Origin of the sequence: Streptomyces sp. NPDC002838, assembly GCF_040295365.1 — a bacterium.
Classification (GTDB): Bacteria; Actinomycetota; Actinomycetes; order Streptomycetales; family Streptomycetaceae; genus Streptomyces.
The window spans coordinates 270516-328186 of record NZ_JBEOVF010000001.1; the positions used below are offsets into that span (position 1 = coordinate 270516).

Below are 57671 nucleotides of genomic sequence, written 5' to 3' on the forward strand. Positions count from 1 at the left end.
CGGGCTCGCGGAGAGCCAACGCGCCGCGCTGCTCGGTGAGTTGGAGCGGACCTCGCGCGGGCAGACCGCCGTTCGTTATCCGCCGGGCAAGGGCGTCAAGCGCATCCTGGTCACCGGGTTCGACCCCTTCACGCTGGACCGGGACATCCGGATCTCCAACCCCTCGGGCGCCACCGCGCTCGCGCTCGACGGCACGGTGATCGAGACCGCGGACGGGCCGGCGCGCGTGGAGACCGTCGTGTTCCCCGTGCGCTGGGAGGACTTCGCGGACGGGAGCGTGGAGCGGACGCTGCGGCCGTATCTGAAGAAGGTGGATCTCTTCGCCACCGTCAGCCAGGGGCGCGTGGGCCGGTTCGACGTCGAGCGGACCAACGGGGCCTGGCGGGGCGGATTCCCGGACAACGACAACGTCAGCAGGACCGAGACCATCCCGGTCACCGACCCGGCCTCGCAGCCGCAGTGGACGACGACGACCCTGCCGTACGAGAGGATCGTGGCCGCGGACACCGGGCGGTTCCCCGTGTACGACAACACGCAGGTGACCGAGATCCCGGCGGGCGGCACCGAGCCCGTCGTACGGCCGGACGGGCCGACGGAAGGGTCGACGGCCCGTCAGGGGGGCGGTGGGAACTATCTCTCCAACGAGATCGCCTACCGGGCCACGCTGCTGCGGGACCGGCTCGGGCTGCGCGACTCGCTGCCGGGCGGGCATGTGCACACGCCTGTGCTGCAGTTCGGGGCGGGCAACACCGATCCGGCGAACGGGACGGTGACCGATCCGGAGTTCGTACGGAACCGGCTGGACATCATCGGGCAGGTGCGGGCGATCCTGACGGTGGCGGCCGGGAGCTGACCCGTCATTCCGGCAGATTGCCATTGCCGCCCAGGTTGGCGACCATGCGGCGCAGGACGTTGATCGTGGTGACGAAGTCGGCCGGGTCGACGCCCTCGTGCGCCCGCTCGTGGACCCTCAGGTTCCGCTCGCGGGCGCGCAGCCGGCCGGCCTCGCCCTCCTCGGTCAGCGTCATGCCGCCCGCCTCTTCCGTCATCCAGCCTCGGGCGATCAGGTCGTCGTAGACGCCGTCGAAGTCGGTGTCGAGGTCGTCGTACGAGGTCAGCCGCTCGGTGAGGGTGGCCCGGGTCCAGGTGCCGGGCTTGCCGGCGACGTGGTTGAGCGTCCACCAGTGGGGCTGGGTGAGGTCCTCCACCGCCAGTTGCTCGCGCAGGGCGCCGACCATGCGGCGGCCCGCCTCGGAACTCCAGAAGCCGATGGGCTGGGCGGCCAGTTCTTCGTGGGAGTACGTCTTGAGCGGCGTGATCTGCTTGGTCGTCATGGGACGAACGTAGAAGCTCAAGCTTGCTTGAGGTCAAGCGCGCGCTTCGTTCGGAGTCCCGTCGTGTGCCCCGGTCTCCTCCGTCTCCTCGCCGAGGAGTTCGCGGGCCATGAGCGTGGCGCCCGCGACCGCCCCCGGCATCAGGAAGACCGCGACGAACGGGACCAGGAAGGACACCGCGAGAGGCGTGCCGAAGCCCCAGATCAGGGGCTTGCGGGAGCGGAGGAGGGTGAGGCGGTCGCGGAGTTCGATGCCTCGGCGCTGGAGGGCCACCGAGGTGAGTTCCTCGGTGAGGAAGAAGCCGGTGACGAAGAAGCCGATCACCGGGACGGCCGTCTGCCCGAGGACCGGGATGAAGCCGAGGGCGAAGAGGAGGATGCCCCACAGCACGGCGCGCACGAGGATGCGGAGGCTGTCGCGGGCCGAGATCCACAGCTCGCGCCAGAGCGGCAGGCCGGACTCGGGAGCCGTGCCGTCCGGGGAGACGTCCCGGTCGACCTTCTCGGAGAGGTTCTCGTAGAAGGGCTGGCCGATCAGGAGGGTGACCGCGGTGAAGGTGAGGACGGACAGCAGCAGGGCGAGGGCGAACAGGACGGCGGTGAGGAAGCCGCGGAAGAGGCCCTGCCAGGGGCTGGACCAGTCGTCGGCGAAGGGCGTCGCCCAGGCGACGGCATCCGTGCCCCAGAGCGCGAGCGCGACCAGCGCGGCCGCGTAGAGGACGAGGGTGATCAGGCCGGGGAGCAGGCCGAAGCCGTACTGCTTGCCGTGCCGGGCCACCCACTTCTGGCCCTGTACCAAGTAGTTGAAGCCCACCCCGAGATCGCGCATGGGGGGCACTTTACCGTTCCGCTGCGAGGGCTCCCGGGGTGGGTTTTCGCCCCCTCCGCCCCTACCCGTCCCATCCCTGGGGGCTGCCGCCCCCAGACCCCCGCTGCCGGCCCTGAACGGGGCTCGTCCTCAAACGCCGGACGGGCTGAGTAGTGGTGCCGGCCGGGCTGAGAGGTCTACGCCGGCGTCATCGCCACCACGGTCCCCTGGTCCGCCGCAGGCGACACCGCCGCCGACACCCGTACCGCCGCCGCCCTGGCCACCCGCCCCGCCCGGGACGCCGTCGCCAGCAGCATGGGCTGGAGCTGTTCCAGGCCCGCCACCACCAGCTCCTCCCCCGCGATCAGCACCGGGCGGGCCGCCTTCGTCGTCGCCGCTGCCGCCTCCGTGAGGTCGGCCAGCGGGGCGAGCGTCGCCCGGAACGCGCCCGCGCCGGCGGTGGCCGCGCGTTCCGCCAGGGCCACCTGGAGCGGCATCAGAGGGGCCAGCGCGGCCGTCAGGGCGTCGGCGATGCGGTGGAGTTCGGGGGACGACTCACGCAGTACCTCGGCCGCCTCCCGGATCACCGGCGTGAGCGCGAGGAGCGCGCCCGCGGCCGCGCCCGCCGTCGCGGGCAGCAGCGGTGACGTCGCCTCGACCAGGTCGCCGAGCGCCGCCGCGAACTCCTCGACGGCGGGCTCCACCGCGTCGAGGACCGGCAGCAGGCTGTCGCCCAGCGTCGCCAGCAGCGCCTGGGCCGGCTCGCTCACCGGGTGCACCGCGAGCGGCGCCCCGCTCGTGCCGAGGCGCATCAGCGTGTCGATGATCCGGTAGAACGCCTCCTGGGCCTGCGGGGACGCGCTCGCCTCGGCCAGTTCCGCGGTCGTCTCGCGCAGCACGCGCAGCGCCTCGCTGCCCGAACCGTCCCGTGGGTCGAAGGTGTTGAGGGCGATTCTGGTGATGTTCCCGGCCGTGTCGAGCAGTTGGCCGGTGATGTCGGTGGTGGTGCGGGCCATGCGCAGTACGTCGTCCCTGCTGGGGAGCGAAGGGATCGTTGCCACGGGCTCTCTCCTCGCCTCACACGCCGTCGCCGCGGTTCGTGTTCCTCTGGCGTCAGCATGCCCTGTACGAACCCCCCGGGATGCGTCATCCGGGGCATCCGCGACACCAACTCCCTCTTGTTGCGGTTGAGTCGAACAGGTACACCTCGCCGTACCGATCTCAGGAAGCCCCGGAGGAGGTACGCGTGCGCACCACGAGAACCGTTCCTGCGAGACCCGTTCTGATCGCCACGCTCGCCGTCACCACGGCGGGTTCACTGCTCCTCACCGCCCACACCGCTGGTGCGGATCCCCAGCCCCCCGTCACCCGGGAGGGCCCCGCCACCGACCGGCACGCCGCCCATGCCCCCGCGAGCGCCGCCGAGCGGGCCCTCACCGCTCCGACCGCCGGCATCACGGACACCGGGCGCGGCTACCCGCGCGAGCAGGTGCTGGCCCCCGACCCGGTGAACCCCGCCGACAAGTCCGTCAAGCTGGGCCTGACCCCGTACCACGCCATCGCCCCGAAGCTGAACGCCCTGCAGCGGCTCGGCAACCGGGTGAGCGTCGAGGTCGCGGGCCGCTCGGCCGGCGGGCACCGGCTCTACCTCGTCACCGTCACCGCCCCGGAGAGCGCCCGCCAGGCCCGCGCCCAGGACCGGATGCGCGAGCTGATCGAGAACGCGCCGGCCAGGGCCGCCAAGGACCCCGCGATCAAGGCGGGTTACAAGACGCCCGTCTTCGTCAACAACAACATCCACGGCAACGAGTGGGAAGGCACCGACGCCTCCCTGAAGCTCATCGAGCGGCTCGCGACCGCCGACGACCGGAAGACGCGCGACCTCCTCTCCCACAGCCGCCTCTACTTCAACATCACCGCCAACCCGGACGGCCGTATAGCCGGCACCCGCGCCAACGCCAACGGTTTCGACATGAACCGGGACTTCGTCACCGCCTCGCAACCCGAGGTGCGCGCGATGCGGCAGATCCAGATCGACAAGCAGCCGGCCGTCATGCTTGACCTGCACGGGTACGTCAACGGCACGCTCATCGAGCCCACCACTCCCCCGCACGGCGAGAACTACGAGTACGACCTCTTCCTGAAGAACACCTACGCCAACGCACTCCGCATGGAGACGGCCGTCAACGGCCTCGGCTACACGCACGCGAAGGACGGCGTGCGACCCGCGCAGATACCGTTCCGGGACCAGGAGGAGGGCTGGGACGACTGGCCGCCGATCTTCACCCCGCAGTACGCGGCCTTCCACGGCACGGTCGCCGCGCACACGGTGGAGATCCCCCTGGCGGTGAACAACGCGGCCTACACCAACCTCCCGGAGAGCGAACTGCGCCGCCGGTCCGCGATCAACGTGGACGTGGCGGGCGCCGCCCTCCGCGCCACCCTCGACTTCGTCCGCACCCACCGCACCTCCCTCGTCGCCGACCAGATCGAGGTCTTCCGGCGCGGGGCGGCGGGCGCCGACCAGGTCCCGGTGTCGGAGGAGACCGTCCCCGGCGTCCCGGGCATCGGCCCCGAGGACGTGTACACCACGAACTTCCCGCGCGCGTACGTCATTCCGGCCGACGCCGGCACCGGTGGCTCCCAGCGCTCCGCCACCGCCGCGGCCCGCCTCGTCGACCACCTCCTCGCCAACGACGTCCGCGTCACCCGCGCGACCCATGCCTTCCGGCTCGCCGGACGGACGTACGCCAGGGGCAGTTACGTCGTCGACATGCGCCAGCCCAAGCGGGGGCTCGCGAACGTGCTGCTGGCCGACGGGCGGGACATCAGCGACAAGGTTTCGGTGATGTACGACATCTCGGGCTGGAGTCTGGGCCGCCTGTGGGGCGCGACGGTGGAGCCGGTGACGTCCGGGAGCCTGTACGGCGCGCCGCTGCGGGCGGTTCGCGAGGCCGCGGACGTCGGTTACTTCGCTCCGCGCGGCGACCTGCGGCTGCGGCTCGACGATCCGCAGGAGATCGCGGCGCTCAACTCCCTTCTCCGGCACGGTGTTCCAGTGCGGCAGGCCGCCGACGGCAGTGCGATCGTGCCGGCGTCGGCGCGTTCCCGCGCGGTGGTCGCGGCGCGGACGTACGACGTCGCCTTCGACGCGACGAGGGCTACCGGCACCACCGAACTGCGCCGCCTTCGCGTGGCCGCGGCCGTCACGCCGGGTGAGCTGTTCGCGCTGCGGGAGATGAACTTCGAGGTCACGCCGGTCTCGACAGCCGTACTGAACGCGGGCTTCGACTGGTCGACGGCGGATGTGCTGTTCGTGTCGGCGGGGCTGGATCACGGCGCCCTGAACTCGACTGCCCGCACTGCCCTGGACGCCTTCCTCGACGCCGGTCACGGTCTGGTCGGGCGCGGAACCACGGGGGCGGACCTCAACGCGGCGACCGGGCTCCTGGCCGCCAAACCGGTCGAGGGCAACGAGGACGCCAACGGTGTGGCGCGCGTGGTGAATTCGGGCCCGGTCACGTCCGGGACGCCGGATCACGGGTTCGTCTACGCGCCCGTCTGGTTCGCCGACCTTGGGCCCGGGGTCCGGGTGGAGCAGTCGTATGCGACCGGAAACCCGCTCGTCTCGGGGCACTGGCGGCCGTCGGAGGACGGTTCGGGCGGTCCCGCACAGGCCGCGGGGCAGGCCTGCGTGGTCAGCGGCCCGCAGGCCGTCCTGTTCGGCACCGAGCCCCTCTTCAGAGACCATCCCAAGGGGCAATTCGCGCAGGTCGCACGGGCCTTGATTACAGTGGCACCCGCGAGCAGCGGTACAGGTGAGGAGAGCGGATGACGCAAGAGATCCACGGCACCGTCGCGGACGGCTTCGAGACGGTACGGGAGGAGTTCGCCGCGTTCGTGATCGAGGAACGGCCGGACTACGAGGGACAGTTGTGTGCGTATGTGCACGGCCGCAAAGTCGTCGACCTGTGGGTGGGCGACGGCGTGGCCGCCGACTCCCTGTACGGCGTGTTCTCGTCGACCAAGGGTGCCGCGCACCTCGTGGCCGCGCTTCTCGTGCAGGACGGGACGCTCGAACTGGACCGGAAAGTCACCTACTACTGGCCGGAGTTCGGGGCCGAGGGCAAGGGCGCGCTGACGCTGCGCGACCTGATCACGCACCGGGCGGGGCTGATCGGGATCGATGCCGGGTTCACCCGGGACGAACTGGCCGACGACCGCGCGATCGCCGAACGGCTGGCGGACCAGCGGCCGTTCTGGCGTCCGGGCACGGCCTTCGGCTATCACGCGCTCACCCTCGGCGCGCTCATCGGTGAGGTCGTACGGCGTGCCACCGGCCATACGCTCCAGGAGGTGTACGAGGAGCGGGTGCGGGCGCCGTACGGGCTGGACTTCCACCTGGGGCTGCCCGAGGCGCTGGAGATCCGCTTCCGGTCCGTGCGGCCGATGGCGCCGACCGCGGAGCAGCAGGCGGTGCTGGACTCGGTGCCGAAGGGGCCGCACACGCTCCCCTCGATCGCGTTCAACACGCATGTGCCGGAGCCGGGTGAGCTGGTGGATCACGCCAACTCCCGTACCGTGCGCGCCAAGGGCCCGGCGTCGGCGGGCGGGGTCGCCGCCGCGCGCGGGCTGGCCGGGATGTACGCGGCGGCGATCAGCGAGGTGGACGGACGTCCGCCGCTGCTGAAGCCGGACACGGTCGCCGAGGTCGGGCAGATCCACTCGATCGGATACGACCTGGTGGCGCGCACGCACCGGTCGTTCGGGCTCGGTTTCCAGGCCACGGCCGACGCCTGGTACCCGTTCCTGGGCGCCGGGACGTTCGGGCACAGCGGGGCCGGCGGGTCACAGGCCTTCGCGGACCCGCGCAGCGGGCTGGCGTACGGCTACACGCGGCGGCGGTGCGCCTACCCGGGCGGGGCGGCGCCGGAGAACGAGCGACTGGTGAGGGCGGTGCACACGGCAGCGCTGGCGAGCTGATCGCGGCAAGGGCCCACCAACCCCCGCTGTCCCCACGCGTCGGCCGCGAGGGAGCCGACGGGGCGCGCCGGTGTCGAGAGCGCATGGGCCCCCCGCTCGAGCGAAGCCGAGAGTGAGGGTTCGGGCTCTCGACACCGGCTGAAAGCGCCCCGTAGGCGACCGAGCCAAAAGGGGAGAGGCCGCACCCCACGTCCAGGGGTGCGGCCTCCGTCGTACGCAACGAACGCGGTCAGCAGGGCGTCACGGTCATGCTCACAACTTGACGACCATCTTTCCGATGTTGTCGCCGCGCAGCACGCCGAGGAAGGCCTCCAGGTTGTTCTCGATGCCCTCGACGACGGTCTCGCGGTACTTCAGCGCGCCCGAGGCGACCCACGGGCCGACCTCCTGGACGAACTCCGGCTGGAGGTCGTAGTGGTCACCGACCAGCACACCCTCGACGCGGAGCCGGTTCTGCAGGATCTTGGCCATGTTGCGCGGGCCGGGGGTCGGCTCGGTGGCGTTGTACTGCGAGATCATGCCGCAGATCACGGCCCGGCCCCGCAGGTTGAGCGCGCCGATCGCGGCCTCGAGGTGCTCGCCGCCGACGTTGTCGAAGTAGACGTCGATGCCGTCCGGGGCGGCCTCCTTGAGCTGCTCCCAGACCGGGCCGTTCTTGTAGTTGAAGGCGGCGTCGAAGCCGTACTCCTCGACGAGGATCTTGACCTTCTCGTCGGAGCCGGCGGAGCCGATGACCCGCGAGGCGCCCTTGAGCTTGGCGATCTGGCCCACCTGGCTGCCGACGGCACCGGCCGCGCCGGAGACGAAGACGGCGTCGCCCTCCTTGAGGGCACCGACCCGCAGCAGACCCGCGTACGCCGTCAGGCCCGTCATGCCGAGCACACCGAGGTACGTGCTCAGCGGCGCCGCCTCCGGGTCGACCTTGACGGCCTGCTTGGCGTCCACGGCCGCGTACTCGCGCCAGCCGAGGAAGTGCAGGACGTGGTCGCCGACGGCCAGCCCCTCGACGTCGGAGGCGACGACCTCGCCGACGGCGCCGCCCTGCATGGCCTTGCCCAGCTCGAAGGGGGCGACGTAGGACTTGGCGTCGCTCATGCGGCCGCGCATGTACGGGTCGACGGAGAGGTACTTGTTCCGCACCAGCACCTGACCCTCACGCGGCGTGGGGGCCTCCGCCTCGACCAGGGCGAAGTCCTCGGGCTTCGGCCAGCCGACGGGACGGCTGAGCAGGTGCCATTCGCGGTTGAGCATGACGGAGCCTTTCCATTTACTTCAGTACCTGAAACAACCATGCCTCTAAATATTTCAGGATGTCAAGTAACCGGGTACCCTGGATCCCATGGCCACACCCGAGAAGACCCGCCGACCCGACTCGCTGACCATGGAGGTCGTAGAACTCATCGGTGACGTCGTGGCGCGCTTCTACGAGGACTACGAGGACGCGGCTGCCGAGCACGCGCTGACCGGCGCGCAGGCGCGGCTGCTGAGCCTGCTGTCGCTGGAACCGCTGCCGATGCGGAAGCTGGCGCAGAAGCTGAAGTGTGAGCCGTCGAACGTGACCGGGATCGTGGACCGGCTGGAGTCACGGGGCCTGGTGGAGCGGCGCGCGGCCCCGGCGGATCGCCGCGTGAAGGTGGCCGCGGCGACGGAGGAGGGGCGCCGGGTGGCCCGGGAGTTGCGGGAGGGCTTGCGCTTCGCGCGGGAGCCGCTTGCGGGGTTGTCCGAGGGGGAGCGACTGGCTTTGCGGGATCTGCTGCGGCGGATGGTGGGGGCGACCCACTAGCTTGTGCTGTTCGAGGAGCCCGACGCCGCGGAACTCGAGGGGCACGAAATCGGCCCGCCTCCTGGTTGGCCGGGCCGGCTCGAGTGGGCCGCCGATCGGTGGCCGTCTTTCAGGCCCCGCTTGGCCATCTCCGTGCCATGATCTGACAACGGGGACCGGCTCCACCTCGGCCGCGCGAGGTGCCCTGATGAACGACCAGACGAGGCGGAGGACCCTGGCCGAGACCAGGGCCCTCCGCCTCAACGAGCGGTCAGTACATACTCGCCCATGTAGTTGTAGCAATGCATCGCGGTCGCGACCCCGTTGACGCCGCCGACGCGGACGGTGAACGCCGACGTACAAGAGCCGCTGCCATCGGTCGCATTGAGCGTATGGCCGCCCTTGACCGTTACTTCGGTCCCAGACCCAACCGTGGAGTCCTCGGTGAAACGCACCTGCACCGGGACGCTGCCGGTGGGGCTGGACGCGGCGCCGGCCGTCATAGCCGCGGTCACCAGAGCGTCCTGGTCCACCTGCGAGCCCGGCTCCACGCTGTAGGAGATCGCGATCCCGTCGGTCTCCGGGTCGATCTCGGAGACAACCTCCGCCGTGCCCGCGACGTCGGTCGCCGCCCCGAACAGGGCCTGTTGAACCTTCTCCAGGTCCTTCCACTTCAGCGGGGCGCCGTACTGCACCCGCACCGCGTACGGCAACTCCTGAAGCCGATCGAGCACCTTCTGCGGCGGCTTCTCGGTGAAGCGCATCCACAGCTCGGCGCCATCGGCGGAAGGATCGTCATCCGCGACGTATCCGGCCTGGACATAGCCGAGGCCGTCCTCAGCGGCCGACTCGGCGGTCAGGTCGTCGAACTTCTCCTGCCCGCGGTGCCTGCGCTCCAGGGCGTCCAGCGACTTGCCGGAATCCCTGGCCACGGCCTCCAGGTCCCGCTTGACCGCGCCCTTCATCTCCGGCGCGGCTCCAGCGCCCTTGACCACGAGCTCGTGGAACGAACGGGGGGAACCCACCGTCCGGCTCTTACCATTCGGTCTCGGGTCGGCCTGCGCACTAGCCTCGCGCTTTCATAAGCGTGTTCGTCCATGCCTTGATCAAATAAGCGGAGAGTGCTTCTGACCTGCAACGATGGGACTTGTCTAGGGTCCTGTTGGCTGCACGGAAAGAAGCACTCTCCAGGTGAGCAAGCGTATCGGGTTGTACCCGCGTGTCCGCGTCGAGGGCGGTGGCAGAGGGGCGGTCTCGCAGGCCGGGGCGGTGCTGCTGGTCGAGACGGTCCGCAAGTTGGGCCTGGACACTGCGATATCGGCGGCAATGGCGCCGTGGCGCAAGCCGCGGACGGTGCACGACCCGGGCAAGGTCCTGCTGGATGTCGCGCTCGCGACGGCCTTGGGCGGGGACTGCCTCGCCGATGTCGCCATGCTGCGGGCCGAGCCGGCCGTGTTCGGCCCGGTGGCATCCGACCCCACGGTCCCCCGGCTCATCGACGTCCTCGCCGCAGCCGGGCCGAACGCGCTCACCGCGATCCGCACGGCGCGAGCCGAAGTGCGGTCGCGGGTCCGGGAGTTGGCTGGCGCGGACGGTCCGGCCGCCGGTGGCAGCGTGATCGTGGACATCGACGGCGTGCTGGTCCTCTCACACTCCGAGAAGCAGGACGCCACCGCGACCTGGAAGAAACCCTTCGGCCATCACCCGCTCGTACCCCACCGGCCGCTCCCGGTCCCGTTCCGTAGTGATCCCCGGCAAGGGCGTGTAGTCGCCAAACCCTCGCCCCTGCCGGGGCTTCCCTCCCTTACCGTCCACGGCACACGCGTGTGCCGCCGCGCAGAGAGGTCCTGCCAGCATGCCACCGCACAAGCCCACCACCACAATCCCCCACCCCGAACCCGCCACGGCCGCGCTGCCCACGTTCACCGGGTACCGCGACCTGCTCGGCCTGGTCCGGCAGCTGTCCTCGCTCGGCGGCTGCGCCCAGCCGATCCGGCTCGAAGGCCACCGCACCGAGATCAACGCCTTCACCGGCGAGATCCTGCGCGAACTGAAATCCAAGAAACTTCCCGCCGGACACCTCCTGGTCCGCTGCGGCAACCGCCGCACCACCCGCTGCCCCTCCTGCGCCGAGCTCTACCGCCAGGACACCTACCACCTCATCGCCGCCGGCCTGCGCGGCGGCAAGAACATCCCCGACCACGTCGCCACCCATCCACGCGTCTTCGCCACCCTCACCGCGCCCTCGTACGGCCCGGTCCACGGGCGACGCGTCAACGGCTCCGCCCGCTGCCGCTGCGGACGCACCCACACCAAGGGCGACCCGCTCCTCGGCACCCCGCTCGACCCCGAGCGGTACGACTACACCGGCGCCGTGCTGTGGAACGCCCACGCCCCGGCCCTGTGGGCCCGCTTCATGCTCCACCTGCGCCGCGCCCTCGCCGCCGCAGCCGGCGTCCCGCAGCGCCTGCTCTCCAAGATCGTCCGCGTCTCGTACGCCAAGGTTGCCGAGTACCAGCAACGCGGACTGATCCACTTCCACGCCGTGATCCGCCTCGACGGCCCCGCAGGCCCCTACACCCCACCACCCGCATGGGCCACCCCGGAGCTGCTGGCCGACGCCATCCGTCACGCGACCACCCGCGCCCACATCGACGGACCGGAGATCAACGGCCGCACCCGCTCCTTCGCCTTCGGTAAGCAGAACGACACAAGGATCATCCGGTCCTCCGCCTTTCAGGCCGGGACCACGATCACCGAGGGCAAGGTCGCCGGATACGTCGCCAAGTACGCCACCAAAGGCACCGACGCCGCCACCGGCACCCTCGACCACCGCCTGAAGAAGATCACCGAACTCTGGTCGGAGTCCGTGCCCGAGCACGCCGCCCGGATGATCCGCACCGCCTGGGCCCTCGGCGCCCGCGACGACCTCAAACACCTGAACCTGCGCAAGTGGGCCCACATGCTTGGCTTCCGCGGCCACTTCTCCACCAAGACCCGCGCCTACTCCACCACTCTCGGCGCTCTCCGGGCCGCCCGTGCCGCCTGGCGCCGCCGCCACACCCCTCCGCCCTCACCGACCACCCTCGTCCTCGCCCACTGGGCCTACCACGGCACCGGCCTCACCCCCGACCTCGAACGCCTCGCCGCACTCATCGGAGGCCCGGCGCACCCCGAGGCGGTGACGCCCGATGCGTGACGACGAACTCCTCACCGTCCCCGAGGCGATGGCCCGCCTCAAGATCGGCCGCTCCGCCCTCTACGACCTCCTGCGCACCCGGCGCCTGGCCTCGCTGACCATCGGCCGCGCCCGCCGCATCCCCGCCCACGCACTGGACGACTACGTCCAGCGCCACCTGGAAGAGGCCGCCCGATGACCGCCCCCAGCGCAAGAAGGCCCGCGCCAACGGCGAAGGCACCATCTACCAACGCAAGGACGGCCGCTGGGAAGCCGCCGGATACGTCCTCGCCGCCGACAGCACCCACAAACGCGTCCGCGTCTACGGCACCACCCGCAGAGAGGCTGCCGACAAACTCACCGAAAAGATCGCCGACAGCAACCGCGGCCTCCCCGTCGCCACCGCCGACAGCACCATGGGCAACTACCTGACCTACTGGCTGAACAGCGTCGCCATCCATCGCCTCCGCGAGAACACCCACACCCGCTACGCCGCCTGCATCCGACTCCACCTCATCCCCGGCCTCGGCACCAAGAAGGTCGCACGGCTGACCGCACGCGACGTACGCACCTTCCTCGACCGGCTTCGCACCACCTGCCAATGCTGCACCCAGGGACTCGACACCGAGCGAAAGAAGTGCTGTGCGGTCGGCGAGTGCTGTCAGAAGCGACTGTCCCCCTTGACCGTGACGTACGTGCACTCGGTTCTCAAGTCGGCACTGGAACGCGCCGTCCGGGAAGACGAACTGCCCCGCAACGTCGCCCGGAACGTCAAGACCACTACGCACCAGCCCAGGCGTTTCCGGCCACTCACCGCAACCGAAGCCCGCCAGTTCCTCGATGCTGCCCGCGCCGACCGGCTGCATGCGCTCTACGAACTCGCCCTGCGCACCGGACTCCGCAAAGGCGAACTCCTCGGCCTCCACTGGGAAGACCTCGACTCAACGCAGGCACCGCCACCATCCGCCGATCCCTCCAACGCACCGGCAGCAGCGGTCTGACCACCCTTCCCACCAAGACCCGCGCATCAGAACGCCGCATCGCCCTGCCGAGCGAGTGTGTCCACTCCCTGAGGAGCCACCGGGAAGGTCAGGAAGTAGAACGCAAGGTGGCCGGGGTGGGCTGGAAGGACGGCGGTCTCGTCTTCGTTACGCCGACCGGCGGACCGATCGACCCGGCCAACATGACCCGGCGGTTCGGCCGATTCCTCGACCGGGCCGGGCTCCGTCGCATCCGCTTCCACGACCTACGCCACTCGACGGCCACCCTGCTCCTGGAGCAAGGCGTCGACCTCGTCGTGATCAAAGAACTCCTCGGCCACGCGCACATCGGTGTCACCGCCGGCGTATACGCCCACGTCCGACTTCGGCTCCAGCGCCAAGCCATCGACACCCTCAACGACGCCCTCGGACGGGCCAACGACAGCAACGACGATCCACCCGCCGCAGCCGTCGTCCGCTGACGTTGCCGTCAGCGTTGCCGTCAAGTGCCGCAGAAGCCCCGCCGGAAGGTACTCCGACGGGGCTTCAGATTTGTTGGTGAAACTCTAGGTTCGCTACCGAATTCCGTTCGCTTCGCCAGTCGCAACCGGGGTCACAACGGTGATTTGATTCGCTCGATCTCTCGACGGATCGGGCCAATCCGCGGAACTCTATCCCACCACCATTCACCACTCAATCGCTCACCCTCGTCGATACGACGAACGATTCCAGATTCATCATCTTCGGTGAACTCTCTAAACCTAGAGTCAACATCACCGAGTGCCCGTCTGAATCCCGCAAGAGAATTCGAGTCGGCGATTTTCATACCACGGGCGACGAAGCTCCTGAGCACGAGTGCAGCAATCAAGTCATAGACGCCCCATACTGTCCTGTCGGAATCGGGAAGCTCAAGTTCTGACTCAATCCTGAGAACATGACTGCGCCAGCTCCCCAGCAGCGTGACCAGCCCCAAAGTCCGCTCCGGGGCAATTGGAACGGAGACTCTCTCCAGTCGAGAGAGTTCCAATTCCGTCAGGAAGCACCCAAGCCATTCGTCGCGTTCGCTTATGTTCATTCATTCACCTGCCAGGGTAGTACGCCGTGGACTTCCATGGCATATCCCAGTTGACAATCACGCGGACGCCATTGTGGTCGAATCTCGACGAGTTCTGGCCATCCAACTGGCGCGGGCCAGCCTGCCGAAGTGTCGTCTCAATTTCCGCAGCGGACGGACGCCCCATTGCCGGGTTCCCGTCACCCGTGTGTCCGTTCACGAACTCAACCATCTCGTCGAGACTGTAGTCACTTCCGTGGAAATCTTCGCCGCCGAGACGGTCTCCATTCCTGCCGCCAGTTGGGACTCCACAATTGGGACCGGAATTGTGAACGAGTACCGGAGTCTCGCCCGCCAGCACATAGTACGTGTGGAGGTCGGAGACCGTGAGGTTGTAGGTGGTGGCGTGCTGGGTGTAGGCCGTGTTGGCAGTGACGATGACGGTGTCGCCATCGTCGGTGAGCAAGGTCATGCCTGGCTTGAGGTCTGCCGCCTCCACCCAGTCGCGAGCAGTTGGCGACCAGAAGGGGTGCTCATGGGTGGCGGTGAGCTTCTCGATGCCGTCTTCTGTGGCGATGGACAGCTCGTTGAAGTGCTTGTCGTCCTTAGTGACGATGAGGCGGGTTACTTCCCTGGGGCCCGTTTCACCGGTTTCCGGATCGGTGGCCTGGACCTTGTCCCCGACCTCCACATCCTCAATGTCCTTGGTCGAGCCGTCCGCCATTAGGACATCGGTGCCGGCGAGGAAGCACTTCGTGCATTTCGTGGCTGCACCCAGTGCGTCCTCCCCCTTCTTCAGCTTGCCGAGCTTGGCGAGCTTGAGGATCTTGGCCGGGGTTGGCAGGTCCGCGACAGCCCAGCCACAGTGGGAATTGACTCCGACATCGTTCGCACACGCCTTCCACTCGCCGATGTCCGGCCCAAACACCGAGTAGATGAGCTTGATGGCGTTCAGAGCGGGGTCGTTTATCCCGGCCTGCGTATAGAGGTCGGGGTCCGGGGCAGGTCCGGGGCTGGGCGCGGGTGTGGGGCTCGTGTTGCTCGTGCTGGAGGTGCCCCCGCTGGTGCCTGAGTACCAGTCACTCCATCCGCTGATGCTCCACGCACCGTCGTCATAGCTGTCGCCGTCGCAGCCGTTGCAGCCCCAAGAGGGGTCGTTGAGCGACTTGCCACCGCTGTTCTTGGTGGGAGTGTTGTTGCCGTACTGGGTTCCGCCGCCGCACTCGACCGGCGTGGCGCAGGCCATGAGACCGCTCGGGTCGCTCATTGTGACGGGACTGTTGCCGGCGTAGCTGTAGCCGTTGAGGCTGTCCGGATCGGTCGGGACCAGCAGAGGGTCGACACTGATGAACTGACCGATGGCTGGGTCGTATTGGCGGGCGCCGATGTGAGTCAGGCCGGTGGTGGCGTCGCGGGTCTTGCCGAGGAAACCCTTGTCATCGGGCCAGGGACCGAAGGCGGGCTTGCCTCGGTCCGCGCCGAAGGGAGTGGTGTATCGCTTGGTGTAGGTCTGGTCGGACGTTGCGGCAATGGCGAGGGTGGAGGTGCCGTGGTGGTCGCCGGCCAGGTACGAGAGCTTCTGTTTGCCGGATTCGTTCGTGCGGACAGCCACTGAGAGGTCGCCGGCCCCGTAGTAGCGCTGAGCCCAGGTGGTGCCGTCGGCGCGCAAGTGCAGTTCGGTGGCTCCGGCGTAGAGGACGCGTTCACCGTTTTTGGTTGCCCGTATCAGCAAGGCGCCGTCGGCGTCGTACAGGTAGTCGGTGGATTGGGCGTCCTCGGTGAGGCGGGCGAGCTTGCCTTCTTCCGACCAGATAAGGCTCTGTGCCGCTCCTGTGGTCTTGCCGGGGCGACGCAGCGTATTTCCGGTGGTGTCGTAGGCGTAGGCGCGCTCAGGGCTGGCGCAGTCGTTCTTGGTGGTGGTGCCGGTCAAGGTGTGCGGCTGGGCGCCGGTGTAGCAGTACGTGGTCTTGGTGGCGGCGCTGCCGGTGTGCTGGGTTTCGCTGGTGCGCTGGCCTGCCTTGTTGTAGGTGTAGCTGGTCCAGTACGGGGCCGGGCCCGACAGCGCGGATGCGCTGCGGGTGTCGGTGCACTTCTGTGAGGAGGGTGTCCAGGCTTCGGTCAGGCGCTGGTGGCCGTCATAGATGAAGCACTGGGTGTCGGCCGAGCTGGTGCCGCCGAGCGTGGTGGGGTCACTGATGGCGGTGACGTTGCCGGCCTGGTCGTAGGTGTAGTTGAGGTCTTGCAGCATGTACGGGTGGGTTTGGTCCGTCACATAGCTGCGGGTCAGGCGGTTGGTGCCTGTCTCATAGCGCTTGGCAAGGTAGAGCTTCTTGTGCTCTTCGGTGTTGGCGGTGCCGAGGGTGAGCTGCTGGGGCTGGCCGATGGGTGAGTAGTCGGTTGCCAGGAGGTAGCCGGTGGCGCCGCCGAGGGCGGTGAGTTGGCCGAGTCCGTTGTACGTGTGGTCGATGATCTCTGAGGAAAGGCCGCCTACGGCGGGCTCCTTGGAGATGTTCAGTGTGCCGTCCACGTTGTAGTCACTGCTGTACTCCAGCGTGGCCGGGACCCCTGCTCTCACCAGAGGGTCGCTGTCGGGCAGCTGCAGTTTCGTGCCGGTGGCGTTGTAAAGGCTGTCGTATTGGGTGACCGTCTTGGTGTAAGCCGCGCCGGTCTTGCCGCCGATGTAGCGAGTGGACGCCGCGGGCTGGCCCTTGAGGAGGGTGTCGTAGGTCCGGGCGGTGAGCTGGTTGGCGTCTGTCTTCGAACCTGCCCACGTGGCGGTGGGGCGCCCGAGTTCGTCGTAGTCGGTCAGGACTGACTGACCGCGGGAGTCCGTGGACTTGATGACCTGATCGAGGGTGTTGTACTCAGTGCGGGTCGTGCCCTTGTCCGGGTCGCTGACAGTCTTCTGCCGACCGAACAGGTCATAGATGTACGCCCATTTCGCACCGTCCGGGCCCGTGATAGAGGCCGGCTGACCGTCCAGTGCGTAGGTGAAGGGCGTGGTGTCGTACGGCGCACCGGAGGTGCCCCCGAAGTCGATGTCGGCCGGGCCGGTCGACTCGTAGGAGCGCATCTCGGTGGTTCGGCCTCGGATGTCGGTGATGGTGCGTTGGGCCGAGCCGCCCTCCACTGCCGTAGTTGCGGTGGAGTCGCCTGTGTAGCTGGTGGTTGTGGACCATTTCTTGTCACCGAAGGTGTACAGGGTGCTGGTCGTCGGGCGGCCCGCGCCGTCGAAGAGCGTCTCGGACTGTGCGGGTGCCTCACCGTATTCGGCACGGGTGTAGGTGCCGTTGGGCGTGCTGGTGGTGTCGAAGATGTCGGTGTAGGTCTCGTATGCCAGGCCGCGGGTGTCGTAACGGGTGTCGGTCAGCAGCCGACCGCCCTTCGGAGTGAGCGTCTGGGTCTGCAAGGGGCGCAGCAGGGAGTCGTAGAGGGCGTAGGTCGTGTTGTAGGTCTCGCCGTCCTTCTTCAGGGACGAGGTGGAGACCCAGGACGGCTTCGCGTTGTCGAGGTGGTAGGCGAACTTGGAGTTCGGTGCCTGGCTGCCGCGGACCCGGTTGGGCAGCCATACGTCGGTCAACCGGCCGAGGGCGTCGTAGTTCTGCTCGGTCTTTTTGGAGTTGTAGTCGTAGGTGCGCAGGGCCTGGCCGCGGCGCGGGTCCAGGAAGCTGACCGTTCGGAACTCGGTGGGATGTTGGGTGGTGATGGTTTTGGTCAGTGGTCCGGCGTCGGCCGGGGTGTAGGCGGTGGATGTGGTGTGGTTCACCGCGTCGGTGACGTCGAGGGGGCGGCCGAGGGGGTCGTAGGTGGTGGTGGCTACGGTCTGCCAGCCGGAGGGCAGGCGTTCTCCGTCGCCGCCGGCTGTGGCGGTGTAGCCGGTGGCGCGGCCGGTCCACGTGGCGTCGCCCTTGGTGGGCTTCTGGGTGGCCAGCCAGGTGGTGGCGCCGGCCTTGTCGTAGACGACGCCGGTGTCGGCGAGCACGTCACCACGGGTGCTGCTGTTAGTGGGCAGGTCGAGGCTGGTGTCCGTGATGGAGCATTCCCGGGCGACAGTGCGGGTGCGGGAGACCAGGCTGGTGATGCCGAGGTCAGGGTTGCGGGCGTACCAGGTGCGGGTGCAGGTTTCGTCGCCGCCCAGGCCCTTCTGGCCGTAGTCGTCCAGCGCATACTCCATGCCAAGCGCGTCGTACCGCTTGGTGGCGACGTGGGAGCGCCAGCTCTTGGACGCGGTGAGGTAGGTGCTCGTGTGCGTTACGGTGTCGCGGACCCACTGGGCGACATGGTCGGCCGCGTCCGGGACGACTTGGGCGGCGGTCTGCTTGTACGTGTAGTTGGTGAGGACGCTGCTGATGGGCTGACTGCCGTTGTAGGTGACTTGCTGTCGCAGCCTTCCCGCGTAGCGATCGCTGTCGGCCATGCCGGAGAAGTCGATGTCCGTGTCCAGCAGAGGGTCGACGGTCACGCTCTTGGTGGTGCCATCCTTCTTCTTGTCACCGTCCATGCCCTGCAGGAAGAGCGAAACCGTCTTGGACCGGGTCACAGCGGTCGCCCCGGTGAAGGCCGTCACCTGGCGGTAGCCGCGCCAGTCCGACCAGGTCCGCTCGTCCTTCGGGACGAAGGGATCGTCGCTGTAGTGCCAGGCCGCGCCGCTGTAGTCGTAGGCGTATTCCACTGCGGGGTTGTCTGCCGCCGGATCATGAGCGCCGACCGCGAGAACCCGATACTTGTGGAACCAGTCGATCGAGGCGTCCTCGGCACCGTTGATGTGCCAGTACTGGGGGTAGCAAGAACGGGTGTTGCTGTCCGGCGCCGCGCTCAGCACTTCACCGCGCTTGCACTCCGGGGACGACAGCGTCACCGCAGTGATCGCACCGGTCTCACTGGTGACGGTAGAGATGCGAGGGCGGGTGAGCGGGAGGATGTCGTCGGTCGCGTCGACGCGGTTGGGCCGCATCTGGTAGGTGAACGAGATCGGGTCGAGCCCGACGGCAGTGTCACCGGCCTTGCCGGTCCGCTTCAGTGACTTGAGGGTGAGGACCTGGTCGGAGCTGTCGCCGATGTCACCACCGTCCAGGTACTCCCCGGTCAGATCCCAAGCGTCCACCGGATCGTACGCGCTGCTCGTGGCGTTGTAGGAGGAGGTGTCGATCCCGGTCAGCCGCTTGCGGATGAAGAAAGAGGGGCCGGCCGAGTTGCACTCGTCGTCGTCCTTGGAGCAGATCGCGTCGAACGGTACGTCCGGCCATTTCTCGGCAGTGTCCTTGGTCAGGCTGGGGCAGTCCGAGGCAGTGCAGCGCTCCTGGTAGGAGAAATCGACCTTCGCATCCGCCTTGTCCGTGAACAGCGCTCCCTTGCGCAGACCGTACTGGATGCGGTTCAGGTAGCCGCCGCGGGTGTAGGAGGCGCTGGCCTTGGTTGCCTTGTTCTTCTTGTAGTAGTTCGACTCCTTGGTGTACCAGTACGTGGACGCGTTGCCGCGCGTGTCCTCGACGTAGTCGAGATTCCAGCGCCAGGCCTGGGTCAGCGACCGCTCGGCGAAAGCATCTCCGCCGGAGTAGCCGGGCTCGCCGGAGTCGTCGCCGAAGACCGGGACGGTCCAGGTCGAGTTCGTCCGCTGATCGGCGGCACCGTCAAGCTTGTGCAGGCCGAACACGTACTTGGTGCCATCGCCGGTGATGACGGTCCAGTACTCACCGTCGTTGTCACCGTTATCGGCTCCGGTGGACCGCTTCACCTGCGATGCGTCGTCGTCCTCCAGGTGCCACTGCCCGCTGTCCTTGTCCTTGACCATACGCGTCGACTTGCCGTTCAGGACCAGGCGTGCGTTGTCGTACTTCCAGCAGTGGTCGAAGACATCGTCATGACCGTCGTCGTCACAGCTGCCGTAGGACCGCTCGATATAGGACTCGGTGAGCGCGAAGCCCTCGCCCACCGTCGTTGTCTGGTTGTTCGTGGTGGCGGTCCGTCCGTCGACGCTGCCCGAGTCGTACGACAGCGTCAGTGGCGGCACCGGGCCTGCCGCGACCGGCGGCAGCGTGAAGTCGTACGACCAGGTGAACGCGCCCGAGTTGCCGCCCGCCTGCCAAGCCGAGGACGCCGACAGCTGCGTCGCCGAATAGTCGCCGGCTCCCTTGGGCGACTGGCCTGTACCAGCCGGGGCAGCCGTGACGGCCAACACCGTCGCTCCGGATGCGGCACTGCCCGCTTTGTCCAGAAGCTGAGTGGACGTCCCACCCGGCGCCGACCGGCCGAGGCGCACCTTGGCCGAGACCGTCTGTTGGGCGAGATCGTTGTCCGACGGCAGCGGTGTTTGCTGACGGCACTCGGTCTTCTGCGGGGTCGTCAGAGCGCAGGGCGGTAACTGCACCACACGCAGCCGCTGCGCCCAGTTGCCGCCGATCGCCGAGGCGAAACCCGAGTAGTCGACGTCGACTTCGGCCGAGTCGGAGGCGTCGGCCTCGGCGGTCAGCAGGACACCGATGATGCCCGCCTTCGCGGCTGCCTTCTGGTCCAGCACCGTGACCCGAGCCTCAGAGACCCTGGAATTTTCCGCCGCCTTCGACTGCTTGCCCTGGGCCGGGCGTACCGACACCGGCATGCCACCAGGTTTGACCGTATCCGGCTTGTCCCCGGCGAAGGTCAGATCCGCGGAGCCCTGCTTGGGCCATGATCCGCGCTGTTCCGCTCTGCCCCGATCGGCCTGAGCGGCGTTGGCCTTCCGAGTCGCGGCCACCCTCTCGCGGGCCTTCCTCGCCCCCGGGCCCTTGACCTCCTTGACCTTGCTCACCCGCGGCTCCGGCAGCTCCGGTCGTCCGAGGCCCTCCTTCTCGGCTGCCGTAGCTGCCGAAACCCCGCTCAGCAGAGGCGCGATCAGCGCCAGCGACAGCGACTGCACCAGGAGCCGCCCCGCCCGACGCCGCGCTCCACGCAAGCCCTTTCTTGTAGTGCCTATGCCAAACGCCATTGATCAGGTCCGTCCCGTTCAAGGTCAGAAGGAGAAATTCACAAAGTCACGAAGAAGGGAGACGCGCGTCGCCCACGGCAGGCCATGACCATGGCCCGCACCGAGCCGGCCCTAGTCACCCACGTGGGTCTCGACCTGCTCGGCGCTCGCCATCGCCCCCACCCACACGCGGGCCTCCGTGATCCTGGCCGGCAGATAGTGCTGCCAGCTCCCCTTGGAAAAGGCCCGGCCAAGTGAGAACTCGCCCTCGCCCACCTTGGCCACGAACGCCTTGGGAGCGTCGTTGGGGGTATGACCGAGATAGAGGGCGATGGTGCCTGCCTGAGCGTTGAAGATCCCCGTCAGACTCACGGCGCTGTCCAGGGCAGCGATCTCCTCGGAGACCACCGAGGAGAAGGTGCCGTCGGCGTTCAGGCGGCCGAAGTGCCACAGGCCCACCGCCACGGTCGTCTCGTTGCCGTCGTCGTCGACAACCGTGTTCTTGCCAGTCAGCTCGTACCACAGGCCCCAGGCGGCACCGTCCGCTGTGCGCTGACCCAGTACTTGCCCAATGTAACCAGTGTCCTTGGCCAGCAGTTTGGCCCCCTCCAGCGCCACTTGGGTGGTCACCGTGAACGAGCCGGTGCCGTCCACCAGTGGCCCGGCCACCGACGCCGCGTCGTCCACGCCGTCCAGCACGATCTCCTCGCCGTTAAGCGAGGCGTCACCGGCCAGGGTCATCTTCCGACCGTATCCGGAGAGGGTGTCGGGGATGGTGGTACCGCTGCCCTGCTCGGCCCGCCAGCCTCCCACCAGTTCCACGCCCGCGAATCTCTCGGACGTCAGCAGCCGGGCCTCATCGCTGACTTCCTTGTCGGTCAATACGCGTTGCCATACGGCCACTTCATCGACGAAGCCCTTGAAGTGGTCCAGGTAGCTGTCCCCGTACATCAGCCGACCGATTTCGAGACTTCCCTCGGCCGACCAGGGCGTGCCGGCATCCACGGAGGCTTCCCGGATGCCGTTGACATAGAGGTGGACCTTCTTGAGCTGCGCATCGTGCACAGCTGCCACGTGTGTCCATACACCCTTGGGGTGGGAGACCAAGGATGCCGCTTCCCTTTGGAAGACGCCCTCGGTGGAGAAGACCCGGATACTCCACTTGCCGCCGTAGGAGATGACGAACGGGCTGTACTTCTTCGACCATGGGCTCGCGGTCGTCGGCGTCTGGCTCAGCACCGAGACCGTTCCCGTCACCCCCGGGTCCACCCGCACCCACGCCGAGACCGTGTACGACGATCGGGTTTCCAGGACCGGGCCTGCCGTGGTGGCATGGCCGCTACTGCTGCCGTCGAGCAGCAAGCCTCGATCGGTGACGGCCTGCTCCAGCGGCTGCCCCTGAGCGTCGTGCGTGAGCAGGCCCCGCCGCCCGCTGTGATGGCGCACTGCTCCGGCGGCCAGCGTCGCGTCGTCCTTGCCGTCGTCCGTCGCCTTGTCCACCGCCGCACCATCAGCCTCATCGAAGTGGTAACGGGCCGCCGGGCCATCGCCTGCTGCGACCAGGAAATCCACCGCATTCCACGCGCCGTAACGGCCGACCTCGTCCTTGGCCCGCGCCCACAACGTGAGGCTGCCCGAACGTTCCGGCGTCACCGACACATTGGCCTTTGAGCCGTTTGCGGTCGGCCATGTGGTCATGCCCGAGACGGTGTACTGGTACGACTTGATGTTGCTGTCGGCCGGGTCGGGGGCGAAGCTGAAAGTGCCCTTGATGCCGGGGCCGCCGCCCGCCGCGCACGCGTTGGTCGTGCACTCCGAGTATGGACTGCCGATGGTGATCTTCGGCGCCTTCGGTGCGGTCTTGTCGACCTTGAAGTAGCACCAACCGCTGCTGGACGGCCCCGATACATAGCTCTTGCCTGCGTTGTAGTACGAGCGCACGAAGGCGCGGTACCGGTGCAGGGTGTTTTCGGCGAGCGTCGACCAGGACATGGTCACCTTGACGCCGTCACCGACGTAACCGGTGGAAGGCCGCAGGTCGCCGGCGCCCGCCGGCGCATCCGCCCAAGTGCCGTTCCTGCGCTCATCGATGTCGAAGTACACACGCAGTCGCGCGTCCTTCTCGCCACCCGGCTTGGTCTGGGCCGTCGCCGATAGCGTGGGCGTCGGATCCGACACTACGGCCGGATCTGCGTCGTCTTTCGGGCACACCGTGCCCGAGCCCGTCACCAGGCCGACGCCAGTCGGCCTGTCGGGGAGACCGACGAAGTCCACGGCCAGTACTGCATCGTTCCTGAATCGCTTCCACGCTGCCGTGTCCGACTCGTCATGCGCCTTGAGCATCAGTGTGAGCCGGGAGAACTTGCCCGCGGCGAAATCCCTGACTGTCGGGGTGAGGTTCTCGTTCGACTCGTCCGGGTTGTCGTTGAACTCGATTGGTGCATTCGGGGAGTCCGGATCGCAGAGCGACCCGCGCCCTGCCGACACATTCCGGTCAACCATCAAGTCGAGATTCGCTGGACGGGACGACCATGTGGTCGAGGAGGAGATGTTGTTCGTCCGCACCAGGTCGACCCAGCGTGGGTCGCACTGGAACGCCCACGGCTCGGTCACCCGGAACGTGGCATCCAGTACCCTCTTGCCCTTCAGGCTGGCCGGCGAGAACTCGAAGTACAGCCGCTGGACATATCCCGGTCCGCAGTAGTAACCGCCCCAGGTGCCGCACTTGCCCACCCCCTTGCCCCGATCGTCCTCCCCGTTGCCCCACCCGTAGGACTCGTAGCCGTCACTGCGCAGCAGCGTGCGCTCCGACTCACCCCACGTCACGGTCGGATCGATGAACAAGGGGAACGCCGAGGCCTCTGTCGCCGACAGCATCTCCTGATCCGGCATCACCGACAGCAAGTCGCTGTCGACCTCAACGTCCATCCGGGCAACCCTGTCGCCCTGGCCAGGCTCCAGGCCAGTACCCGACGGCGCCGATTCCGAGGGGTCCGAAGGCTCGGCTTCATCGGCGTCGACCGCCTCCAACACCGCCAGCTGCGCTTGCGGCCCCGCCTCGCCCGCCGAGTCCCACATCCGGGCAGGCGGCGCTTTGAACACCGTGCGACCGTTTTCGTCGACCGCCACCAGGTTCCCGGAAGCCCCCTCCTGGACCCAAAGGCCGCTTGTCTTCAGCCCGAAAGTAAGCTTCTTCAACTCGTCACTCGAAGCAGCCTCGGGCGATTTGACGACCAGAACGTTCTGAAAACTCTCCGGAGTGGCCGTGACCTTGAGATCAACTCCGGGCAGGACTTCCGAGTACACGGCACTGGGCCCATTCAGACGCGGAGTGGGCAATGTACCGGGCCAGTCAAGCTCCAATGACCGACCCGCATCGGAAATGCGGACGAGGGCGTCTTCGCTCCCCCCACCGGAAAACTCCATCTCCGCAGCAGCCGCCTTGGGCGCCACCGTTCCGTCAGCCCGCTTTGCCAGCGTGGCATCCGGCGCCTGCCAGCCTCCGTCAGCCGTGGCGACGCGGACCGGAACGACAGACTCCTCAAGGGTGAATGTGTAGCCATCGGGGTTGGCGTAGACCGTGGTCCGCTCCGTACGCTCTGCGGTCACCTCAACCCGTTGACCAGATTGCTGAGCCTCATGCAGAGCCTTCTGCCCTTCCGATAAGGGCGGAGAATCGTGCTCCGCAGCGGCGGCAGCAAGCACCGGCCCCGGAAGCGCCCCCATCGCGAGCAACATGACCAACACAGCGGCAGCCGGACCAACGACTCCGTCCCGCCCCCGTCTACGTCGTCCACCGTTGCCACCCACGCACCATATCGACACAGAATCCCGCCCCCGTGGTCGCACGATCTTCAAAAATCGAAATCATCCAATCCCTACTGTCAACTTGCGTCAACACTCGTCACGCAATGCAGTCAATGCGAACAAGGTTTGGCCTGAAGTTGCTGATCAGTCACGGCAGCTCGTGATCTTCGCAGTGGTGTCAGGTTGTCGCTTCTGCGATGACGCTGTTCCAGCGGCGGTGGACCTGGACGGCTTGGCGCTGGTGATGGCGGCGCCAGGCGGACCAGTGCAGAACGTGCCCGAGGTCGCGGCAAGGTGCCGGAAGGGCCCGTGAGGGCCGCGGCAGCAATTCGCCGCGGGAGAACAACCGCCGATCATCGCAACGGATTACTCGGCCAAGAACTCGTACTGCAACTCATAGAGATGCCCCGCCTTCACCATGACCGTCACTTCGACAGGGTCCTCCCGGTCGCTGTGGACGACGCGGAGGGTACGCAACACCGGGATGTTGCTGGTGAGGTGGAGTGCTCGGTACTGCGCCTGGGTCGGGATTCTCGCGGAGACCCGATCCACACTCCGGCGAGGCGGGTGGCCGAGTTCCGTCAGCAGCACGGGAGTTCCGCCCCTGATCCTGCGCCGGTCCAACAGGGCCGTATCTCTGGCAATGTCCAACGGGTAGTACGACTCGACGAGTTCGGCCGGCTCGTCGTCGATCAGGAGAATCTGGCTGCGGAGCACGGCCGTGCCATCCGCCGGCAGGCCGAGGGCGGCTCGGACATCGGCGGGTGGGCGGGTCTCCGCCACGTCGAGAAGCGCGCTACGGGCGTGCGTTCCGTGCTTGGCCGCCTCGGTGAGCCAGCGGTAGGGCTCTTCGGGGCGGCCCGGCCTCATGAAAGCGGCGGGGCGGACGGTGCGTTGACGGTGCTCCCGCACCGTGACGGCGGCGCCCGCTCTTCCGACCGCGAGACCTTCCTCCTTGAGGAGTTGCAGGGCCTTCTGCACCGTGGCGCTCGACGCGTCGAATCGCTCCTTGAGCTGCGCGGTCGACGGCAGGCTGGTGCCGGGCGCCAGGTCTCCGCTCATGATGGCGTCGCGCAGATCGGCCGCGATCCTCTCGTGCAGCGAGCGGCGGTCGGCGGCTTCCGGGTCTGCCTTGGGCACGGTCATCCGATCCTGATCTCGTAGCGCAGTCTCTGCCGGAGGGCAGGCATCACCATACGGTCGACCTGGATCGGGCGATCATCGCGGTCCAGCGTGAGACGGGTGAGCCGCAGGACCGGCTCCCCCGGATCGGTCTTCAGGGCCTGCCGCTCCTCCTCGTCCGGCATGCCGGCCGTCACGTCCTCACGCACGAGGGCGCCGACGTACCCGAGCTCGGCGAGCAACGTGACTGCTCCGCCGGGGATTTTGGCGCTTCGGGCGAGTGCGGTCCCCCTGCCCACGCTGGTCGGGTAGTAGGTGTCGGTCAGTTCGTTGGGCTGGTCGTCGAGGAGGATCAGCCGGCGGCGTACAACGACTGCCTCCCCTTCCGAGATTCCGAACAGCGCTGCCACGTCACCCGGAGCCGGTACCTCGCCGGCGTGCACGATCCGCTGGGTCCCCCGTCCACCCTGGGCCGCGGCCTCGGCTCCCCAGGCATCCCCCTGCTCTTTCGCGCGGGGTGTGAGGTACGGCAACGACGTACTGACCCAACTGCCCACGGCGTCCTCGACCGGCGGGTGAAGCTGGCAGCGGCCACGCGGGAGGGACGGCAGGTGGCCCGGAACCTGCGGGAGTCACTGCGGTTCGCCCGGGAACCGCTCGCGGGCCTCTCCCACACCGAGCGGCTCTCCCTCCGGGACCTGCTCCTGCGCATGCTTGACTCGTGAGTCCGTCGTCCCGCGTTTCCCGCGTTCGAGAACGCGGGCGGAAACCGCGGAGCGGTCCGTCGCACGGTGTGTGCGACGGACCGCTCCGGTCCGGAAGTGCCCGTTCGGCTCAGGTTTTTCTACGGGTCGTCATGGCGCGCTGGATCAGGATGAACGCGCACAGCAGCACACCGGTGGCGATCTTCGTCCACCAGGAGCTGAGCGTGCCCTCGAACTGGATGATGCTCTTGATCAGGCCCAGCACCAGCACGCCGAACAGGGTGCCCAGCACATAACCGGAACCACCGGTCAGCAGCGTGCCGCCGATGACCACCGCGGCGATCGCGTCGAGCTCCATGCCGGTGGCGTGCAGCGGGTCACCGGACTGGATGTACAGCATGAACAGCAGCCCGGCCATGGCCGAGCAGAAGCCGCTCACCGTGTAGACGGCGATCTTCGTGCCGCCCTGCGGAAGACCCATCAGCAGCGCCGACTGCTCGTTGCCGCCGATGGCGTACACCCGGCGCCCGAAGCGGGTGTAGTGGAGCACGTAGAAGGCGACACCGAGGACGACCAGGGCCACGACGGCGCCGATCGACAGTTCCCCCAGGCCCAGCGGCACCCGGGTCTGCGCCAGGCTGCTCACCGAGGAGTCGCTGATCGCGATCGACTCCTTGCTGATGACCAGGCACAGTCCGCGGAAGAGGAAGAGCCCGGCGAGGGTCACGATGAACGGCTGGATCTCGAAGTTCTGGATCACATAGCCCATGAGGAAGCCGCCGAACGCGCCGACCAGCAGCGCGATCGGGACGACCAGCACCAGCGGCACTCCCTGACCCTCCACCAGCCACGCCGTGAACATGGTGGTGAAGCCGATCAGCGAGCCCACGGACAGGTCGATGCCGCCCGACAGGATGACGAAGGTGGCGCCGACGGCGGCGACCAGCAGATAGCCGTTGTCGATGAACAGGTTGAGGAACACCTGGGGTTCGGCGAACCCGTAGTTCTGGTACCGGCTGAGACCGGCGATGTACATCGCGAGGAACAGGGCGGCCGTGACCAGGACGGGCAGCCGCCGGTCGCCGAGCAGGCGCGCGGCCTTGGACGGCGCACGGCTTTCCGGCTCCGTACGGGTCCGGGTGGTCGCGCTCATCGCGACACCTCCATCTTCGGGGCGGACTCGGCGGCCGGGGCGGGCGCGGCCTGGGGAGTGGCACCGCCGCGCCCGGCGCCGAAGACCTTGGCCCGGAACTTCGGGGACTGCAGCAGGCACACGACGATGACGACGGCGGCCTTGAAGACCAGGTTGGTCTGGGTCGGCACGCCGATGGTGTAGATCGTGGTGGTCAGGGTCTGGATGACGAGGGCACCGATCACCGTGCCGCCGATGGAGAACCGTCCGCCGAGCAGCGAGGTGCCGCCGATGACCACCGCGAGGATCGCGTCGAGTTCGATCCACAGGCCGGCGTTGTTGCCGTCCGCGGCCGAGGTGTTGGAGCTGATCATCAGTCCCGCGATGCCCGCGCACAGCGCGCAGAACATATAGACCATGATCTTGATGCGCCGGGACCTGATGCCGACCAGGCGGCTGGCCTCGGCGTTGCCGCCGACCGACTCGACGAGCAGACCGAGCGCCGTACGGCGGGTCAGTGCCACGGTGACGGCCACGACCAGAGCCACCACGAAGATGGAGAACGGCAGGGTCAGCCAGTAGCCGCCGCCGATCAGCTTGTACGGCTCGCTGTTGACGGTGATGATTTGGCCGTCGGTGATCAGCTGGGCGACACCGCGTCCGGCGACCATGATGATCAGCGTGGCGATGATCGGCTGGATGCCCATCCTGGCGACCAGGAAGCCGTTCCACAGGCCACAGACGACCGCGGCCAGCAGTCCGAGACCCATGGCGAGCAGCACTCCGGACAGGGCGCTCTGGTCGGCCTGGTCGCTGATGTAGGAACAGGCCAGGGCCCCTGTGATGGCGACGACCGCGCCGACGGAGAGGTCGATTCCGCCGGTGGCGATGACCAGGGTCATGCCGACCGCCACCAGGATGAGGGGCGAGCCGAACAGCACGATCGAGACGAGGCTGCCGTAGAGGTGGCCGTTCGACATCCGGATCGAGAAGAAGTCAGGGGTGAAGGGGACGTTGACGAGCAGCAGGACGACCAGGACCGCGACCGGCCAGAACAGGTGGTGGTGCGTCAGCGCTCGCCAGCGGGACGTGGTGGTCACTGGTGTTCTCCGCTCGCGATGGTCTCCAGGATCCGGCTGGGAGTGATCTCGGGCCCGTTGGCGATCCGCGCCACCAGCCGGCGGTCGCGCAGCACTCCGATGGTGTGGCTGAGCCGGAGGACCTCCTCCAGCTCGGCCGCGATGTACAGCACGGACATGCCGTCCTCGGAGAGGGAGACCACGAGCTTCTGGATCTCCGTCTTCGCGCCGACGTCGATGCCGCGCGTGGGCTCGTCGAGGATCAGCAGCTTCGGCTGGGTGATCAGCCAGCGGGCGAGCAGGACCTTCTGCTGGTTGCCGCCGCTGAGCTGGCCGACACGGGCCTCCGGGTTGGCGGGGCGGATGTCGAGGGCCTTGATGTACTTGGCGACGAGTTCGTCGCGCTGGGCGACCGGGATGGGCCGGGTCCAGCCGCGGGTCGCCTGGAGGGCGAGGATGATGTTCTCCCGCACCGTCAGATCGGGGACCAGGCCCTCGGCCTTGCGGTTCTCCGAGCAGAACGCGATCCCGGCGCCGATGGCGTCGTTCGGGGCGCTCATCGACACCTGCTCGCCGCCGACGGTCATCTTGCCGCTGTCGGGCTGGTCGGCGCCGAACAGCAGCCGGGCCAGTTCGGTGCGGCCCGAGCCGAGCAGGCCGGCGAGTCCGAGGACCTCGCCCTTCTTGATCTCCAGGTCGAAGGGTGCGATGCCGCCGGTCCGGCCCAGGCCCTCGGCCTTGAGCAGGGTCTCGCCGACGCCGGAGTGCAGCTGGTGGTCGTGGAGTTCCTCCAGCTGGTCCAGGGCCTTGCCGATCATCAGCTCGATCAGCCCGACCTGGTCGAGGTCACGCACCATGTGCTCGCCGACCAGGGTGCCGTTGCGCAGGACGGTCATCCGGTCGCAGATCTCGTAGATCTGGTCGAGGAAGTGCGAGACGAACAGGATCGCGACGCCCTCGTCCCTCAGCTGCCGCATCAGGCGGAACAGTTCGAGGACCTCGTCGCGGTCGAGGCTGGAGGTGGGCTCGTCCAGGACCAGCACCTTGGTGCCGGAGCCCTCGCCGTCACTGTCGCCGGTGCCCACCGACCGTACGATCGCGACCAGTTGCTGCACCGCCAGAGGGTACGAGGACAGGGGCGCGGTCACGTCGATGTCGAGGCCGAGCCGGTCCACCAGCTGCGCCGCGTCCCGCCGCATCTGCTTCCACTGGATGCGGCCCATGCGGGTGGGTTCGCGTCCGATGAATATGTTCTCCGCCACCGACAGGTTGGGGCAGAGGTTGACCTCCTGGTAGACCGTGCTGATGCCGGCCTGCTGCGCCTGCAGCGGGCTGCCGAACCGCACGGACTTGCCGTCGAGGGTGATCGTGCCGCCGTCCAGGGAGTAGACCCCCGTCAGCACCTTGATGAGGGTGGACTTCCCGGCGCCGTTCTCGCCCATCAGGGCGTGGATCTCGCCGGGGTAGAGCCGGAAGTCGACGCCCGACAGAGCCCGTACCCCCGGAAACTCTTTGACTATGCCCGTCATCTCCAGGACGGGCCGCGGCTCTGCCATGGCAGCGCTCCTCATGAAATGGGTTCAGGCCCGCAGGGAGCCTCCTCGACCGAGGCGTTCCCGGCCTGCCGAAGGCTCCCTGCCGGTGGGTGCGGTCGGTCAGTACTTGCGGTTCGGGAGGGCTTCCTTGGCCTGGTCCTGCATGAAGTCGCTCTCCTCGGTCTTGATCCACCGCTCGACCGTCTCGCCGGCGTGGACCTTCTTCACGACGTCCATCAGCTGGGGGCCGAGGAGCGGGTTGCACTCGACGATGGCGTTGATCTTGCCCTCGGACATGGCGACGAAGCCGTCCTTCACGCCGTCGACCGTGACGATCAGGATGTCCTTACCGGGCTTCTTGCCGGCCGCCTCGATGGCCTGGATGGCGCCGATGCCCATGTCGTCGTTGTGCGCGAACAGCACGTCGATGTCCGGGTTGGACTGCAGGAAGGCCGCCATGACCTGCTTGCCGCCGGCGCGGGTGAAGTCACCGGTCTGGCTGACGACGATCTTCCAGTCGTCCTTGTGATCCGCGTCCATGACCTCCTTGAAGCCCTTGGCTCGCTCGATCGCGGGGGCGGCACCGGTGGTGCCCTCCAGCTGTGCGATCTTCACGGGGCCCTTGTGGCCGGCCTTCTCGAGGACCTTCTCCAGGATCTTGGCGGCGCGGCGGCCCTCGTCCGTGAAGTCGGAGCCGACCAGGGTGACGTACAGGGACTCGTCGGAGGTCTCCACCGAGCGGTCGGTGAGGACGACCGGGATCTTCGCTTTCTTGGCCTCCGTGAGCACCGCGTCCCAGCCGGTGACGACGACCGGCGAGAAGGCTATGACGTCCACCTTCTGCGCGATGTAGCTGCGGATCGCGGAGATCTGGTTCTCCTGCTTCTGCTGGGCGTCGGAGAACTTGAGGTTGAAGCCGGCCTCCTTGGCCGACGCCTTCACCGAGTCGCTGTTGGCGGTGCGCCAGCCGCTCTCCGAGCCGACCTGGGAGAAGCCGAGGGTGATCTTCTTGCCACCGCCGCCCGAGGAGGAGGAGCTGGAGGAGCTGTCGTCCTCCTTGGCACAGGCGGCCAGGCCGCCCGCCGCCGCCACGCCGACCGCCGCGGTGAGGAAGTTCCGTCTGTTGAGCATGCTTCTTCTCCTTTGAAGAGCCGGTCCGGGGCCGGACCTGCTGGTACTCGATGGGACCGGCCGCACTACGTCCAGCCTGTCGATCATTGTTCGAAATGTCGGCCGCACAAATGAGTGGAAGGCGGCCGGTTGGTGCCGCGTCAGCCGGGTGCGCCCTCCGCCTGCGGAGTGGACGGACACGTACTGGCGCGGACGACGAGTTGGGGTTCGATGGCGAACCGGGGCGTCCCGGAGGGGCCCCGGCCCTCGATGAGATCCAGCAGCAGGGCGATGCTCCGCCGGCCCACCGCCGAGAAGTCCTGCCGGACGGTGGTGAGCGGTGGAGCGAAGAACTCCGACTCCGGGATGTCGTCGAAGCCGACCACCGCGACGTCCTGGGGAGTTCTCACACCCGCTTCACGCAGGGCCCGCAACACCCCCAGTGCCATCTGGTCGTTGGCGACGAAGACGGCGGTCAGCCCGCGGCCCACCCAGCCGGCCAGTTCCTGGCCGGCCCGGTAGCCGGACAGCGGGCTCCAGTCCCCGCGCAGCAGCATCGGCGGCTCCACGCCTGCCGCTTCGAGGGTCGCCCGCCAGCCGGCGGCCCGGTCGGCCGCCTCCTGCCAGTCCTCGGGTCCGGCGAGGTGCCAGACCTTGCTGTGGCCGGTGGCGAGCAGATGGCCGGTGGCCAACCGCGCGCCCAGATGCTGATCCACGTTGACGCTGGGGATCCCCGCTCCGGGCCCGCTGCCCACGGTCACCACCGGGAAGGGGTGGCGGAGTTCGGCGAGGGCCTCGACCGCCGACCGCTGCGGGGCGATGGCGACCACTCCCTCGACGCCGCCCTCGCCGAGGTGGTCCAGGGCCTCGGACAGCTTCTCCACGGTCAGCTTGCGCAGACTGACCGTCGAGACGAGGTACCCCTCGGCGCGTGCCGCCTCCTCGAGCGCGAACAACGTGCTGGCCGGCCCGTAGAGGGTGGTGTCGGAGGCGACCACACCCAGAGTCCGGGTGCGCCGGGTGACCAGGGCCCGTGCCGAGGAGTTGCGGCGGTAGCCCATCTCCTCGATCGCGCGCAGCACCCTGGCCCGCGTCTCGTCCCGCACGTTGGGGTGCTCGCCCAGCACACGGGACACGGTCTGGTGGGACACACCGGCCAGGCGTGCCACATCGGCCATGGTGGGCGGCCGAAGCTGCGAGTAAGTCACGACCGCACCTCCTTGGCTGTCGTCGAAAACGACTGATGAACGCGGACGTCATTGTGAGCGCTAACAATTCATGGCGGTCAAGAGGGTTGCAACGGGAAGTCGTCACGGTTGAATAACGCGGCAGGCGGCGGGAGCCGAGGAGACGGCGCCCCACCCGTACGACCGGAACCCCTACGCGCACCACCACAGGAAGCGGGTGCACGACTCCGAAGGGGTCGGCTCCGGGGCCGGATCCTCCGTCGGGTCCGCGGTCGGCTCCGGGGGCGAACCGGGATCCGGAGCGCCGGCGCCCGGAGGCGGGGAGGTCGCGGCGGGAGCCGAGATCCCGGGCGTCGCCGACGCGTTGGAGCCCGAGGAGTCCTCGGACTTGTCCCGGTCCTCCTTCTCGCGCTTCTTCGTCTCCGAGGCCGAGGGAGACGCCGACGCGGCCGGCGAACCCCGCCCCGCGTCGGTCGATCCCCCCGCCCCACCGCCGGACGCGGCGGCTCCCTCCGCCGACGGCGTCGGCGAACCGGTGCCGGCGTCACCCGCGGACGCCGTGTTCGGCTCCCCCGACGGGGCCTCGATGCCGAGCTCCGCGAGACTCAGTCCCCCCGCGGCGAGCAGCAACCCGGCCCCGAGCATCAGGGCCCGTCGGCGGCGGCGCCGGTGCAGCGCCGCCTTCCGGTCGCGCCGGCTGGTCCCCGCGCCCCGGTCCCGGGACCGGGACCGGCCCCGGGACCGGGCTCGGCCTCCGCCGGCCTCCGGCTCGTCGCCCTCGTACGTGTCGTCGCGTTCGTCCGCGACCGCGTCGTCCCGATCGAGCACGGAATCCGCATGCGCCCGGCACGCTTCGGCCGGCGTGCCGCACCCCGGGCAGGCGAGGGCGCCGTTGAGGTGCCGTTGGCACGGGTGGCAGTAGTCCATGACGCGGGAAGATTAAGTTCCGCACCGGTGACGTTCCCGGGCGAGGCTGTGAAAGTTGTGTAGGAATCCCGTGTTCCGGTGTAATGCGGCAAGGACGGCCCGGACCATTCCCCGCCATCCCGGCCATCGCGGCCATCGCGTCGGAACCGTTGTCCGTTCGACCCATTGACACTTCGACCGCGCCATCCTTAATGTCGCGTCAGCATTTCGAACGTGTGACGATATTTCGAACAAACCTGACGAGTACAGGGAGTAACTACCGTGCGCATCACGGGAATCAGCACACACGTGGTTGGGACGCCGTGGCGCAACCTGACCTACGTCCAGGTGCACACCGACGAGGGACTCACCGGCGTCGGCGAGACCCGCATGCTGGGCCACACCGACGCGCTGCTCGGTTACCTGCACGAGGCGGAGACCAACCACATTCTCGGGTCGGACCCGTTCGCTGTCGAGGATCTGGTCCGCCGTATGAAGTACGGCGACTACGGGCGGGCCGGCGAGATCGTGATGTCCGGCATCGCCGTGATCGAGATGGCCTGCTGGGACATCAAGGGCAAGGCCCTGGGCGTCCCCGTCTGGCAGCTGCTCGGCGGCAAGGTCACCGACAAGGTCAAGGCGTACGCCAACGGCTGGTACACGACCGAGCGGACCCCGGAGGCCTACCACAAGGCCGCCCAGGGAGTCATGGAGCGCGGGTACAAGGCGCTCAAGATCGACCCCTTCGGCACCGGCCACTTCGAGCTGGACCACGAGCAGACCATGTACGCCGTCTCTCTCATCGAGGCCGTACGGGACGCCATCGGCCCCGACTCCGAGCTGATGCTGGAGATGCACGGCCGCTTCTCGCCCGCCACCGCGGTCCGGCTCGCGCACGAGCTCGCGCCGTTCAAGCCGGCCTGGCTGGAGGAGCCGGTGCCGCCGGAGAACCTCAAGGCCCTGGAGAAGGTCGCCGCCAAGGTCGACATGCCGGTCGCCACCGGTGAGCGCATCCACGACCGCATCGAGTTCCGTGAGCTGTTCGAGAGCCAGGCCGTCGACATCATCCAGCCGGACGTCGGCCACATCGGCGGTATCTGGGAGACGCGGAAGCTGGCCGCGACCGCCGAGACCCACTACATGCTGGTCGCCCCGCACAACGTGGGCGGCCCGGTGCTGACCGCCGCCTCCCTCCAGGTCGGCTTCACCTCCCCCAACTTCAAGATCCTGGAGCACTTCAACGACTTCGCGGACGCGGAGATCAAGAAGGTCGTCAAGGGCGCTCCGCAGGTGGTCGACGGCTACTTCCACCTCTCCGACGCCCCCGGCCTCGGCGTCGAGCTCGACACCGACGCGGCGGCCGAGTTCCCGCAGCAGCAGGCCCGCTTCGACCTGTGGGCCGAGGGCTGGGAGCAGCGCAAGCCGAAGGGCACCCAGCGGTGAGCACCGCCGTCGTCATCGAGGCGCCCGGCGAGCACCGGCTCACCGAGCACACGCCTCGTGAGCCCGGCGCCGGCGAGGCCCTCGTCCGCGTTCACGCCGTCGGCATCTGCGGCAGCGACCGGGAGGTGTACCAGGGCAACCGGCCCGAGGGGTACGTCCGCTACCCGCTCACGCCCGGCCATGAGTGGTCCGGGACGGTCGAGGCGGTGGGTGCGGGCGTCCCCGCGTCCCTGACCGGCCGCAAGGTCGTCGGGGAGGGCTTCCGCAACTGCCAGGTCTGCGACCGCTGCCACGCGGGCGAGACCACGCTGTGCACGGCAGGCTACGAGGAGACCGGATTCACCCAGCCGGGGGCCATGGCCACCACCCTGACCCTCCCGGCCCGGCTCCTGCACGTCCTGCCGGACGAGGCCGACCTGACGGCGGCGGCCCTCCTGGAGCCCGCCGCCTGCATCGCCGCCGCCGCGCTCAAGGCGAACGCCAAGCCCGGCGAGCGGGTCGCCGTCGTCGGCACCGGCACCCTTGGCATGTTCGCCATCCAGTTCCTCAAGGCGGTCTCCCCCGCCGAGCTGCTCGTCGTCGGCACCCGGGGTGACCGGGAGGCGCTGTCCCGGCAGTACGGCGCCACCGACTTCCGCACCAAGGACCAGCTGCTCCCCGACGACATCGACGTCGTGATCGAGACCGCCGGGTCCGCGGACGCCGCGCGCACCTCCGCCGCGCTGCTCAGGCGCGGCGGGCGGCTGGTCCTGACCGGGATCCCGGCGGCGGGCGCCGACGGGCTCGACCCGACCGACCTCGTCGTACGGCAGCTGGAGGTGCACACCGTCTTCGGTGCGCCGCCGGACGCCTGGGCGCACACGGTGCGGGTGTTCGGGGCCGGACTGCTCGATCCGCTGCCGCTGGTGACGCACGAGCTGCCGCTCGCCGAGTTCCCCGAGGCGATCGAGCTGGTGGGGTCCGGCGATCCGAAGGTGGGCAAGGTACTGCTCCGCCCCTAAGACGTACGCCGGTACGGGGGCACCTGACGGCTCCCGTACCGGCGTACACCCAAGCCCCCCACGCCCTGAGCCGCGAACTTCGTCCGACATTTCGAACACAAAGGACAGCTTGTGACCGACGCTTCCGCCACGGCAGCCCGTCGACCCGGTGAGCAGGCGCTCGCCGCGCTCGGCCTGGGCGCGCCCGCCCTGTCCCCCGCCGACGCCTCGCCGCACACCTTCCCGGGCGGCGGCCGCTGGCGCACCGAGATCCCCTCGTGCGAGGGTCCCGAAGCGCTGGCCGTGGTCCTCAAGGAGGCCTCGCGCCTCGACGTGCCGATCCACCGGATCAGCCAGGGCAGCGGCGTGTGGATGCTGTCCGACGCCGAGATCACCGAGATGGTCGAGGCCACGGGTGAGCGCGACATCGAGCTCTGTCTGTTCACCGGGCCGCGCGGCACGTGGGACATCGGTGGTTCCACGCGTACCGACTCGCGGGGGGCCGGTCTGCGCGCCCGCGGTCACGACGCCGTCGCCGGGTGCGTCGAGGACGCCGTACGAGCCACGGAGCTGGGCGTCCAGTGCCTGCTCGTCGCCGACGAGGGCGTGCTGTGGACGCTGCACCGGGCGCGGGCCGCCGGGATCATCCCGGCCGACACCACCCTGAAGGTCTCGGCGCTGATCGGTCCGGTCAACCCGGCCGCGTACGCGGTGTACGAGAACCTGGGCGCCGACTCGATCAACGTGCCCAGCGATCTGACGCTGGATCACCTCACGGAGATCCGACGGGTCTCCGCCGCCCCCATGGACATGTACATCGAGGCCCCCGACGATCTCGGCGGCTATGTGCGGATGTACGAGGTCGCCGAGCTCATCCGGCGCGGCGCACCGATCTACCTGAAGTTCGGCCTGTCGAAGGCGCCCGGCATCTACCCGTACGGCAACCACATGCGGGACCTGACCCTGGCCACCGCCAAGGAGCGGGTGCGGCGCGGCCGGCTCGCCCTGGACCTGCTGGCACGGCACGGCGCGGACGGCGACATGGCGCCGCTCGGTTCGCGGCTGCCGGGCGCTCTGACACGGTTCGGTCACTCGGCATAACGTTCCAGAAACATCCGCGACAAAAGTCGACACAGTCACGCAGAATCCCACGCACCGCTTCTCGGTCTTCCGGGCCTGACCTTCCGGGCGACTTCGCACTCCAGACCGAGCCCTGCACACACATCAAGGATGATGACCATGCGCAACCGCAGAGCCGCCCTCGCCGCCGTAGCCGGAGCCGCCTCCCTCGCTCTGACCCTGTCCGCCTGCGGCCAGAGCAGTGAGGGCGGGAGCGAGGAGAAGGGTGGCGACACCAAGGGCGCCACCATCGGCATCGCGATGCCGACCAAGTCCTCCGAGCGCTGGATCGCCGACGGCAACAACGTCAAGAAGGACCTGGAGTCCAAGGGCTACAAGACCACGCTGGTCTACGGCGAGGACGACCCGGACCAGCAGGTCTCGCAGATCGAGAACCTGATCACCCAGGGTGTGAAGGCGCTGATCGTCGCGGCCATCGACAACAAGTCGATGAACAACGTGCTCCAGCAGGCCAAGGAAGCCGAGATCCCGGTGATCTCCTACGACCGCCTGATCCTCGGCACGGAGAACGTCGACTACTACGCGTCGTTCGACAACGAGAAGGTCGGCGAGCTCCAGGGCAACTACATCGTCGAGAAGCTCGGCCTGAAGGACGGGTCCGAGAAGGGCCCGTTCAACATCGAGCTCTTCGCCGGTTCCAACGACGACAACAACACCCGCTACTTCTTCCAGGGCGCGATGAACGTCCTGCAGCCCTACATCGACAAGAAGCAGCTCGTCGTCCGCTCCGGCCAGACCAAGCTCAACCAGGTCACCACCCTGCGCTGGGACGGCGGCACCGCCCAGAAGCGCATGGACGACATCCTGACCTCGGCCTACAAGCGCGAGCGGGTCGACGCGGTCCTCTCGCCGTACGACGGCATCTCCATCGGCATCCTGTCGGCGCTGAAGTCGGACGACTACGGCTCGAAGGCCAAGCCGCTGCCGGTCGTCACCGGTCAGGACGCCGAGGTCGCCTCGGTGAAGTCGATCATCGCCGACCAGCAGTCGATGACCGTCTACAAGGACACCCGCGAGCTCGCCAAGGTGTCCTCGAACATGGTCGACGCGCTGCTGAACGGCAAGAAGCCCGAGGTCAACGACACCAAGACCTACGACAACGGCGCGAAGGTCGTCCCGGCCTACCTGCTCGACCCGATCGCCGTCGACAAGGCCAACTACCAGAAGGTCGTCGTCGACTCCGGCTACATCAAGGAAAGCGACCTCAACTAAGGCGGGAATTCCCGAACTGACCCCGAACCAAAGCTGATTGGAAGGCACGACCATGGCGGGACCCGTCCTGGAAATGCGCTCGATCGTCAAGACCTTTCCCGGCGTCAAAGCGCTGTCGGACGTCACACTGACCGTCCAGCAGGGCGAGGTCCATGCCATCTGCGGGGAGAACGGCGCCGGTAAGTCGACCTTGATGAAGGTCCTCTCCGGCGTTCACCCGCACGGCACGTACGAGGGCGAGATCCTCTTCGAGGGAGAGGTCTGCGAGTTCAAGGACATCCGGGCCAGCGAAGAACGCGGCATCGTGATCATCCACCAGGAACTGGCACTGATTCCGTATCTCTCCATCGCGGAGAACATCTTCCTCGGCAACGAGCACGCCACCCGGGGGATCATCAGCTGGACCGAGACGCTCCGGCACGCCACCGAACTGCTGCGGCGGGTCGGTCTCAGCGATCACCCCGACACCCGCGTCGCCGACATCGGCGTGGGCAAGCAGCAGCTGGTGGAGATCGCGAAGGCGCTGTCGAAGAAGGTGAAGCTGCTCATCCTGGATGAGCCGACCGCGGCCCTGAACGACGAGGACAGCGGCAAACTCCTGGATCTGATCCTGGAGTTGAAGAAGCAGGGCATCACGTCGATCATCATCTCCCACAAGCTCAACGAGATCCGCAAGGTCGCCGACTCGGTGACCATCCTGCGCGACGGGCGCACCATCGAGACGCTCGACGTGAAGACCGCGGAGACCACCGAGGACCGGATCATCAGCGGGATGGTCGGCCGCGACCTGGAGCACCGCTTCCCGGAGCGGACGCCGCACGAGCCCGAGAAGGGCGCGGCCCCGGCGCTGGAGATCCGCGACTGGACCGTGCACCACCCGATCGACCAGCAGCGCAAGGTGGTCGACGAGGTGTCGCTGTCCGTGCGGCGCGGGGAGATCGTCGGGATCGCGGGCCTGATGGGCGCCGGCCGCACCGAGCTCGCGATGAGCGTCTTCGGGCGGACGTACGGCCGTTACGCCGGCGGCACGGTCCTCAAGGACGGCAAGGAGATCCGTACGAAGACCGTCTCCGAGGCGGTCGGGCACGGCATCGCTTATGTCACCGAGGACCGCAAGCACTACGGCCTCAATCTCATCGACACCATCAACCGCAACATCTCGCTCAGCGCGCTGGGCAAGGTCGCCAAGCGGGGCGTGGTCGACGAGCACGAGGAGCGGCAGGTCGCCGAGGGCTTCCGCAAGTCCATGAACATCAAGGCACCGACCGTCTTCGAGCCGGTGGGCAAGCTGTCCGGCGGCAACCAGCAGAAGGTCGTCCTCAGCAAGTGGATCTTCGCGGGTCCGGACGTGCTGATCCTGGACGAGCCGACGCGCGGTATCGACGTCGGTGCCAAGTACGAGATCTACACGGTCATCGATCAGCTGGCCGCAGAAGGAAAAGCGGTCGTCTTCATCTCCTCCGAGCTGCCGGAACTGCTCGGTATGTGTGACCGCATCTACACGATGGCCGCGGGGCGGCTGACCGGCGAGTTCTCGCGGGCCGAGGCCTCGCAGGAATCGCTGATGCGTCAGATGACGAAGGACAAAGAGGTATCCCGATGAGCACGGATGTGACCGCCAAGACGCCGGCCCCGGCGCCGCCCGGCAAGGGCGGTTCGGCCACGGGCGACGGCCTGCTCCAGCTGATGCTGGCCGGCATGCGCCGCAACATGCGGCAGTACGGCATGCTGTTCGCGCTCGGCCTGATCGTGGCGCTGTTCGCCGTGTGGACCGACGGTGACCTGCTGCTGCCGCGCAACGTCTCCAACCTGGTGCTGCAGAACAGCTACATCCTCATCCTCGCGATGGGCATGATGCTGGTGATCATCGCGGGTCATATCGACCTGTCGGTGGGCTCGTTGACGGCGTTCATCGGGTCGATGGCAGCCGTGTTCATGGTCAGGAACGATCTGCCATGGCCGGTCGCGGTGATCCTGTGCCTGGCGGTGGGAGCGGTCGCGGGCGCCGCCCAAGGGTTCTTCATCGCGTACGGCGGCATACCGTCGTTCATCGTGACCCTGGCGGGCATGCTGATCTTCCGCGGTCTGACCGAGATCTTCCTCGAGGGCCAGACCCTCGGCCCGTTCCCGCAGGGTCTGCAGAAGGTCGCCAACGGCTTCCTGCCCGAGGTCGGTCCGAAGACCAACTATCACAACCTCACGTTGCTGCTCGGCTTCGCCCTGATCGCGTTCGTGGTCTTCCAGGAGTTCCGCGACCGCCGCCGCCAGCAGGAGTTCGCCCTGGAAGTCCTGCCCTTCAAGCTGTTCATGCTGAAGCTGATCGCGCTCGGTGCCGCCGTGCTCACCGTCACGCTGCTGCTGGCCAGCTACAAGGGTGCCCCGATCGTGCTGCTCATCCTGGGCGCGCTGCTCGTCGGCTTCGGCTACGTCATGCGCAACGCGATCGTCGGCCGCCACATCTACGCCATCGGCGGCAACCTGCCCGCGGCCAAGCTGTCGGGTGTGAAGGACAAGAAGGTCACCTTCCTGGTCTTCCTGAACATGGGCATGCTCGCGGCCCTGGCGGGTCTGGTCTTCGCCGCCCGCTTCAACGCGGCCTCTCCCAAGGCCGGCCTCAACTTCGAGCTGGAGGCGATCGCGGCCTCGTTCATCGGCGGCGCGTCGATGAGCGGCGGCGTCGGCACCGTCCTCGGCGCGATCATCGGTGGCCTGGTCCTGGGCGTGCTGAACAACGGTATGAACCTCGTCGGCATCGGCACCGACTGGCAGCAGGTCATCAAGGGCATGGTGCTGCTGGCCGCGGTCGGGTTCGACGTATGGAACAAGCGCAAGGTCGGTTCGTAAGTCGGGGCCCTGGCGAAACGCCAGGGCCCGATTTTCTTTGCGGGAACCGCAAGAGAACCGCACAGAGAACGGCACGGGGAACGGCACACGCCATGGGAGGCAGGAAGAGAACCGTGAAGTCGCATTTCGGCGAGCTCGCCGACGGCACGAAGATCCACAGCTGGTCGCTGGTCAACGGCGGCACGCGGATGGAGGTCCTCTCCTACGGCGGGATCGTGCGGTCCCTGGAGATCCCGGACCGGCGCGGCCACTACGCCAACGTCTCCCTGGGCTTCGACACCATCGAGGACTACGTCTCCTCCAGCCCGTATTTCGGCGCACTGATCGGGCGTTACGGCAACCGCATCGGCAACGGCCGCTTCACCCTGGACGGCAAGCCCTACCAGGTCGACGTCAACGACGGTGGGAGCAGCCTGCACGGCAGCGCCCAGGGCTTCGACAAGCGCGTGTGGGACATCGAGCCGTTCACCCAGGGCGCGGACGTCGGCCTGTACCTGTACTACACGTCCGTCGACGGCGAGATGGGCTACCCGGGCACGCTCAAGGTGAAGGTCACCTACACCCTCACCAAGCACGGCGACTGGCGCATCGACTACGAGGCCACGACCGACAAGACCACGGTCGTCAACCTCACCAGCCACGTCTACTGGAACCTCGCCGGCGAGGGCAGCGGCACGATCGAGGACCACGAACTCCAGATCGCCGCCTCCCGCTACACGCCCACCGACTCGGGTCTGATCCCGACGGGTGAACTGGCGAAGGTCTCCGGCACCCCCTTCGACTTCCGCAAGGCCAAGCCGATCGGCCGGGACATCCGGGCCGCGCACCCGCAGCTGATCACCGCCAAGGGCTTCGACCACAACTGGGTCCTCGACAAGGGCATCACGGCCCAGCCGGCGCACATCGCCACGCTCCGCGACCCGTCCTCCGGCCGCACCCTGAAGATGGCCACCAACGAGCCGGGCCTGCAGTTCTACTCGGGCAACTTCCTCGACGGCACCCTGACCGGCCCCGGCGGCCGCACCTACCGTCAGGGCGACGCCCTCTGCCTGGAGACGCAGCACTTCCCGGACTCGCCGAACCACGCGTCGTTCCCGTCGACCGTGCTGAAGCCGGGGCAGACGTACCGGACGACGACGGTGCACTCGTTCGACTGCTGAACCGTCTTCACAGGTGGCACACAAGTTCTCACCGATCTCTCAGCGGCTGAACAGCGCCACCCCGGCCTCCGTATGTAAGGGCGGCCCGTGCTCCCCCGCGCGGGCCACCCAAGACGACGGGCCCGGTCGTCCCCGCCGAGCCCGCCCCATACGGAGGCTCCCTTGGCTGACAACGTCACCTCGCTGTTCCGCAGCACCGCGGCGCACAGCCCGTCGATGGCGGCGCTGACGCGGGAGGGCGGCGAAGGAGCCGGTCCGGTCGACTTCTGCATTCCCTGCAATCCGTACTTCCCCACGCCCGCCATGTTCGACGACATGGCGGGCCGCCTGCGCGACATCATCACGTACTACCCGAGCAGCGCCGACACCATCACGGCCGAGCTGTGCAGCCTGCTCCAGCTTCCGCCGCAGTGCGTGGCGATGGGCAACGGCTCGACGGAACTCATCACCTGGATCGACCACTTGCTGGTCCGCGAGTCCCTCGCCATCCCCGTCCCCACCTTCGGCCGCTGGACCGACCAGCCGATGGAGACCGGCAAGCGGGTCGACATGTACCCCCTCCAGGAGTCCAGCGGCTTCGCCCTGGACCTGGCCCAGTACGCCGAGTTCATCCGCGCCCGCGGCACCCGGGTCGCCGTGATCTGCAACCCGAACAACCCCGACGGCGGCTTTCTGCACAAGCACGCGATCGTGCAGTTCATGGACGCGATGGCCGACCTGGACCTGGTCGTGATCGACGAGTCGTTCCTGGAGTTCGCGGACGCCGAGGCCGAGCCGTCCGTCGTCCAGGAGGCGATGCTCCGCCCGAACGTCATCGTCCTGCGCAGCCTCGGCAAGAACTTCGGTCTGCACGGCATCCGCTTCGGCTACCTCGTCGCCAACCCCGCCCTGGCGGGCCGCGTCCGCTCCATGCTCCCCAAGTGGAACCTGAACTCCTTCGCGGAGCACGTGGTGTTCATGCTCAAGGAGCACGGCGCCGAGTACGCGCAGAGTCTCCAGCAGGTGCGACGGGACCGGCTGGACATGGCCGGTCAGTTGGCCGCTCTGCCTGGCCTGACGGTTTACCCGTCCCAGGGCAATTTCCTCTTCGTGCGCCTCCCCGTGGGAGCCGAAGGCACCGTGGTCCGGGACCGGATGCTCAGCGAGCACCGGATCCTGGTCCGCGAGTGCGGCAACAAGATCGGCTCCTCCAGCCGCTTCCTGCGACTCGTGGTGCGCCCCCAGGTGGACGTGCGTCGCCTGGTGTCCGCCCTGGAACAGGTGCTCTACGGGACCAGGAGGGGAGCCGCCGTGCCCGAGCTGGCTACAGGGACCAGCTACAGCTCGGGTACGGCGGCAGTTGACCGGTTGGTCAGTTCCACCAACGGCTCCGGCATGCAGGGCCTTGCCGCTCAGGCCATGGGTTCCGGCGGGCAGGGGAGCGCAGCCGCCCCGGCCGCCGGGACCGGCATGCCGATGCCCGCGGCGGCACAGACGCAGACCGGTGGGGCCGGGATGCCGATGCCTGCGGCGGCCCAGGCGGGGCCGCAGCCGGTGGGCTTCCCGGCCCCGGCACCGACGCCGATGCAGGCACCGACACCGGTACCGGCGCCGACACCGATGCAGGCGCCGACACCGGTACCGGCGCCGACACCGATGCAGGCGCCGACACCGGTACCGGCGCCGGCACCGATGCCTGCGCCGGCGCCCATGCCGACTCCGATGCCGGCCGCGGCTGCCGCGGCCGTGCCGGCGCCCGCCCCGATGCCCGGGCCGACGCCGCCGGGTGTTCCGGCCCGGGGCGGCCTGACTGCGGCGCAGGTCCGCGGTATGACCGCTCCGGCTGCCGTGCCCGTACCGGATCTGCAGACGGCTCCGGCGACCGGGTGGCCCAATGCGCAGAGTTGGCCGAACGCGGCGGGGATGGGGCAGGCCGGGTAATGCGCCTTCACGCCGTAGGGGGTGCTGTGTGCGGGCGACTGCGGGACCGTTGTGGCTGGTCGCGCAGTCCCCGCACCCCTTTGGGCCTGCTGCACTACACCGGGTTCAGCCGCCACTGTTGGCAGTTGTTGTTCAGCCACGACCACTGGCGTACGTCTGCCGCGTCCGCCGTGGAGCAGTTCGCCACGTCGGCGACCTTGCCTGTGGCCTGGTTCACGATCCGGACGTAACCGCTGTCGGTGGCCAGGAAGCGGAACCGCTGGCAGGTGTTGTTCAGCCAGGACCACTGCCGCAGATCGGCACCGTCGGCGGACGAGCAGTCGGCGGTGTCGAGTACCTTGCCGGTGGCCACGTTCACCAGTCGGCTGGTGTCGTCCCCCTGGTCCTCGACGCGCCACCTCTGGTTGTTGCCGCCGCTGCAGGTGTACTGCTGCACATTGGCCCCGTCGGCCGTCGAACTCCCGGCGACGTCGAGGCACTTGCCGCTGTTGCGGTTCGTGATCGTGTACGTCGTCGAGGCGGCCGACGGCTCACCCGACGGCCCGGCCAAGCTCGCCCCGAGCCGGACGGGTGTACCGAAGTTCGGCGTGCCGTCGGAGTTCCAGGTGAGCTTCTGCGCCCGGGCCGTACGCCCGTTGTCGCAGCCGTCGGAGGCGGAGTCGTTGGCGTGGTAGACGATCCAGTCCTCGGTGCCGTCGGGCGACTTGAAGTGGCCGTGGTGACCGGGCCCGTAGACGCCGTTCGCGTCGTTCCGCTGGAACACGGGCGTCGACTTCTTCGTCCAGGAGGAGGCGGAGAGCGGATCGGAGCCTGTCAGGGTCAGCTGCCCGAGTTTGTAGTCGGGGGTCCAGCAGCCGCTGGCGGAGTAGATGAGGAAGGTCCTCCCGCCGCGCTGGAGGATCTCCGGGCCTTCGTTCACCGTACCGCCGGACGTCTCCCAGGAGTTGGTCGGCCGGGAGATGGTGGAGAAGCCGGTGGCGAGGGTGTACGGGTTCGACATCCGGGCGGCGACAAGGTTCTGCGTCCCGCCGCTCGCGCTGCCGAACAGATACAGCTGGCCGTTGATGGTGGCGACCGTCGGGTCCAGCATCCAGGCGGAGTTGAGCTGGTTCCTGTAGGTGTACGGCCCCATGGGGTCGGAGCCCGCGCTCTCCAGCACGTGGGTGCGCTGTGTCGGGATGTAGTCGGAGACGTTCTGCCCGGCGACGTAGTACAGGTACCAGCGGCCGTTGAGGAAGTGAAGCTCCGGCGCCCAGATGTTGCAGCAGCGGTTCGCCGCGTCGCCCTTCCACACCTGCACGCTGGGCGCGGAGGCGAGCCCGGCCAGGGTGGCGGACTTGCGCATGGTGATGACGTCGGTCCAACTCGTCGTCACCATGTAGTAGTTGCCGTTGTGGTACGAGATCCAGGGGTCGGCGCCCTTCTGCGCCTTGACCGGGTTGGAGAACGAGGCCGCGCTCGCGGAGGACTGCCCGAGCGACAGGGCTAGGAGCAGTGCGGCCAGCAGGGTCAGTAGGCGACGGGCCATCCGCTGCTCCAGTTCAGAAGGTTGATACCGAGTTTGGGCGTGCCGTTGTCGTTGCCGTCGTAGTAGTGGTAGACGATCAGGTCGCCGTCGACGTCGTTCATGATCGACTGCCCGCCGGGGCCGATGACGCTGCCGTGGGACTCCAGGACGGGCGTCCCGCCGTTGTTCATCATCGAGACGCCGTTCTTGTCGCGGTACGGCCCGGTGACGCTGGTGGCCCGGCCCACCTTCACCTTGTACGTCGAGCTGGTGCCGTTGCAGCAGGTGTCGTAGGAGGCGAAGAGGTAGTAGTAGCTGCCTCGTTTGACGATGTAGGGCGCCTCGACGGCCTTGGTCCCGGTCGGGCGGGAGGCGAGCGAGTAGCGGGTGGTGTTGCTCGAGAGCTGCTTCCCGGTGGACGGATTGATCTGGATCATCTTGATGCCGGTCCACCAGCTCCCGAACGACAGCCACCACTTGCCGTCGCTGTCGACGAAGAGGTTCGGGTCGATGGCGTTGTAGTCGCTGGACGAGCTCGACGTGTAGACGGTGCCCTGGTCGGTCCAGCTGCCGGGCTGCCCGGTGCTGGAGGTGGCGAGCCCGATGGCGGAGGTGTTCGAGCCGAACTTCGAGACGGAGTAGTACATCAGGTACTTGCCGCCGTGGTACGAGATGTCGGGCGCCCAGGCCTCCGGGACGGAGGAGTAGTTCCGCCACCAGCCCGGCCTGGTGCCGAAGGCGTCGGCGCCGGCGCCGAAGGCGGTGCGGTCACCGGATGTCTTGCTGCTGATGCCGCCGCCGGTGGCGTACAGCTGGTACTGGCCGGACGAGGTGCGGATCATCGTGGGGTCGTGCACGACGACCGAGCCGGTGACACGACCGGGGTTGGGGTACGCGGACGCCGTGCTCGGGACGAGGGCGAGCAGGACGGCGGCGGGGACGGCGAGCAGGGCGGTTCTGCGGGAGGTGCGGCTCACGCTGACGCTCCTTGCAGGTGTGGGGGTCTGAGTGTCCGTGATTTCGAACAGTGATCGCCTGTTCGGACGGGACCGTAGAATCGAACCCCTTGCGCGTCAATGGTCCGCGCAGCCCCAACTCTCCACGCGCCCGGAAATCTTCACGCGGCCGGGCCGAGCTCCACCTCCAGCCGCTCACTCCAGTCCGCGTCCGCCAGCCCCGCCCCCACCAGCACGTCCCGCCAGTCCTCCTTGGCCAGCTGCACCGCGTCGAGAAGGCGGTCCAGCCTCCCCCGGCCGCACAGCAGCGTGGCGGCGGCGATGCGCTCCTTGTCCTCCCTCTCACCCGTCTCGGTCAGGTGGTGCACGAGCTCGGCGAGGAGCCCCTCCACGACCTGGCCGTGCCGCCCGGAAAAGTCCTGGGCGATGCGCTTCACCATGCGCGCGGTCAACGCCATGCGCACTCCCTTTCACACACTTAGACGCCTTTGATCCTTTTGACCCGATTCACGCTACCCCGATCACCGGACGAAGGGGCCGCCCGCCGAGCGAACGGCCCCCCTTCTCACTTGCCCGGGCACTCCTTCCAGGCCAGGTGGTACTTCGTGCTGATGTCACCGTCGGTCGAGTCCATCGTCATGAAGCTGACCTTGCCGGGCGACTGGGTGCCCGCGTTGACCCGGAGCTCCGTGTTGATGTTGAAGTTGCGCTGGACCCCGCAGGGCGCGTAGACGAGCTGGGCCCAGTCCGTGGTGTCGGTGGCCTGCCAGTTGTCGTTGTACGCGCCGGCGAAGTTGTGGGTCTTGTACACCGTGCCGGAAGAGCCCTGGAAGTAGTACGAGGCTCTCTGCACCGCGCTCGCCCCGGGCTGGAGCAGGGCGTAGCCCCGGTAGTCCGCGCTGGCGATGGCATACGTGAAGCCCTGCGGTACGTGGACGATCAGACTGAGCTGACAGTTCCTGCGCGACGCCGTGGGGTCGGAGTTGCCGCCGGCCTGGGCGAGGTAGTCGCTGTAGGTCACCGTGAAGGCGGTGTTGTCCTCGGCGACGGCGACCGCGGTCGTGCCCTGCGGGCAGCCCGAGCCGTTCACCGTGGCGACCTTGATGACGATCTTGTCCGGGGGCGGGTCGTCGAACCCGGAGGACGGGCCCTGCGCGGGCAGGGCGGTGGTGAGGAGCGCGGCGATCGAGCCGCCGAGGAGCAGGCCACCGGCCATGGTTCTCCCATCCGTTCAGTGGGGGGCTGATTCAGCCATGCACATGTCAAGAACATGTGCACGCACCCCGGCCCATGAGAGAAACATGAAGAAACCGTGAAGGCCGGAGCGCTCGCAGCGTACGCAGCCCCACCGCGTGCGGCCAGGTCGCTCTCCGGCCATTCACAGCGGCCCATTCACAGCGCCGCTCACGCGCCGAGGGGCTGCCGTTCCGCGTGAGGATGACCCAGCCCACCGAGCAGGAACGCGGCGACCCGGACGAAGTCGATGCCCTGCTGGTGTCGATCGAGCCGATCTCCGCGACGACCTTCCAGCCGACGACGGTGAAGACCGCTCACCGGGCCTACGGGTTCTCCCGAGCCGCCCGCAGCGGCAGCAGGGGCTGTGCGGTCCCGGTGTACGCGATGGGGCCGTCGACGGCCCGGATCACACGTCCGCTACGGTGATCGCCGAGGGTTCGCGCGCGAGACGGTAGCCGCCGCCCCCGCCGCGTCGGCTGTCGACGACGCAGCCGCGCCGCAGGTCGCCGGGGATCCCCTCGAGGAACTGGTGCGGAATGTCCTGGATGGTGGCGATGGTCTCCGCCGTCACCGGTCCGTCGTCCTGCCGTACGGCGAGCTCCAGCACCGCTCGTACCGCCTGGTCCGCCCGCGCCCAGATCCTCATATGACAATTGTGCGGTGTCCGGCCGTACAGAATGACCCACCACGGGCGGTCGCGGGACGAACAGGCAACACAGGAGGCGCTCCCTTGGGGCTCAGCAGACGTACTTTCAGCGCCCTCGTCGGCACCACGGCGCTCGGCTTCGCCCTGGGCGGCAGCGGTGGCGCTCCGACGAACGCCTCCTCGTCCCGCAGTGTGCCCACCGGCCCCGCGCCGGGTCCGCCGGCCGCCGACGGGCTCGGGCACACCGTCGGCTTCGACCGGTACTCGCTGCTCGTGGACGGCAAGCGGCTGGTGCTGTGGTCGGGCGAGATGCATCCCTTCCGGCTGCCGAGCCCGTCGCTGTGGCGGGACGTCCTGCAGAAGATGCGCGCGCACGGCCACAACGCGGTCAGCACCTACGTGCCGTGGAGCTACCACTCCCCCGCGCCCGGGGCGTACGACTTCACGGGCGTCCGCGACCTCGACCTGTTCCTGCGCACGGCCGCCGAGACCGGCCTGTACGTGATCCTGCGGCCGGGCCCGTACATCGACGCGGATGTCGACGGCGGCGGCCTCCCGGGCTGGCTGACGGCCACCGAGGGCCGGGCCGGCACCGCCGACCCGACCTATGTGTCGTACGCCGACGAGTGGCTGACGCGGGTGAACGCCATCGCCGCCCGGCATCTGTTCACCAAGGGCAGGGGCACGGTCCTGCTGTACGAGCTCGAGGACCGGTTCCGGAGCAAGGCGCGCGCCGACGGCATCGACGTGCCCCTCCTCCACGGCGACCAGTGGAGGAAGAGGGACGGGCGGCCCGACCCGTGGGGCGGGGAGGGGTACGCGGAGTCGCGGCGGATCCGGGACGCGGCGTACGAGCGGCGTCTCCACCTCACCGACCTCGCAGGCGGCAGCCCGCTGCACAACGCCTACATGACCTTCGGCGGCACCTCGTGGGGCTGGCTGCCCGCGCCGGTCGTCTACACGTCGTACGACTACGGGGCGGCCATCGACGAGGGCCGCAGGCCGACCGCGAAGCTCACCCCGACGCACCAGATCGGGCATCTGCTGCAACGCCAGCCGGACTTCGCCAAGCTGCGCCGGGCGGCGGCGGTCAAGGCCTCGGACGACCGGCTGAAGGTGCACCACCTGAAGAACCCGGACACCGACGCCCATGTCTACATCCTGCGCAACGACAGCGCCGAGAAGGTCTCCTCCACGCTGCCCGGCACCGACTTCGACGTACCCGTCACCGTCCCGGCCCGGGACGCCCGCCTGGTGGCGACCGGACTGTCCCTGGGACAGCGGAAGTTGAAGTACACCACCGTGCAGCCCATGATGTGCCTGACCGCCGGGCGGCAGGACATCGCGGTGTTCGCGGGCCCGCACGGCGAGATGGCTCAGATCGCGCTCGACTGCCCGGAAGAGCCGACGACGACCCGGTTGGACCCCGAGGGCGCGTGGGCGTACGGCCGCGGCGTGCTGCGGGTGAACGCTCCGCTCGGCGCCGGCGGACTGACCCGGGTACTGGTCGAGGGCGGCGGGGGCGACCGGCCGCTGCTGCTGCTCTTCGCCGACGACGCCACCACCCTGCGGTTGTGGCCGTACGACACCCCGTCCGGCTCGGTGCTGGTGTACGGCCCCGCGCTGGTGCGCGACGTCACCCTGCGCGGCGCCACCGCGCACGTGACCGGTGACACGGTCGGGGAGACCGGGCTGGAGGTGTGGGGGCCGCGCGGTATCGGCCAGGTCACCTGGAACCAGCGCCCGTTGCGGACGCGGCCCAGCGCCACGGGCAGCCTCCTGATGGAGCAGCTTCTGCCCGGCGTACGCCCGGTGACCCTGCCCGCGCTGGACGGCGACTGGCGGCGACGGACCGAGAACCCCGAGTCCGCCCCCGACTTCGACGACTCGGACTGGACGGTCGCCGACAAGAAGACGACGTACAGCATCACCCCTGTGCCCAAGGGCGGGCCCGTCCTCTTCGCGGACGACTACGGCTTCCACTACGGCGACGTCTGGTACCGGGGGCGCTTCACGGACGCCGATGACCTCGAGTCCGTGTCCCTTGCCTACAGCACCGGCACGCAGGGGCTGCTGATGGCATGGCTGGACGGGGAGCCGCTGGGCACGCACCGGATGCCGGTGCCGGACGACAGCACGGTACGGCGGGGCAGTTGGGCGGCGACGGCCACGTTCTCCGTGCCCGAGAAGGTGCGTGAGCGCGGCTCCGAGCACGTCCTGTCCGTCCTCGTCCGGCGGATGGCGCGCGACACCCCCAAGGTGGCCCGCGGGCTGACGGCGGTCACCTTCAAGGGGGCGTCGCCGAAGGCCACTTGGCGGTTGCGGGGCGCGGCCGCGCCCGATCCCGTGCGCGGGCCGCTGAACAACGGCGGGCTGTACGGGGAGCGGAAGGGCTGGCACCTGCCGGAGTTCGCCGACGGCGACTGGCAGAGCGTCGACCTCCCGCGGTCGGACCGACGACAGGGCGTGACCTGGTACCGGACGACCTTCAACCTCGCTGTGGAGAGTGGCGTCGACGCCTCGATCGGGCTCGTCCTCGACGACGACCCGGCCCGCGCCTACCGCGTCCAGATCTTCCTCAACGGCTGGAACATGGGCCAGTACATCAACGACGTGGGCCCACAGCACACCTTCGTCCTGCCGAACGGGATCCTCCGCACACGTGGCGCCAACACATTGGCTCTGGCCGTCCTGTCCGACGGCACCACCCCCTCCGGTCCACGGGACGTACGGCTGACGCTGCTGGGCAGCGCGGCGGGAGGAGTGCCCGTGGAAGCGATATGACCGAAGAACCCGTATGACCGAAACGGCCCGTCCCGTGCATTGCCTTCTCCGGCAGGCTGGTGAACCGTGTTGTCTCCTCAGACCGCCGAAGAAGAGGGAAGAAGGGGGAAACCTCGTGCGAAGACGGCGTTTCATCAGCGGATTAGCCGGTGCCGGGGCCGGGCTGGGCCTTGCCTCGGCGAGCGGCGGTACGGCTTGGGCCGGCCCGGCCGTCGCAGAACCCCGTGACTGGCAGGCCGTACCGGCGCCCGAGGGAACCCCGGCCGCCTACCTGGCCGACGTGGCCGCCGCGGGCCCCGACCTCGCCTGGGCCGTGGGCGAGGAGGGCCGCGACGGCGGCACCCGCGGCACGCCCCTCGCCCTCGTCTGGGACGGCACGGCATGGACACGCACCGGCCTCGGTCACCTCGGCCTGACCGGCTCGCTGTGGTCCGTCGCCGGCGCCTTTGACGGCTCCGCCTGGGCCGTCGGCGGGGCGGCGCCCAACGCCGCACGGCTCCTCGCCCGGGACGGGCAGACCTGGCAGGACGCCGACTTCCCCGGACGCGGGGCGGCCGGGACCTCCCTCACCGGCGTCACGACCGGCCCCGAGGGCCACGTGTGGATCTCCGGCCGGAACAGCGACGGCTGCGTGCTGCTGCACGGCCACCGGGGCCGCTGGACGTGGTTGCCACCGCTCCCGAGCGGGGCCACCGCCACGCCGTCGGGCCTGTGCCGTACGAGGTGCGGTGACGTATGGGTCTACGGCACCGAGCTCGTCGCCCGCTGGGACGGCGACACGTGGACCGAGCTGCCCGCACCCGGCGGCATCCGCGCCACCGTGACCGGCCTGCTCCCCGTCGCCGACGACGACATCTGGCTCACCGGCTACGACTACGGGGTCGGCGGCCCGCCCGGCAAGCCCCCCGGCGTCCGCCTCCTGCACGGGGACGGCAGCAGCTGGCGGAGCGTCACGGCGCCGTTCGGCGTCGGCATGCTCACCGCGATCGTCGGCGACGCGCGGGGCCGGCCCGACCGCATCGCGGGCTGGGACTTCTGGGACCAGAAGCGGGCCCACTACCTGCGGTGGGACGGCGCGGCCTGGGTGAGCGAACGCGGCCCGGCCGCCGACACTCCCGTGCTGATCAGCTCCCTTGTCTCCGTGCCCGGTTCGGGCGGCGGCTACTGGGCGGTCGGTACGACGTCCTCCTCGCCGTATCCGCCCGCCCAGGTCCGCATCGAGCGGTGACCGCGGAGCGGACTACGCCAGCCGGATGACGTTCCAGGACAGCGGCTCCAGGACGGCGTTCAGCGTGCCGTCCTGGAGGGCCGTGCCCTCGACCGTGTGCGGGGCGACCCGCTCGGGGTCGTCCAGCGTGTTGCGGGCGTCCGGGTCGGCGTCCGCGAGGGCGCTGTGCTCGACGACCGACGTCAGGTCGAGGCCGTTCAGACCGACTTCGAGCGGCAGCGCGCCGGTCCGGCTGCGGTTGACCGCGAAGACGGTGACCGTGCCGTCCTCGGCGCGTACGGCGGTGGCGTGCAGCAGGTCGGCCTCGCCGTACTTCTTCGTCTCGTACGTCGGCGAGTCGACGCGGACGTCGAGGACCTCGCCGCGGCCGTACTTCGAGGCCTGCGCGAACGGGAAGAACGTCGTCTGCCGCCAGGCCGGGCCGCCCGGCTCCGTCATGATCGGGGCGATGACGTTGACCAGCTGGGCGAGGCAGGCGACGGTGACGCGGTCGGCGTGCCGGAGCAGGGCAATGAGGAGGGAGCCGAAGACGACGGCGTCGGTGACGCTGTAGTTGTCCTCCAGGAGGCGGGGGGCCTCCGGCCAGTCCTGCGGGTCGATGTCCTTCGCGTGCTGCTCCCAGCGGGAGAGGTACCAGACGTTCCACTCGTCGAAGGAGAGGTTGATCTTCTTCTTGGACTTCAGGCGCGCGCCGACGTGGTCACAGGTGGCGACCACGTTCTCGATGAAGGACTCCATGTCGACGGCGGAGGCGAGGAAGGAGTCGATGTCCCCGTCGTGCGGCTCGTAGTAGGCGTGGAGAGAGATGTGGTCGACGAGGTCGTACGTCTCCTTGAGGACCGTCGCCTCCCACTCGGCGAAGGTGGGCATGCTCTGGCTGGAGGAGCCGCAGGCGACGAGTTCGACGTTCGGGTCGATCTGCCGCATGGCGCGGGCCGTTTCGGCGGCGATACGGCCGTACTCCTCGGCCGTCTTGTGGCCGGTCTGCCAGGGGCCGTCCATCTCGTTGCCGAGGCACCAGAGTTTGATGCCGAAGGGGTCCTTGTCGCCGTGGCTCGCGCGGAGGTCGGACAGGGCGGTGCCCTCGGAGTGGTTGGCGTACTCCTGGAGTTCCAGGGCCTCGGCCACGCCGCGGGTGCCGAGGTTGACGGCCATCATGGGTTCGGCCTGGGGACCGACCTTGCGGAGGAAGTCGATGTATTCGGAGAGGCCGAAACGGTTCGTTTCTGTGGAGTGCCAGGCGAGGTCGAGGCGGCGGGGGCGGGCCTCGGCGGGGCCGACCGAGTCCTCCCACTTGTAGCCCGAGACGAAGTTGCCGCCGGGGTAGCGGAGCGTTGTGACGCCGAGTTCGCGGACGAGGTTCAGTACGTCCTGGCGCAGGCCCTTGTCGTCTGCGGTGGGGTGGTCCGGTTCGAAGATGCCGGTGTAGACGCAGCGGCCGAGGTGTTCGACGAAGGAGCCGAAGAGGCGGGGGTTTACTTCGCCGATGGTGAACGCGGGGTCGATGGTGAAGCGGGCGGTGCGCATTTCTTCCCTTCTGGGGTTCGGTTTTGTCTGCGGGTTGGTTGTGGCTGGTCGCGCAGTTCCCCGCGCCCCTAAAGGACGACTGGCCAGCCGTTTCTTGTCCAGCTCAGCCTGTTGAGCCCTAGCTTCGGTGTGCCTTCGTCCTCTGCGTCGTAATAGTGGTACGCCAGCCAGTCCTGGCCTCTGTCACGGAAGACCGACTGGCCTCCCGTGCCGATGTAGCGGCCGTGGCCCTCCAGCAACAGGTCGCCGCCGCCCTCCAGCATCGGCTTGCCCGTGCTGTCGGTGTACGGGCCGGTGATCTTCGTCGATCTGCCGACCTTGATCTTGTACGTGGAGTTCACGCCCGCGCAACAGGTGTCGTAGGACGCGAAGAGGTAGTAGTAGCGGCCGTGCTTGACCACGTACGGGCCCTCCACCGCGTAGGGGGCGTCGGGACGGGTCGCCAGGTGGTGGACCGTGGCTCCCGGTACCGCCTTGCCCGTCCACGGGTTCAGTTCCACCATGCGGATGCCCGTCCAGTACGAGCCGAACGTCATCCACAGCCTCCCGTCCGCCCTGATGATCGCCGGGTCGATGGCGTTCCAGGAGTCGGTCGTCTCGGAGGTGAAGACCTTGCCGTGGTCGGTCCAGGTGCCGGGGCGGCCGGTCCGGGAGGTGGCGACGCCGATCGCGGAGTGGTTGGTGCCCCACGACGAAACCGCGTAGTACAGCCAGTACTTGCCTGCGCGGTAGGAGATGTCCGGCGCCCACGGGTCGCCGGTGTCGTTGTACTCGTACCACCAACTCGGCGGCTCCGCAAAGGCGTTGCCCGCGTCGTCCCAGTGCTCGGTGTCCTTCGACAGGCGGGCGCCGATCACGCCACCGGTCGAATAGGCCACGTAGTCGCCGGACTTGAGGCGGATGACGGTGGGGTCGTGGATGATCTGCTGGCCGGTGATGGGCTGGGGGTCGGGGTAGGTCACATCGGCCGTCGCCGTGCTCGGCAGCAGGGCGACCACTGCCGCGGCTAGCAGCGCGGCGAGTCTGAATCGCTTCAACTCAGGCTCTCCTCAAGGGGGTTACTGACCGGCCAGTCCCGTGTGGGCGACGCCCGCCACGATCTGCCTCTGGAAGAAGACGAAGACGATGATCAGGGGCAGGCCGGCCATCAGGCCGCCGGCCATGAGCTGGGCCCACTGGATGCCGTAGGAGTTCATGACGGTCGCGATGCCGTTCGGCATGGTCATCAGGTCGGGGTTGTTGGTGACCATGTACGGCCAGAGGAAGTTGTTCCATGAGGCGATGAAGGTGAAGATGCCCACCGCCGCCAGGGACGGCCTCGCGAGCGGGACGACGATCGTGAAGAAGACGCGCCAGCGGCCGGCGCCGTCGATGAAGGCGGCCTCCTCCAGTTCGCGCGGGATGCCCTGGAAGAACTTGTAGAGGATGTAGACCATCGCGGCGGGCGCGCACTGCGGCAGGATCATGCCCCAGTACGTGTCGACCATGCCCATCTGCTGGACGGTGGTGAAGAGCGGGACGCCGAGGACCGCCGGGGAGATCATCAGGCCCGCCATGACGAGGCCCAGCAGTACGTTCTTGCCGCGGAACTCGGTGCGGGCGAAGCCGTAGCCGGCGAGGGCGCTGACCGTCAGCACGATGGAGGTCACACAGACCGACACCACCAGGGAGTTGACGAACCAGTCGGTGATGTTGCCGGTCTCGTAGAGGGCCTTCCACGCCTGCCCGGTCCAGAGCTTCGGCAGCCAGTGCGGCGGGATCTCGGCCGCCTCGGCCTCGGACTTGAGCGAGGTGAGCAGGGCGGCGGCGATCGGCGCCAGGAAGACGGCGGAGACGGCGACACCGGTGATCGTGAGGACGATCTGGCTGGGCGTCCAGGGCTTGCGGGACTTGGTGCGTACGGTCGTCGCGGCGGTGGTCATCGGCCGCCCTCCTCACGGTTGCGCAGCAGCCACATCCGCGCCAGGGCGACGGCTGCGATGATCACGAAGAAGATGATGGACATCGCGGAGGCGTAGCCCACGCGGTAGCTGGTGAAGCCCTGTTCGAGGGTGTACTGCACGAACGACCTGGTGCTGAGCTCCGGCCCTGGAGTGAAGTCCATCATCACGACGGCCTGGTCGAAGAGCTGGAGCGAGGCGAGGATCTGGAGCGCGATCACCAGGCCGGTGATGTTGCGCAGCATCGGCAGCGTGATGTGGACCATGCGGTGCCAGGCATTGGCGCCGTCGAGCTTGGCGGCCTCGTACAGGTGGCCAGGGATGCCCTGGAGCGCGGCGAGGTAGAGCAGGAAGCTGAAGCCGACCGTCCACCACAGGGTCTGGATGACGATGGCGAGCATCGCGTACGACTTGTCGGTCAGCCAGGGCGTGTCGATCCCGAGGGTCTCGTTGAACAGGCCGATGCCCTGGGTGAACAGCCACTGCCACATGTTGGCGGCGACGGTCGACGGCAGCAGGAACGGCACGAAGAAGCACAGCCGCCACAGCCACTTCCCGCGCTCGATGTTGTGCGCGAGCATCGCGAGCAGGAAGGCGAGCACGGTGATGCACGGCACGACGAGGAGCGTGAAGTACGCGCTGTGGCCGAGGGCGTCCCACATCGCCGAGTCGCGCAGGGCCTCGCGGTAGTTGTCGAGGCCGACGAAGCTCGCGCCCTCGCCTGAGATGTTGGCGTCCGTGAAGCTGAGCCAGACGCCGCGCAGCAGCGGCCAGATCACGAAGAGCGCGAAGAGCAGCAGGAACGGGGCGATGAACCAGCCCCCGTGCTGGAAGCCCTGCTTGCGGCGGACGGTCGCGACCGCGGTCGCGGTCTTCGCGCGTGCCGGCGCGACGACGGTCTGAGCACTGGTCGTCATGCGACCGCACCTCCCTGCGCGGCGGTCCTGCCGTCCATCGGGTTCTTCGAGGCGAGGAGCTTGGTGAGACGGTTCTTCATCGTCCGCGCGACGGCGGCGGGCTTGGCGGAGCCCGTCGTCGAGGAGACGACGACCGGGCCGAGGTCCTGGGCGAGCACGCCGGTGGAGCCCGCGAACCACACCTTGGGCTCGGTGGCCTGGTGGTCCATGGCGCTCACGTACTCGTTCTGCGGGGTGAGCTTCTGGTACTCGGGCGTGGAAAGCGTCGGCGTGTAGGCGGGGATGTGGCCGCCGGCCGCCCACTGCTGGGCGTGCTGGACGACGTACGCGGCCAGCTCGTGCGCGGCCTCGTTGGTGGCGCCGCCGCGGCCGGCCTGGTGGGGCAGGACGAAGGCGTGCGATTCGGCGTGGGTGGCCTGCTTGCCGAAGACGGGCGGCAGCGGGGTCGCGCCGTAGTCCAGCTTGGCGCCGGAGAAGACCGGCACGGACCAGTTGCCTTCCCAGGTGAAGGGGGCGCCGTTGACGAACTGCTCGCCGGTGGGGGCACCGGGGATGACGTAGCCGTCGGTGACGTGCTGCCGGAGGAACTCCAGGACCTGGGTCGCCTT

The 57671-nt window shown here is 68.5% G+C and carries 40 protein-coding genes and 5 pseudogenes (2 of these 45 cut by a window edge); 19 read left to right on the top strand and 26 right to left on the bottom strand.

Translation table 11 applies throughout. The features are described from left to right. Positions 1–853: the 3' portion of a pyroglutamyl-peptidase I gene (locus tag ABT063_RS01285; protein WP_351054975.1), read on the top strand. It extends 389 nt beyond the left edge of the window; the window shows 853 of its 1242 coding nt (coding positions 390–1242); its start codon lies off the left edge, out of view; its stop codon occupies positions 851–853. A 4-nt stretch (positions 854–857) separates the two neighbouring features. On the opposite strand, the gene ABT063_RS01290 is transcribed toward ABT063_RS01285, so the two are convergent. The 3 genes from ABT063_RS01290 to ABT063_RS01300 all read right to left on the bottom strand — a co-directional run bounded on the left by ABT063_RS01290 (position 858) and on the right by ABT063_RS01300 (position 3202). After that, a complete protein-coding gene (locus ABT063_RS01290; protein ID WP_351054976.1) occupies positions 858–1334 on the bottom strand; it encodes a MarR family winged helix-turn-helix transcriptional regulator in 477 nt (158 codons plus the stop codon). Between the two features lie 33 nt (positions 1335–1367). Further along, complete coding sequence (locus ABT063_RS01295) at positions 1368–2162, bottom strand: EI24 domain-containing protein (RefSeq protein WP_351054977.1); 795 nt, start codon at positions 2160–2162, stop codon at positions 1368–1370. A gap of 176 nt (positions 2163–2338) precedes the next feature. Then, positions 2339–3202 carry a hypothetical protein gene (locus tag ABT063_RS01300; protein ID WP_351054978.1) on the bottom strand — a complete coding sequence of 288 codons (864 nt, stop codon included), beginning with the start codon at positions 3200–3202 and terminating at the stop codon, positions 2339–2341. 185 nt (positions 3203–3387) lie between these two features. Between ABT063_RS01300 and ABT063_RS01305 the strand changes: the two genes are divergently transcribed. Then, positions 3388–5976 carry a M14 family zinc carboxypeptidase gene (locus tag ABT063_RS01305; protein WP_351054979.1) on the top strand — a complete coding sequence of 863 codons (2589 nt, stop codon included), beginning with the start codon at positions 3388–3390 and terminating at the stop codon, positions 5974–5976. Then, the gene (locus tag ABT063_RS01310; protein ID WP_351054980.1) at positions 5973–7124 is read left to right on the top strand and encodes a serine hydrolase domain-containing protein; all 1152 of its coding nucleotides are present in this window, start codon (positions 5973–5975) and stop codon (positions 7122–7124) included. The genes ABT063_RS01305 and ABT063_RS01310 overlap by 4 nt, the downstream gene beginning before the upstream one ends. A 252-nt stretch (positions 7125–7376) precedes the next feature. On the opposite strand, the gene ABT063_RS01315 is transcribed toward ABT063_RS01310, so the two are convergent. Beyond that, entirely contained in the window at positions 7377–8375 is a 999-nt protein-coding gene (locus ABT063_RS01315) for an NADP-dependent oxidoreductase (protein ID WP_351054981.1), read from the bottom strand. An 88-nt stretch (positions 8376–8463) separates the two neighbouring features. Between ABT063_RS01315 and ABT063_RS01320 the strand changes: the two genes are divergently transcribed. Beyond that, complete coding sequence (locus tag ABT063_RS01320) at positions 8464–8907, top strand: MarR family winged helix-turn-helix transcriptional regulator (RefSeq protein WP_351054982.1); 444 nt, start codon at positions 8464–8466, stop codon at positions 8905–8907. A 239-nt stretch (positions 8908–9146) separates the two neighbouring features. Here the strand turns inward: ABT063_RS01320 and ABT063_RS01325 are convergent, their stop codons facing one another. Further along, positions 9147–9911, bottom strand: coding sequence for a hypothetical protein (locus ABT063_RS01325; protein WP_351054983.1), 765 nt, complete (start codon positions 9909–9911; stop codon positions 9147–9149). Positions 9912–10077: 166 nt separating this feature from the next. Here ABT063_RS01325 and ABT063_RS01330 point away from each other — a divergent pair. The 4 genes and pseudogenes from ABT063_RS01330 to ABT063_RS01345 form a co-directional block, all read left to right on the top strand. Beyond that, positions 10078–10611 (top strand): annotated as a pseudogene (locus ABT063_RS01330) (transposase); the annotation flags it as partial. 130 nt (positions 10612–10741) lie between these two features. After that, complete coding sequence (locus tag ABT063_RS01335) at positions 10742–12085, top strand: replication initiator (protein WP_351054984.1); 1344 nt, start codon at positions 10742–10744, stop codon at positions 12083–12085. Further along, positions 12078–12263 (top strand): helix-turn-helix domain-containing protein, encoded by a 186-nt coding sequence (locus ABT063_RS01340; protein WP_101280494.1) that lies wholly within the window; start codon positions 12078–12080, stop codon positions 12261–12263. The genes ABT063_RS01335 and ABT063_RS01340 overlap by 8 nt, the downstream gene beginning before the upstream one ends. Before the next feature lie 43 nt (positions 12264–12306). Beyond that, positions 12307–13526, top strand: a pseudogene (locus ABT063_RS01345) (tyrosine-type recombinase/integrase). A 131-nt stretch (positions 13527–13657) separates the two neighbouring features. Here ABT063_RS01345 and ABT063_RS01350 read toward each other — a convergent pair. The 5 genes from ABT063_RS01350 to ABT063_RS01370 all read right to left on the bottom strand — a co-directional run bounded on the left by ABT063_RS01350 (position 13658) and on the right by ABT063_RS01370 (position 26527). Beyond that, positions 13658–14119, bottom strand: coding sequence for a hypothetical protein (locus ABT063_RS01350; protein ID WP_351054985.1), 462 nt, complete (start codon positions 14117–14119; stop codon positions 13658–13660). Between the two features lie 4 nt (positions 14120–14123). Beyond that, entirely contained in the window at positions 14124–21062 is a 6939-nt protein-coding gene (locus ABT063_RS01355) for a polymorphic toxin-type HINT domain-containing protein (RefSeq protein ID WP_351054986.1), read from the bottom strand. Positions 21063–21173: 111 nt separating this feature from the next. Further along, complete coding sequence (locus ABT063_RS01360) at positions 21174–24779, bottom strand: LamG domain-containing protein (RefSeq protein WP_351054987.1); 3606 nt, start codon at positions 24777–24779, stop codon at positions 21174–21176. A gap of 435 nt (positions 24780–25214) precedes the next feature. Continuing rightward, positions 25215–25994, bottom strand: coding sequence for a GntR family transcriptional regulator (locus tag ABT063_RS01365; RefSeq protein ID WP_351054988.1), 780 nt, complete (start codon positions 25992–25994; stop codon positions 25215–25217). Further along, positions 25991–26527 carry a GntR family transcriptional regulator gene (locus tag ABT063_RS01370; RefSeq protein WP_351054989.1) on the bottom strand — a complete coding sequence of 179 codons (537 nt, stop codon included), beginning with the start codon at positions 26525–26527 and terminating at the stop codon, positions 25991–25993. Before ABT063_RS01370 ends, ABT063_RS01365 begins: the two co-directional genes overlap by 4 nt. Between ABT063_RS01370 and ABT063_RS01375 the strand changes: the two are divergent. After that, positions 26501–26695, top strand: a pseudogene (locus ABT063_RS01375) (MarR family transcriptional regulator); the annotation flags it as partial. The gene ABT063_RS01370 and the pseudogene ABT063_RS01375 overlap by 27 nt on opposite strands. Before the next feature lie 109 nt (positions 26696–26804). On the opposite strand, the gene yjfF reads toward ABT063_RS01375, so the two are convergent. The 6 genes from yjfF to ABT063_RS01405 all read right to left on the bottom strand — a co-directional run bounded on the left by yjfF (position 26805) and on the right by ABT063_RS01405 (position 33644). Beyond that, a complete protein-coding gene (yjfF, locus tag ABT063_RS01380; protein ID WP_351054990.1) occupies positions 26805–27827 on the bottom strand; it encodes a galactofuranose ABC transporter, permease protein YjfF in 1023 nt (340 codons plus the stop codon). Next, a complete protein-coding gene (locus ABT063_RS01385; protein ID WP_351054991.1) occupies positions 27824–28906 on the bottom strand; it encodes an ABC transporter permease in 1083 nt (360 codons plus the stop codon). The genes yjfF and ABT063_RS01385 overlap by 4 nt, the downstream gene beginning before the upstream one ends. Further along, positions 28903–30441 (bottom strand): sugar ABC transporter ATP-binding protein, encoded by a 1539-nt coding sequence (locus tag ABT063_RS01390; protein WP_351054992.1) that lies wholly within the window; start codon positions 30439–30441, stop codon positions 28903–28905. The genes ABT063_RS01385 and ABT063_RS01390 overlap by 4 nt, the downstream gene beginning before the upstream one ends. A 99-nt stretch (positions 30442–30540) precedes the next feature. Next, positions 30541–31551, bottom strand: a complete 1011-nt coding sequence (locus ABT063_RS01395) for an ABC transporter substrate-binding protein (RefSeq protein ID WP_351054993.1) — start codon at positions 31549–31551, stop codon at positions 30541–30543. Between the two features lie 140 nt (positions 31552–31691). Next, positions 31692–32738, bottom strand: a complete 1047-nt coding sequence (locus ABT063_RS01400; RefSeq protein ID WP_351054994.1) for a LacI family DNA-binding transcriptional regulator — start codon at positions 32736–32738, stop codon at positions 31692–31694. A gap of 171 nt (positions 32739–32909) precedes the next feature. Next, positions 32910–33644 (bottom strand): SCO2400 family protein, encoded by a 735-nt coding sequence (locus tag ABT063_RS01405; protein ID WP_502990729.1) that lies wholly within the window; start codon positions 33642–33644, stop codon positions 32910–32912. Between the two features lie 261 nt (positions 33645–33905). On the opposite strand from ABT063_RS01405, the gene ABT063_RS01410 reads away from it, so the two are divergent. The 8 genes and pseudogenes from ABT063_RS01410 to ABT063_RS01445 all read left to right on the top strand — a co-directional run bounded on the left by ABT063_RS01410 (position 33906) and on the right by ABT063_RS01445 (position 44322). Continuing rightward, positions 33906–35066, top strand: coding sequence for a mandelate racemase/muconate lactonizing enzyme family protein (locus ABT063_RS01410; RefSeq protein ID WP_351054996.1), 1161 nt, complete (start codon positions 33906–33908; stop codon positions 35064–35066). After that, positions 35063–36067 carry a zinc-dependent alcohol dehydrogenase gene (locus tag ABT063_RS01415; RefSeq protein ID WP_351054997.1) on the top strand — a complete coding sequence of 335 codons (1005 nt, stop codon included), beginning with the start codon at positions 35063–35065 and terminating at the stop codon, positions 36065–36067. Before ABT063_RS01410 ends, ABT063_RS01415 begins: the two co-directional genes overlap by 4 nt. Positions 36068–36178: 111 nt before the next feature. Further along, positions 36179–37147, top strand: a complete 969-nt coding sequence (locus ABT063_RS01420; protein WP_351054998.1) for a hypothetical protein — start codon at positions 36179–36181, stop codon at positions 37145–37147. 138 nt (positions 37148–37285) lie between these two features. Beyond that, a complete protein-coding gene (gene chvE, locus ABT063_RS01425) occupies positions 37286–38398 on the top strand; it encodes a multiple monosaccharide ABC transporter substrate-binding protein (protein ID WP_351054999.1) in 1113 nt (370 codons plus the stop codon). A 52-nt stretch (positions 38399–38450) separates the two neighbouring features. Continuing rightward, positions 38451–40001, top strand: coding sequence for a multiple monosaccharide ABC transporter ATP-binding protein (gene mmsA, locus ABT063_RS01430; protein WP_351055000.1), 1551 nt, complete (start codon positions 38451–38453; stop codon positions 39999–40001). After that, positions 39998–41242 carry a multiple monosaccharide ABC transporter permease gene (mmsB, locus tag ABT063_RS01435; RefSeq protein ID WP_351055001.1) on the top strand — a complete coding sequence of 415 codons (1245 nt, stop codon included), beginning with the start codon at positions 39998–40000 and terminating at the stop codon, positions 41240–41242. The genes mmsA and mmsB overlap by 4 nt, the downstream gene beginning before the upstream one ends. 77 nt (positions 41243–41319) lie before the next feature. Further along, a pseudogene (locus tag ABT063_RS01440) lies at positions 41320–42402 on the top strand (aldose epimerase family protein); the annotation flags it as partial. 162 nt (positions 42403–42564) lie between these two features. Continuing rightward, positions 42565–44322 (top strand): pyridoxal phosphate-dependent aminotransferase, encoded by a 1758-nt coding sequence (locus ABT063_RS01445; protein ID WP_351055003.1) that lies wholly within the window; start codon positions 42565–42567, stop codon positions 44320–44322. A 94-nt stretch (positions 44323–44416) separates the two neighbouring features. Here the strand turns inward: ABT063_RS01445 and ABT063_RS01450 are convergent, their stop codons facing one another. The 5 genes and pseudogenes from ABT063_RS01450 to ABT063_RS01470 all read right to left on the bottom strand — a co-directional run. Beyond that, the gene (locus ABT063_RS01450) at positions 44417–45850 is read right to left on the bottom strand and encodes a family 43 glycosylhydrolase (protein WP_351055004.1); all 1434 of its coding nucleotides are present in this window, start codon (positions 45848–45850) and stop codon (positions 44417–44419) included. Further along, the gene (locus ABT063_RS01455; RefSeq protein WP_351055005.1) at positions 45832–46806 is read right to left on the bottom strand and encodes an arabinan endo-1,5-alpha-L-arabinosidase; all 975 of its coding nucleotides are present in this window, start codon (positions 46804–46806) and stop codon (positions 45832–45834) included. The genes ABT063_RS01450 and ABT063_RS01455 overlap by 19 nt, the downstream gene beginning before the upstream one ends. A gap of 140 nt (positions 46807–46946) precedes the next feature. Continuing rightward, a complete protein-coding gene (locus ABT063_RS01460; protein ID WP_351055006.1) occupies positions 46947–47243 on the bottom strand; it encodes a hypothetical protein in 297 nt (98 codons plus the stop codon). A gap of 107 nt (positions 47244–47350) precedes the next feature. Continuing rightward, on the bottom strand, positions 47351–48001 hold the full coding sequence (locus tag ABT063_RS01465) for a DUF4360 domain-containing protein (protein WP_351055007.1): 651 nt from the start codon (positions 47999–48001) through the stop codon (positions 47351–47353). A 367-nt stretch (positions 48002–48368) separates the two neighbouring features. Then, positions 48369–48667: pseudogene (locus ABT063_RS01470) on the bottom strand (Rrf2 family transcriptional regulator); the annotation flags it as partial. An 84-nt stretch (positions 48668–48751) separates the two neighbouring features. Here ABT063_RS01470 and ABT063_RS01475 point away from each other — a divergent pair. Together ABT063_RS01475 and ABT063_RS01480 are read left to right on the top strand one after the other, a co-directional pair. Then, complete coding sequence (locus ABT063_RS01475; RefSeq protein WP_351055008.1) at positions 48752–51451, top strand: beta-galactosidase; 2700 nt, start codon at positions 48752–48754, stop codon at positions 51449–51451. 115 nt (positions 51452–51566) lie between these two features. Continuing rightward, complete coding sequence (locus ABT063_RS01480) at positions 51567–52679, top strand: hypothetical protein (RefSeq protein WP_351055009.1); 1113 nt, start codon at positions 51567–51569, stop codon at positions 52677–52679. Positions 52680–52691: 12 nt separating this feature from the next. On the opposite strand, the gene arfA is transcribed toward ABT063_RS01480, so the two are convergent. The 5 genes from arfA to ABT063_RS01505 form a co-directional block, all read right to left on the bottom strand. Next, entirely contained in the window at positions 52692–54206 is a 1515-nt protein-coding gene (gene arfA / locus ABT063_RS01485) for an arabinosylfuranosidase ArfA (RefSeq protein ID WP_351055010.1), read from the bottom strand. Positions 54207–54274: 68 nt separating this feature from the next. Continuing rightward, on the bottom strand, positions 54275–55243 hold the full coding sequence (locus ABT063_RS01490) for an arabinan endo-1,5-alpha-L-arabinosidase (RefSeq protein ID WP_351055011.1): 969 nt from the start codon (positions 55241–55243) through the stop codon (positions 54275–54277). Between the two features lie 21 nt (positions 55244–55264). Beyond that, on the bottom strand, positions 55265–56128 hold the full coding sequence (locus ABT063_RS01495) for a carbohydrate ABC transporter permease (RefSeq protein ID WP_351055012.1): 864 nt from the start codon (positions 56126–56128) through the stop codon (positions 55265–55267). Then, positions 56125–57063 carry a carbohydrate ABC transporter permease gene (locus ABT063_RS01500; RefSeq protein ID WP_351055013.1) on the bottom strand — a complete coding sequence of 313 codons (939 nt, stop codon included), beginning with the start codon at positions 57061–57063 and terminating at the stop codon, positions 56125–56127. Before ABT063_RS01500 ends, ABT063_RS01495 begins: the two co-directional genes overlap by 4 nt. Continuing rightward, positions 57060–57671, bottom strand: partial view of an extracellular solute-binding protein gene (locus ABT063_RS01505; RefSeq protein WP_351055014.1) — the 3' end only. 738 nt of this gene lie beyond the right edge of the window; the window shows 612 of its 1350 coding nt (coding positions 739–1350); its start codon lies off the right edge, out of view; the stop codon is at positions 57060–57062. The genes ABT063_RS01500 and ABT063_RS01505 overlap by 4 nt, the downstream gene beginning before the upstream one ends.

What these genes read in the sequence shown, in the direction of transcription:
- ABT063_RS01500 (WP_351055013.1), bottom strand. Translation starts at nt 57,063, where the DNA reads ATGACGACCAGTGCTCAGACCGTCGTCGCGCCGGCACGCGCGAAGACC.
- ABT063_RS01460 (WP_351055006.1), bottom strand. Translation starts at nt 47,243, where the DNA reads ATGGCGTTGACCGCGCGCATGGTGAAGCGCATCGCCCAGGACTTTTCC.
- ABT063_RS01310 (WP_351054980.1), top strand. Translation starts at nt 5,973, where the DNA reads ATGACGCAAGAGATCCACGGCACCGTCGCGGACGGCTTCGAGACGGTA.
- ABT063_RS01290 (WP_351054976.1), bottom strand. Translation starts at nt 1,334, where the DNA reads ATGACGACCAAGCAGATCACGCCGCTCAAGACGTACTCCCACGAAGAA.
- ABT063_RS01360 (WP_351054987.1), bottom strand. Translation starts at nt 24,779, where the DNA reads ATGTTGCTCGCGATGGGGGCGCTTCCGGGGCCGGTGCTTGCTGCCGCC.
- ABT063_RS01320 (WP_351054982.1), top strand. Translation starts at nt 8,464, where the DNA reads ATGGCCACACCCGAGAAGACCCGCCGACCCGACTCGCTGACCATGGAG.
- ABT063_RS01340 (WP_101280494.1), top strand. Translation starts at nt 12,078, where the DNA reads ATGCGTGACGACGAACTCCTCACCGTCCCCGAGGCGATGGCCCGCCTC.
- ABT063_RS01405 (WP_502990729.1), bottom strand. Translation starts at nt 33,644, where the DNA reads ATGGACTACTGCCACCCGTGCCAACGGCACCTCAACGGCGCCCTCGCC.
- ABT063_RS01355 (WP_351054986.1), bottom strand. Translation starts at nt 21,062, where the DNA reads ATGGCGTTTGGCATAGGCACTACAAGAAAGGGCTTGCGTGGAGCGCGG.
- ABT063_RS01395 (WP_351054993.1), bottom strand. Translation starts at nt 31,551, where the DNA reads ATGCTCAACAGACGGAACTTCCTCACCGCGGCGGTCGGCGTGGCGGCG.
- ABT063_RS01315 (WP_351054981.1), bottom strand. Translation starts at nt 8,375, where the DNA reads ATGCTCAACCGCGAATGGCACCTGCTCAGCCGTCCCGTCGGCTGGCCG.
- ABT063_RS01465 (WP_351055007.1), bottom strand. Translation starts at nt 48,001, where the DNA reads ATGGCCGGTGGCCTGCTCCTCGGCGGCTCGATCGCCGCGCTCCTCACC.
- yjfF (WP_351054990.1), bottom strand. Translation starts at nt 27,827, where the DNA reads ATGAGCGCGACCACCCGGACCCGTACGGAGCCGGAAAGCCGTGCGCCG.
- ABT063_RS01495 (WP_351055012.1), bottom strand. Translation starts at nt 56,128, where the DNA reads ATGACCACCGCCGCGACGACCGTACGCACCAAGTCCCGCAAGCCCTGG.
- chvE (WP_351054999.1), top strand. Translation starts at nt 37,286, where the DNA reads ATGCGCAACCGCAGAGCCGCCCTCGCCGCCGTAGCCGGAGCCGCCTCC.
- ABT063_RS01390 (WP_351054992.1), bottom strand. Translation starts at nt 30,441, where the DNA reads ATGGCAGAGCCGCGGCCCGTCCTGGAGATGACGGGCATAGTCAAAGAG.
- arfA (WP_351055010.1), bottom strand. Translation starts at nt 54,206, where the DNA reads ATGCGCACCGCCCGCTTCACCATCGACCCCGCGTTCACCATCGGCGAA.
- ABT063_RS01335 (WP_351054984.1), top strand. Translation starts at nt 10,742, where the DNA reads ATGCCACCGCACAAGCCCACCACCACAATCCCCCACCCCGAACCCGCC.
- ABT063_RS01450 (WP_351055004.1), bottom strand. Translation starts at nt 45,850, where the DNA reads ATGGCCCGTCGCCTACTGACCCTGCTGGCCGCACTGCTCCTAGCCCTG.
- ABT063_RS01295 (WP_351054977.1), bottom strand. Translation starts at nt 2,162, where the DNA reads ATGCGCGATCTCGGGGTGGGCTTCAACTACTTGGTACAGGGCCAGAAG.
- ABT063_RS01350 (WP_351054985.1), bottom strand. Translation starts at nt 14,119, where the DNA reads ATGAACATAAGCGAACGCGACGAATGGCTTGGGTGCTTCCTGACGGAA.
- ABT063_RS01365 (WP_351054988.1), bottom strand. Translation starts at nt 25,994, where the DNA reads ATGACCGTGCCCAAGGCAGACCCGGAAGCCGCCGACCGCCGCTCGCTG.
- mmsA (WP_351055000.1), top strand. Translation starts at nt 38,451, where the DNA reads ATGGCGGGACCCGTCCTGGAAATGCGCTCGATCGTCAAGACCTTTCCC.
- mmsB (WP_351055001.1), top strand. Translation starts at nt 39,998, where the DNA reads ATGAGCACGGATGTGACCGCCAAGACGCCGGCCCCGGCGCCGCCCGGC.